This window comes from Macrococcus sp. S115 (assembly GCF_030067655.1).
GTDB classification, from domain to species: domain Bacteria; phylum Bacillota; class Bacilli; order Staphylococcales; family Staphylococcaceae; genus Macrococcoides; species Macrococcoides psychrotolerans.
Window position 1 is genome coordinate 1 of record NZ_JASJES010000009.1, and the last position, 57,671, is coordinate 57,671.

Consider the following 57,671-nt stretch of genomic DNA (forward strand, 5'->3'; position numbering starts at 1 on the left):
ACTCTTTATGTAAATTTCAGAACACAACTTGTTGAATATAAACTGATTGATGAACAGTCAATTTTTATTGATGGTACTAAGTTAGAGGCAAGTGCTAACAAGTACACATTCGTATGGAAAAAGAAAATTCTTTCGTATCAAGAGGACTCGCTTTCTAAAGCTAAGTCTATCTATGACGATCTACTGAAACAGGAAATCATTCCTGAAATACAGAATGAAAGTAAGGACGAAATCACAATAGACTCTTTAGCGCATATCGAAAGAAGTCTAAATCAAAAAATCGAAGATTTAACATTTCAGATTGATAATGAAGAGAATGTCACGGAGAAGAAGAGAATAAGAAGTGAAAGAACCCCAATCAAAAAGACGCATAAGGTGATTAAAGATATCTACGAAAGAAATATAAGATATAATGAGCAATTGAAAATCCTGGGCGATCGAAAAAGCTATTCTAAAACAGATTGCGATGCCACATTCATGAGAATGAAGGAAGACCATATGAAGAACGGTCAATTGAAGGCAGGATATAATCTACAGATTGCGACAAACAATCAATTCACTCTGGCTTATGACGTCTTTCCAAATCCGGCGGATTCAAGAACACTCACTCCGTTCTTGAATAATTTCATAGATTTGCATAAGCAACTTCCTAAATATATTGTTGCCGACGCTGGATATGGAAGTGAAGAAAATTATGAGACTTTGATTGATGAGTTTGAAGTTACACCTTTAATTCCTTTTAATACATACTATTCGGAGCAATCAAAGAAGAACAGAACAAATATTTTTAATACATTTAACTGGCCATATAATGAAATTGAAGATTATTTTACATGTCCCGAAAATCACAATCTTAGATTCTCTCATTATTCAAAGAGAAAAAATGGTGATTTCGGAAGTATATCCAAAGTATACCAATGTGAGATGTGTCAAAGTTGTCCACTAAGAGATAAATGCATTTCTAAAAATACTAAGGGCAATAAAAGTATTTATAGAAATAATAATCTTGAATACTTCAAATCAGAGATTCGCAAGAAGCTTTCAGATGAAAATACCGGAAGAATCTACGCAAACAGAAAGATAGACGTAGAACCAGTATTTGGATTTCTGAAGGCTATTTTGGGTTACACACGAATGAATGTGCGTGGTAAATCTAAAGTGAAGAGAGATATAGGCCTTGCGCTAATGGCAGTAAATATAAGGAAAATGGCCACCTCACGTGGTGAAAATAAAAATAAAAATAAAGAAATAGCGATAAAATTTGATTTTCATCAAATTTTATCGCTATTTTTATTATCAGGAGTACTTATGTCCCGGACTCTTATTTTTGTAGGTATGTGTTTGATATAAGCATACTTGATAATACAATAGATATGTATTTAATCGTTGAGTCCATCTTCAAGGATTATGACTATTATGCACTGTCCGGATTTTATTGAAGAGATATTATTCATATGGATTAGAACGATCGATCTCTTCTCCTGTTTCATCGTATTCAACCACTGTTCCATCTTCATACACATCAAATGACATCACAGGGTCGCCATCATCATCAAAGATACCAAAACCATATCCGAATGACTTAACCTCAGGTGTACGGACATCACCGTAGTCACTTAAATCAGATACGCTAAGATGATCTTCAGCTGCCTGTATTGCATCATCAGCTGTTTCGACCATAATAATATCAGATCCGCTGTCAGACTCAGTATCAGAATCTTCATCATCATTTGAATTTCTTTTAGCACGTTCCTCGGCTGCTTTTGCGCGTGCCTCAGCAGCTTCTGCACGTTCTAATGCTGTCTTCGTTTCTTCTTTCTCTTGTTCTTTTTCTGCGATATAGGCATCGATATCATCTTCATCGAATGATAATGTCACGCTATTTGAACCTTCAGCTAAATCGATGTCTGTTAACGTTTCTGTAGGGGTCTTGAAATTCTTGCCATCAAGTTCACCTTCAGCATAGATGCTTAATGAATCACCTTTATATGGTCCGTAAGTTGTCTTATTACTATTGTAATCCACTTCGTTATCATTAACGAATACTTGTGTTTCTGAAGCATCAAGCTTACTATCACCTTCAACCTTAATATTGATGAAATGTTCATCGAATGCTAATTGGGCTTGTGGTTCTGACAAAACATCAATATCAAGCGTCCCGTCTGTAGACTTCCCGTCTATTATCTTCTTCGCATCTAATGCATATTTTCCGGCTACGAATGTACCGATTTCTGTTTCTTTGCCATCTGCTACAGCGATAGTGTGTTTCTTGCCATTGAACGAAAATTCGATCTCTGCATTTTCTTTACCGTCAATCGATACTTTATGGAGTACAGGTTCGAAGTTATACTTAGGGAACACACTGAAATATTTTCCGTTACGCTTTAAGTCTAAGACGTCACGCTCACCAATTTGAATCGTAGTTTCATTCTTACCCTGTGCAACGCCATGAAGTTCATTCATAAACTCATCTTTCTTACCAAACTTTTCAATCACCGTTGCAAAGGCTTTCGCTTCTTCTTCAGCAATACCATCTTGACCGACTGTCAGCAAGTTGCTGAGTGATTGATAGTCTTTGTCATTGATGGCAGTTTCGATAGATTTGGCATGTGTTTCAGGGCTATATTTATGATTTAGGAAGAAGTATGCGCCGATGAGTGCAGCGAGTAATAGTCCGATGAGTAGGAATGGCCATACCGGTTTTTTCTTTTTATTTTCTTTTACTTTAACCTTCTCTTGCTTTTTCTCTTTCTGTCTGCTCTGAAGCGGTTCTGGTGTCGTACTGTTATGAGTAACTTCACTTTCTTGAGGAGGAAGTGGGGTACCACAGTTCGTGCATACTTTGTGTGATAGTGGTGCTTCCTGACCACAGTTTGTACAGAATTTCTTCATCGTCTGTCTCCTTTTATATAATGATATATTAATTCTAAAGTAAAAAAATACAATATACAATATAAATTAAACGAGAAGACAATATTTACAACTTATTAAAATAACCAACATTCGTATAGAATGATAAAGATGAAATTATGCATAAGAGCGATTATAATAATAATAAAAAGAAGGAGTTCGTTATGACTACAATAATGAAAGGTGCAGAAAGTTATTATCACCAGGGAAATAATATAGGGATATTGTTATCCCACGGTTTTACCGGGGCAACGTTCAGTATGATGCCACTTGCAGAAGCGTACAGTGAGGCAGGATATACGGTATGCTTACCTCGACTTGCCGGTCACGGTACAAACTTAGAGGATATGGCCGCTTCAACATATGAAGACTGGATTGAAAGCATTGAAGAAGGGCTAACAAAGCTTAAAGAAACATGTGACACAATCATGATGTCAGGCTTATCCATGGGAGGGACGCTGACGCTTTATATGGCAGCGAAACATCCGGAGATTAAAGCGATTATTCCGATTAATGCAGCGGTTGTTATCCCGTATATGCACGCGGCAGCACATGTGGATCTCGATATTATACCGGGAAGCGGTAGCGATATTAAAAAGCAGGGTGTACCTGAAATCGGTTATAAAGATACACCGATGAAAAGCATATTAGAGATTCGTAAGTTAATGCGTACTGTAGAAGAAAGTTTATTCCAGATTAAATGTCCTGCACTGATTTTCGTAAGCCCTGAAGATCATACTGTACCTGCATTTAATGCGGATCTAATCTATACGTCAATTCACAGTGAGTGTAAACACATCATTGAAACCCCGAATAGTTATCATATGTCTACACTTGATAACGACAAGGAATTCATTATAGAGCAATCACTTTCATTTGTAGAAACAATGATAAACGGTTGATTACTCAGCTGTTTTTTTGTCTGGAAGATTCATCTGACTGATTACCGGGTAATTTCAAATAGGAGGTAATATATGAAACTTACAGTACAGGAACTTTATGATTGTTTATATGATAATCTCGGGCCACAAGGATGGTGGCCGGCAGAAGATAATTTTGAAATTATCATTGGTGCGATTTTAGTTCAGAATACAAATTGGCGCAATGTAGAGCGCTCCTTATCGAATTTAAGAAACGCGACACAGTTCGATCCAGAACGCATATTAAATCTGCATCTTTCTGAATTACAAAGTCTGATCAGACCAAGCGGTTTCTATACGAATAAATCTGCTGCAATTATAGCAGTATTAACTTGGCTGAAAAGTCATGAATATGGTTTCAGGGCGATTGATAAGCTATATACAACAGAGCTTCGTAACGAGCTGCTAAAACTTCGTGGTATTGGATTTGAAACGGCAGATGTGTTACTCGTATATGTATTCGAACGTGTCGTATTTATCGCTGACACATATACGAGACGCTTATTCAATGCGCTTGGTGTTCAAAGTAAAAGTTATATGGACCTATATAATAAGGTCACCTTACCTGACACATTTACACCGCTTCATGCGCAGGAATTTCACGGGCTACTGGATGAATTCGGTAAACGTTATTTAACCGCGAAAGGTGTGAAGGGTGCGACTTTTTTAGATGACTACTTCTTATGAGAATATCATCGTCTGCATATTACTTTGTGCAACAATCACGGGCCAGTAGAACGGTGCGTCTTTCCAGCCGGAGTCACTGTGACCGTTCTGTCTGAGCAGTATAACGCTTGGATGTGTTTTACCGAGCTTATATGCCGTCTGCAATTCATCGTGACCTGTGTCTGGTCTGTCAGCAAACCTTTCATCACTACGTAATCTGCTGATATTACGGTTCGTTCTGACGATGACCCATACGAGGTCATCTTCTGATAAGTATTCAATCATCTCAACGTAGCGTTCCATCTGAAATGGTAAATGTGTATAAATAAGTGTCTCATTGATCGCCATCAATATATCACGTACGTGGTGGACAGGGACGAGTACATTTTGGCCGGTATGACGTACAGCATGTTTTTCTAATGCACTGACCATTTTATCGATGCGTTTCATCGCCTGGTTTAACTTCGTTTTGTTGACCGTTTCAAAGCCAACAGGTAAGAATCGTTTACGAGGTCTCACTGTAATCAGTTCAGACATTAATAATTTATTAGGATTACAAGGGACGATCTCTCCTTGTGCATCTTTCGTTAAGAACTTCACGATATGATCCTGTTTCATAATCGCTTCGCGTAACCCTTCATCAAAGAAATGCATACGCTGCATCGCACTATAAATTCGGGGTGTCGTATAGAAACGAGTGACCTCCATATCTTCCATCGGACGAGCACCATACATACGTGAATGCTGCAGCACAGTGTCCTGCTGGAACTTACGTGGATCACGGCCATAATAGAAACCGATTAAGTTGCCGACAGTGATACCGCGATCTAATATTTGACCGCCGATAAAGAAGGTCATCGGCGTACGTAGTCTCAGCTCACCATTATAATCGAGCAGTTGAGTGACATCTTGTTCAGAATTGACGATTTCAATTAACAGCTCTTCATCAATTATTGATGACTTCACAGATTCCAGAACATCAGTGAAATCTGGCATATGATTTACAGAATGCTTTAAATCTTCATAAGCGGTATGAACTAAATCACGAAATAATTGAGGGTTTTCTGTAATGCTTTCCTTTAACTTCGACTCCATACGACTGACGACATCATATTGCCACACGTGTGCTTTTTTCGTCGTAATCGTATGCATAATAAAGCTGTATTTCGTAATGTGATCATTACTTAGATGTCTGACTTTCGCACCGACGATAAAGTTCATCAGTGCATGACGCAATCCTTCCAGGTTCTTAGACGTTAACAGATAATCATCTTTTACACGTCTATTATCAGACTTACGTAATATTTCAAGTTCACTTTCATCGATTGCATGATATAAACTGCGCGCTGCAGGTGATTGTTCCTCAAAGTAAAACTTGCCACCAACATACTTATCATGTGTCGGGACGAGGACTGTAAACGCCGGACGCTTCGGCTGATAGCCACGTTCTGCAAGCACGTCAGCATCCGGCTGTAAGTATAACGAGTAAGGCGTTGCTGTAACTTGTAAGTATGCAGCAGTCGGTAACATCGCTTTAATATCATCAAGCTTTGTCGCGATTTTCTTCAGCTCTATTAAATTACGATCCTTATCTTCACTATAAACAACCGACGCATAATCCGCTTCATCATCGATAAACATTACTTTACGCATCTTCATCTCAGGATAATCGATAAAAAACTGTTCAAGTCGCGCCACATTCTTAATTTCTTTCTTCACGATGATGATCTGTTTCTGCTTCAGTTCATACTTACGTAGCTTCGGCATATGGATAATATCATGCACAATGACCTTATCCTCATCCATTGCACGTCGAAACTCTGCTGCGACACGCGCATATGTCTGACGGGCAAGCGCATTTGAATTCTTCGTTAATATCACGATGCAGTCGAACACATCATCCAGCGCAAGCGCCATCGTACCGATATAACTACGCGTCTTACCTGACTGGATACGCCCGAACAGCATACCCGGACGAAACGTCTCCGTAGAATGCACCTTTAACTGCGCTTTTGTTTGCTGCATGACTTCAATTTCTTCTTCGCTGTAATGATTCAGATGATTTACACACCCAAAAAAATACCCATCTAATTTCAACTGCACTCAATCTCCTGTTTATTGTATAATTGTATATTCTACTATAAACTTAAACTAAAGACATGAAAGGAGTGTAATTATGAACAGAAAACCATTTTTCTATATTATGATATTCTTCCTGACATTCATATTTGCGAATGTCATTCGAAATATTATAAGCGGTGAACCGTTAGAAAACTATTTAATCTATGCACTCGTCGGACTGTTCATATTAGCTTCAATCATCTCAGACTTCATTAAGATCTTTATGGATGGAACAACGCGCACGCTTACAATGGGCAGCAGGATAACGGCACTTATGTATGCAGTTATCATCGCACTATCAATTAAAGGACTCACAATGTCTCACGAATCATTCGACCGTGCAATTTATATTGCATATATTATCTTCAGTGCGATCCTGCTCGTCTTAACACTTTATATGGACCGTGTGAGAAGAAAGTCAGAAACACTTAAATAAGGAGAGAGGCTTATGATCATCATCGTTATATTATTCTTATTGCTTGGTATTTATATGTTAACCGGACGTGGAGGGTTTCTTATTGCCGGATATAATACGTTACCTGCAGAACAAAAAGCGAAGTATGATGAGAAACGTCTATGTAGATTTGCAGGTGCTGTGTTCATTATAGCTACTATGTGCTTAGTACTTATCGAATATACAGAAGTCAATGAAGTGTTTGGTATCGCAGGATTTATCACTATAATATTGGCATTTGTCATCTTAGTGAATACATCTGATTATTTCAAAAAACGATAGTATGGTGGTTCAAATGAGATATTATTGGCACTGAAAATGGCACTCAAACTAGATTTGAGTGCCATTTTTTTAAGGATTCTTCGATTTGGCCATGAAATTGGCACTGAAACCTTAAGTCTTGAAATATTCTTTGGGCCATAATATTAACATTCATCTGCATCGTAGATTTCTTCGCTACTCATCTAGAGTGAGAAAACTCACTGTACATTAATTAAATACCATACCACCATCAATAATCAATGCTTGACCTGTCATATAATCACTGTCAGGCCCAGCTAAATATGAAACACAAGCAGCAACATCAGCTGATTCAGATAAACGTTTTAAAGCAATATTTTTCGCAAATTGTTCTATTCCCCATTCAAAAGGTTTGTCAGCTTCTTTAGCTGTTTATTCAGCAATACCATTCATCATCGGTGTTTTTACAATACCAGGGCAATACGCATTAACTGTTATCCCTTTATCAGCTAAGTCTACTTATCTTTGTAAAACAGTAGGGAAATTTCATAAAATATTTTTTTAGTAATACTCTAATAACAATTTATTACCGTTATAATAGAATTATATTATACAGACAGATGGTGAATGTGTATGAAGAAATTAATATTCGTAATAGTATTGATGCTAATATTATCTGCGTGTAGTCATCCTGAGCAGAAAAAGAGCGATTTAATTGTCTATTCTCCATATCCGGAGCGTTTTATAAATCCAATTATTCAGGATTTCGAACATGCAACTGGTCAGCGCGTACAAGTGATTCATGACTCTACACGTAAATTAATAAAACGAATTGAACACACCCCTATGGAGAATCGGGGGCATGTGTTTGTTGGAGGTTCTTTAAGTGAACTTGAAGGCAGCAGAAGTATTATTCACGGAGAAATCCAGCCATTCATTTATATGCCATCCGTATTTATTGTAAATAAGGATTTGATAGGAGACATACAAGTCAGCAAATATCATGATTTATTGAATCAAGATTTATATAAGCAGTTCAGTTATCCGAATCCGGAACTGACCAATACAGGTTATCAGCATAGAAGTGCTCTGGAGACAATCTATAATAAATCACAATCAGAGAGGGTATTAAAATGTGGTGTAAAGCTGGATAAGACTGCTGATGTAATGGAACATGTGATTTCCGGCAGAAGCTACGTAGGACTGACTTACGAATATACTGCGATGGATTATATTGATGCAGGGTATCCTTTAGAAATTGTCTATCCGTCAGACGGCACCATTATCAACACAGATGGAATTGTCAGAATCAATGGCACTACCCATCCAAAGCGTGATGATTTTATTCAGTATATGCTAAGTAAAGAAGTTCAGCGTCATATTTCAGATGTATTTCATGTCAAATCAGCACGTAAAGACATACCATTCAAAGCGTATAAAGTATTGAAACCTCTGGAAGAAATTAATGTCCTTCAAAGGGGGGAGTAAGATGAACCATCAGCTATATAAGCGCAAAATTCGGCGCACGCTTATTTTGTTTGCGATTCTTCCCGTGTTCTTACTAACAATGATAGGGCTATTTGCTTATTATGCGATATACATTATGAAGACCGATCATGAGCTGAATCAGGTCAATAAAGCGATGGTCAGTATGATTGAGAATGATAGAAAGCACATCCAGGAGCGATACCACGACTTTACTAAAAATATCCCGGGAAATACTACGGATATATATCGCACTTTATACGAACGGAGTAATGATAGAAAACAGCACTACATCTTTAAGTTTGAATACGATAAGCTCTATACAAACAACTATGGCAATATCGCTACGATACCTATGTATGAGCAAGATGGGGAGCAATCCCGACTTACTATAAGTGTCCCTGCAAATGTACTTAAAGATGTGATGCATTATCATGACTATCATTATGTAGTTACTGACTTGTATGACAACATATATTACAGTAGTGATGATCATCCTGTAGGTGACAAATATTCATACGATGAACGCATGCAGATTACAGCATTTCATAAAGATGATCAGTTAAAGCTCTATGTATATCAGGATCTGACACAGACAATTGACAGGGGCATCATTTTAATCAGCATTTTACTTGGCACATTCTTTCTTTTGATTATGATTACCATGTATTCTAGCAAACGTCTTGCACATCGACAAACACAGGATATCGACGAAATAATTGCACATATCAGGCAAGCTCAAGTCAGAGCGTTGACCACATACGAGCCTTTAACTGCGCAAAGCGAACTCGAAATCATCAATCGCTATGTATTCGAATTGTCTCAGCTCAATGAACGATTATTAAAGTCGACGAAAGAATCGAACGAAGCATTAAGACAATCACAGCTTAAATCATTGGAGAACCAGTTCCAGCCTCACTTCATCTTTAATACAATGCAGACAATTAACTATATGATAGATACGGATAAGAAAGCTGCTAAGAAGATGATGATCAAGCTCTCCTCAATATTACGTTATGCCTTACGTGTAAAAGAGTCTGAAGTAACTTTCAAAAAAGAAATCGATTACCTGGAAGACTATGTGTTTATACAGAATATTCGCTTTGATCAGGCCATCCATTATACGATTGATATTGATGAATCTCTTATGAACCTGCAGACTGATAAGCTGTTGATTCAGCCGCTTATCGAAAATGCAATTAAATATGGAGCGATTGAGAATGGATTGAATATTAAAGTACGTATTAAACCACTCCGTAATGGCGATATATATATAGCGGTATATGATGACGGTATAGGCATGACCAAAGAAAGGCTAAAAGAAGTAAGGAGCATGATCAAACATTATAAACTCCGAAATATTCATATCGGAATGCAGAACATACATCAGACGTTACGCGTTAAGTATGGTGAACATTACGGTATGAAGGTGTATTCAGCATATAATAATGGCACATTGGTAACGTTACGTGTGAAGAAGGGAGGTACATATGTATAAAGTACTGATTGTTGATGATGAGCGGATGATACGTGAAGGATTAAAGTCATCCATTGACTGGCAGAAACTGATGTTTAGTGATGTATATCTTGCAAAGGACGGCATAGAAGGTCAAGATATGATATTACAGTATGAACCAGATCTTGTCATTACAGATATTAAGATGCCGCGTATGAATGGTATTGAAATGATGGAAGCGACACGTCAAATTGATTATGAGAAGCTGATCCTATCAAGTTATGATGACTTTGAGTATGCTAAAGCAGCGATACAGTTCAAAGTCGTAGATTACCTGCTTAAACCGATCGATGAAGATGAGCTCAATACCTTGCTGCAAACCATCGTAAAAACATTCAAAACAACAAAGCGTACAGTGCCTGAAATATTGAGGCCGGTATTAATGACAGACTTTGATAATTACTACATTAATCAGGCAGTTCACTTTATCAAGGCTAATATACAAGCTGAACTTGATAACGAGATTATCGCGAATGAACTCGACATTAGTACATCATACTTAATGCGTACTTTTAAGCAGTTTACCGGAATAACGATTAATGATTTTATAAACCGTTATCGTGTATATCGCTCGCTTGATCTGCTTGAAAAACATCTTAAAATCTATGAAGTCTCTGAACAAGTAGGCTATAACGAATATAAAGCATTCAACTATAACTTCCATAAATACTTGAAGATGACACCAAATCAATATATGAAATCATAAAAAAAGTCGAGACGCTTGTCTCGACTTTCATTATTTCATCTTACTTTCTAACTTTCTAATCTTTTTTTCTTCCGCTACAGCAACGATACTTAGTAATATCATACCAAGAATCAGCGCCGCATAGAACACGATAAATACATCCGTCCAGCCATGTAATACATATCCAAAGACATTTAATCCCTTACTTTCTGGGTCAGCAATCATCGCTAAACCAATCTTAGCCATCGAGTCACCGAAGAGGTAACCGAATGTACCAGTCATACCGTTGGCTACACTGATCGCACGTTTCGGTACAAATCCTACGAGAGAGACACCGATCAACAGCTGAGGACCGAATATTAATGCACCAAGACCGAACAATGAGGCATTGACCATACCGACACTTGTCGCGTTCTTGTAGAACATTACAACAAACACAATGAGAAACATACACATAATTGCAACGAGTGCACGACGACCTTTCAATAAATCAGAAACGTAACCCCACATCAAGCTTGCAATTAAAGCGCCAATTTCAAAGTAAAAAATAGTATTCACTGCATCTCCTGCATTGAATCCAAGATGCTCAGTCACATATAATGGTGCCCAGTTATCAATACCGATACGCACAATATATACGAATATGTTTGATACACATAGAATCCAGATGATCGGATTCTTAAGGATATACGTCTTGAATATCTCCCACTTCGTCATATCCTGAGATGCAATATTCTCCTCGTCCACAGGTTCTTCGAAGATATCTTCACAGCGATTCCATCCTAACTCTTCAGGATCATCCTTACCGATGAAGAGTGTGACGATACCGATGATTAAAGCGATGATACTAGGGAAGATGAACATCCCGATAACATTACCGTGGAAGAACATGTTCGCACCCCATAATGCAAGACCCCCTGCAATGGCACCACCAATATTATGTGAAGCATTCCAGAAACCGAGATAACGCCCACGCTTTGTTCTTGGTGCCCATCTGGAAATTGTAGAATAACTTGCCGGACCACCGACAGATTGGAACATACCGTTTAATCCCCATAACACAATCAAGAAACCAATCGCTGAACCGAAGTAACTCAGCGTGAAGCCCATAATCAGTACAATGATAGACGACATAATCAATAAGAACGAAATAATACGTTTCGTATTTCTACCATCGATCATATAACCGATTAATGATTTACCAAGGCCATAAGTGATACTGAATGCAAGACCGATGTAACCGAGCTGTAAAGTTGTGATACCAAGCTCTTCTTTTAACATCGGTTGTGCAGCTTTGAAGTTGTTTCGGATTAAGTACATTGACATGTAAGCAAAGAATACAACGAAGAAAGCCTTTAAAAATTGTTTACGCCATTCTTTTCTCTGAACTGGAATGGGGATTCCTTTATTAGGAATCTTCTGGATATCAAAAAAGTTCATAAATACGCGCCTCCTTTTATTTGTCTTCAGTGTAATCAATTATGAAAACGTTTAATATACGATAAAATATTATTTTGTCTGAAGGAGTGAACGAAATGAGACTTCGATGACATAAAATCCTGTAAATATAAAGGATGCCCTCCCTATAATGAAGTTAAATTTATAGGAGAGGTTGAGAGTAATGACATTAATGATACAACCAGTATTCAAAGAACGCATCTGGGGTGGCAGACATTTGAAGGAATTCGGATATGAGATTCCGAATGATAAAACAGGGGAGTGCTGGGGTATTTCAGCACATGAGAATGGTCCGAATATGATTGTGAACGGAGAACATGAAGGCAAGACATTAAAAGAGTTGTGGGAAGAAAACACAGGACTATTTGGCGTTCAAACGACAGATAAGTTCCCACTCCTTACAAAGATTCTTGATGCGAATGATGAATTATCTGTGCAGGTCCATCCAGATGATGCATATGCACAAGTACATGAGAACGGAGAACTCGGTAAGACAGAATGCTGGTATATCATCGACTGCGATGAAGACGCTGAAATCATCTACGGGCATAATGCGAAAGACAAAGCCGAGCTGGAGAATATGATACATGAGGGCAAATGGAATCAACTTTTTAATTCCATTAAAGTCAGACCAGGGGACTTCTTCTATGTACCTAGTGGAACAGTTCATGCAATCGGTAAAGGCATCCGTATATTAGAGACACAGCAGAATTCGGATACAACATACCGCATCTATGATTATGACCGTACGGATAAGGACGGTCATAAACGCGAGCTACATATTGATCAAAGTATTGATGTGATTTCTTTTAATGAAGATAACTCAAGCACAGAAGCGGAAGTTACTGAAGTACAGGGAAATGTCATTAGAACATATATCTCTAACAGTTTCTTTACAGTGAAACAGCTACTGATAGAAGACCATTATGAATATACCAAACAACAAGACTACACATTGATGAGCGTGCTATCAGGTGAAGGAACGCTAACTGCTGACGGACAAGTCTATACAATCAGAAAAGGCGATCATTTTATTCTGACGACTGAAGATAAGGAAATTGAGCTCCAAGGTAAACTCGATATTATTGAGAGTTATGTATAGTATTTAGGCGTATAAATAATGCGTTGACCTTTTGAAAACACTAATGTATGATTAATATCAACTAAATAACTTATACAGAGAGATGGAGGGAATTGGCCCTGTGAAATCTCAGCAACCGGCGTTTGCACGGTGCTAAATCCAACAGGTGATTCCTGAAATATGAGTGTAGACTTTATACCCTTCTTTTTCAGAAGGGTATTTTTTTTATGGAGGGATAGATATGTCAAATGGTTTCAGAAGAGGAATGGAAGCACGTCATGTGATGATGCTGAGTTTCGGAGGTGTCATCGGCACAGGGTTATTCTTAAGTACAGGGTACACATTACAGCAGGCAGGGCCTATCGGAACAGTGGTGAGCTATGTTATTGGTGCACTGCTTGTTTATATCGTGATGAAATGCATGGGTGCTCTAGCAGTAGCACACCCCGATGTTGGAGGATTTCATACGTATGCGAATATTTATATTCATCAGTCGATAGGGCATGTCGTTGCCTGGAGCTACTGGCTATGCTGGACGATTGCGCTGGGATCCGAAATAACTGCGGGTGGTATCTTATTTCAGAAATGGTTTCCGGATTTTCCGGTATGGTTGTTCAGTCTGGTATTCATCCTCGTGATTGTCGGGATAAACTTTACGACAAGTAAGATGTATGGTGAAACAGAGTTCTGGCTATCACTGATTAAAGTAATTGCCATCATTGCGTTTATTATTATTGGCTTATTAATATTATTCAATGTCGTACCGTCTGACTTAAAGCCGGTCACTTCAAGTGAGAAGCTATTTGATGTACCGAATGGATTATTCGGCATCTTTATTACGATGCTTGCGGTAAACTATGCGTTCAGTGGGACGGAGCTCATTGCGATAGCAGCGGGAGAGACGAAGCATCCTGAGAACGTAATACCGAAAACCATTCGCTCGACAGTATGGAGACTCGGGTTACTATTTATCGGGACCATCGTGATCATGGTCTTACTCTTACCAACGGATCAAGCGAGCTTACTCGAAAGTCCATTTGTTTCGATATTGGATAGCGTCGGAATTCCTTATGCCGGAGATATTATGAACTTCGTTATATTGACGGCATTGCTGTCAGCAGCAAATTCAGGACTTTATGCATCCAGCAGAATGTTATGGAGCCTATCAGAGCAAGATAATGTATTACCAATCGCAAGAAAGCTGAATAAGAACGGTATGCCGGTTAACGCGACAATCATTAGTTTAGCTGGAGCATTACTCAGCCTGTTATCAAGTGTGATTGCACCGACGACTGTCTATTTAGTACTGGTCTCTGTTGCAGGATTTGCCGTAGTCGTTGTATGGATGAGCATCTGTGTGGCGAGGTTCAATCAATTAAGAAGAGAAGGTGTTACACAACGTACAGCATATATCCTACCGGTAGCAGGATTTGCATTATGTCTTATTTCTACAATCGGCGTACTCTTTGACCCGAACCAAAGACTTGCGACACTGATTGGATTACCATTCTGTATTATCGTCGGACTAATTCATTATTTCCTGAAGAAGAAAGGGGCACATATTCATGCAGCTACGAGATAAGTTACAGCAAGACATCGTAATATTAGACGGAGGCTTTGGAACGACTGTAGAACAATTCGGATACGATGTGAAACACGAACTATGGTCATCGAACTTAATCCAGTCCAATCCGGAAGCGGTGTATAAGGTCCATAAAGCATTCGTGGATAGCGGTGCAGAGATTATACTGACCAATACGTATCAGGCATCTGTACAATCATTCTTAAATATTGGCATTGATAGAGAAACAGCACGCACATATTTAGCGAAAGCGGTGGAACTCGCAACGCGCGCAGCAGGCAATCGAGCAATCGTTGCAGGATCACTTGGGCCGTATGGTGCGATGCTCGGTAATGGCTCAGAGTATACAGGGGACTATGAAGAAACTGAAGCTGATTATATTCAGTATCATAAAGAACGACTAGATATACTAATCGAAACAGGTATAAGTGTCTTTGCGTTTGAGACCATCCCTAACATAGAAGAAATTAAAGCAGTGAGAACACTGCTGCTTGATTATCCACATATTGAGGCATGGATTTCAGTGACACTGAAAGATCATGATCATCTGTCAGATGGCACACCACTTGAAGCAGTGATTGAAGTAGTGAATGAGATTGAAAATGTATTAGCATTCGGTGTGAACTGTACAAGCGTGAACGTCATCGATGCAGCAGTGGATAAGTTGATCACACTAAGTGACAAGTCGTTAATACTCTACCCTAATAGTGGACGTCAATATGATGCAGTTCACAAAGTATGGATTGATCGGGAGGATGCATCGCTTGTTGAAGCGGCACCACGCTGGAAAGAAAAAGGAGTGAAGATTATCGGCGGATGCTGTCAGGTCGGACCGGGGGAGATAAAGGAACTCGGGACTGCTTTAAAATAGAAGTTAATATAAAAACAATTAAATATAATAAAGAAATAATAATAATGTATCTTGATAACCTTATTTTGTATATAATAATACAAAATATACAAAATAAGGAGAATATCATGAAACGTTTGAGAAATTTATTTATTGCACTGATTGCTGTACTTTCAATAATCAGTATTTCAACACCGGCAAATGCTGCAGGATACTACTATAAGTACAATGGGTATAGTGGTAATAACTATCAATTTGTAAAGTCTAAGGCATTTATTAATGCGGTGAAGAAGGGTAAAGTCACTGTTAATGGAAAGACGGTTGTCAATAAGGTACCTATGGAATCAGTCGACAAATCATCAGAGACAATAATGACGTATAGTCTTGAGAACAAAAAGATTAAATCGAAATATATTCAAAGAAAGTATGATAGCGTATTCTTCCTGAATGATCATCTAAAGACGTACGCAATTATAATGCCCGTTAAAAAAGGTAAGATTACGAAACAACAATTTATCAAAATGTATGGTAAAAACTATGCTGAAGTGCAAGTAATCGATAATGAAATAAGTGTATATTATAAATTCAAAAATCATTACTTTGAAGGTGCTTTTAATAAAAAGAATCAACTGATTGCTGTCTCGATGAGTTCGCATATTGGCGGACAATTCGGCAAAGAATTTGACCAAATGATATTTGGGAAATAATATGAAAATGCTGCAGTGTCTATGCTATAGATCTGCAGCATTTTCACTATATATCATTTGCAGACACCATCTTAAAATTTGATAAGTAGTATAATGAAAGAAAAACTTATGAGGTGTGCTATGGACAAATGCTTAATTATTGGATCAACAGTCTGTGACGTAGTGATTAATGTAGATCAGCTACCAACGACAGCAGGTGACGTACATATATCAAATCAGACGATGGCACTTGGTGGATGTGCATACAATGTAGTGTCGGTATTACATCATCTAGGAGTGCCTTATACATTTGTATCCCCTGTGGGCACAGGAATGTACGGGGAGTTTGTCGCACGTGAGCTGGAGAAGCAAGGGATACAAACTGAAGTACGCGTCGAGGGAGAGAACGGATGCTGCTATTGTTTCGTTGAACATCATGGCGAACGTACATTTATGTCGCATCACGGTGTAGAGTATACGTTTAATCCACAATGGTTAGACGGTTTGAATTTAGATGATTACAAGTATGTTTATATATGCGGGCTAGAAATTGAAGAACGTGATGGAGAGCAGTTGATTGATACGTTAAGCAATGTTGATGCAACAATCATCTTCGCACCAGGACCACGCGGGAACTTGATTCCTCAAGAACGTATGGAACGCGTGTATCAACTCTCACCGATTGTACACTTGAATGAACAGGAGATTAAGGAGCAAACAGGTTGTGACACGGTTGAAGCGGCACTTGAAGTATTGTATGAGAAGACTCATAACAAGATTGTCGTAACACAAGGAGAGCAAGGTGCAATGACATATGACGGTATAATCACGCATGTGCCGGGAGAAAGCGTGAGAGTTAAAGATACGATTGGTGCTGGAGACAGCCATGCAGGTGCATTTATATCGAGCCTTGCTAAAGGAATGGATGACAAATCTGCACTGACATTCGCAAACAAAGTCGCAGCACAAGTAGTACAAGTGAGTGGGGTTGGATTGAGTGATGAGGTGTGGGGAAGAATGAAAAACTATAAAATTTACTAATGGGAAAATTATCAAATAGTAGTTGATCAAAGTAGTATTATATGATCCAATAAAGTAAATATATTTATTGAGGTGATTTAATATGCATGAAATAACTTCAGAAATGATTTCATTAGGTCAATTATTACTTGATGATAACAAATTGTTTTATATTCCAGAATTCCAAAGAGATTTTGTATGGAAAGATGAACAGGCAAGGGAATTAATTAATGATTTAAAAGAAGACACAGATGGATTTATAAAAGATAATGATGATTTACAAGGATATTTACTAGGAAATATTGTATTAATTGAAAATGATAAAAAACGTTATCTTGTAATTGATGGTCAACAAAGATTAACAACTTTGACATTACTTTTTAAAGTTTTATATGAAAGAATAGATAGCATAATTGAAAGATCAGAAGGTAAGGAAAGAGACAGGTGGTTAAAAAGAATTGGTCAAATAAGTAATGGTTATCAGGTTGTAGATGATGAAGATAACTTTAAAGGATTAAGAATTATTCATGATGAAGGATTGACATTTGGCGGATTTTACAGAGACTTAATAACTGACAAAATATCTGAAGATACTTTAATTATTAGTGATTCAGATAATAATATAAGGGAAGTGTATAATACGTTATCTGATGAATTATCTAATCTTAATGACGCACAAATGAGTAAATTTATCTCTTATATTAAAAATAAAGTGAAGTTAATAGTAACAACTGCACCTTCTGAAGGTAAGGCTTTTCAGTTATTTGAAGTATTAAATGATCGTGGTCGTTCATTAGAACCAATGGATTTAGTAAAAAATACATTTTTAAAAATCATAAGACAAAGTGGTTATAGTGATGAAGATGTTAAAATACTCAATATGAATTGGAAAGAGTTTATAGAGAACCTTCAAATAACGCCTAAAAAGAAAATAGCATCATCTATATTTATGAAACATTTTATAGGTTATGAATATAATAAAAATATAAAACAAGATCGATTATTCGATTTTTTTAAGAATCATTTAAAATTATCAGGAGATGACATTATCTCTCTAGTTAAAAAAATAAATAGATATTCTAAAATATATACATCAATAGAAAAAAATTCACTCGAGAATTATTATTTAAAAGATAATCAAGATATGTTTCTTATTTTTAAGCAATTTGGAATAAAACAATTTCATCCTATACTAATGAGTTTCTATGATGCTCCTGAAGATATAAAGACAGAAGTTGCTGATTTATGTTGTAGATATGGAGCATCGATTATCTTTTCATCTACACAAACAAATGTGATTGAAAAAGAAATGGTAAATATTATAGGGAAGATAAAGAGTAGAAAAACTTTTCAGGAAAAGTATGAATCTTTGAGGAGTCATATACAATCATTAATAAATAACAATTCTGAAAAATTAGTTACCAATATTGGAAAAAATAATTTTATTAATTCCACTGGAGGTACTCAAAAAAAGGTAAGAGATATGATGTATTTTATAGAATTGAAATTCAATAATAACACTCTTATTATTAGGCCTCCTAAGGGTAAAAGAATAACGATAGAACATATTTTGGCAAAGAAAACGGAAATAAACGATATGAATATTTATGGTTTTAATGATACTGATGAAATGAATAGGCACCTTAATCGAATTGGAAACCTAACTTTATTATATCATGATGAAAATACATCGATTGGAACAAGACAGTTTATAGAAAAATATGATACATACTTAAAATCTGACTTTATAGTTACTAAGTCAATTGTTACGAAACTTGAAACCACAATTAAAAATGGTGCAGAGACTGAAAGAATTAAGTTGTTGAATGAACACCAGCCGCAATATTTAAAAAATGAAAAATGGACGAAAGAATTAATTGAATTAAGAAGTAATAAAATTTCATGTTTAGTAGATTTAATAATTAAAGGCAGTATAACAAAATAGTTAATACATTTATTTTATGATTCCATGAAAATATTCCTAACTTCAAAAGTTGGGAATATTTTTATAAATTAATCAATAAATCATATTTGAATCATGAAATAATACATTCTTTGCTATAATTATATTAACTAATTGTAAGGAGTACATAGATGGAAAATATAAAGATAAACTATTACGACTTTAACAAAAATGTATTACCTGATATCAAGGATCCTGTATTAGACGGTTATCCAATTGTATATATTTTAAATAATGATTTATCACATCCTGAAGCATACATAGGCCAGACTGTACAAGTAAAAAGTAGAATGAAAAATCATTTAACAAATAAAGATAGAAAGAAATTAGATAAAATGATTTTAATTGGACATGATAAATTCAATCAATCTGCAACCTATGATATAGAGACAAACCTTATTAATCATTTTATCGCTGATGAAAAATATAAGTTACAAAACAAGAGTCAGACTGCTCAGCAAATGACACATAACTACTATGACAAGTCATATTATCATTCTGTAATTTTTGAAGACATATGGGATAAATTAAGAAAAGATGGCATTGTGAAGCACACAATAGAGGATATCCGTAATCGAGATGTGTTTAAACTTTCGCCGTTTAAAGAGCTTTCTGAAGCACAGATGGATTTAAAAACTAAAATTATTGAGTTTTGTAATAATCATATTAATGATGACAAAAAAGCTGTATTTTTAATAAAAGGTGATGCTGGGACTGGCAAAAGTGTTGTTTTAAGTTCGACATTTAATACGATTCAAGATTTATCAAAGAACAAAGATTTTATATATTTAGAAAACACAATAGAAAACAATCTATTTAACTCTAAAAATTACTTATTAGTAAATCATAATGAAATGTTGAAGACATATGTAACTATTTCTGAAAGCTTAACTAATTTAAAGAAAAACAACTTTTTAAAACCAACGTCATTTATAAATAAAAGTAAATCTGAGAAGATAAAAGCAGATATTACTTTAGTAGATGAGGCGCATTTGTTATTAACACGACCAGATAGTTTTAATTCATTTAAAGAAAATAATCAGTTAGAGGAAATCATCAAGCATAGTAAAGTAACGATAATCGTATATGACGAAAGACAATATTTAAAGATTAAATCTTCATGGTCTGAAAATATATTGAAGAAAATTTTAAAAGGTACAAATAGTGAAGAATTTGTATTAGATAGTCAATTTAGAATGCAAGCTGATCAAGACGTAATTAATTGGTTAGATGCATTTGTAAATAAAGAGATAAGAAAATTACCAAATTCAAATAGTGAAGAATTTGAATTTAAATTTTTTGATAATGCTTCCCGAATGCATCAAGCAATTGTTGAGAAGAATGAAGAATTTAAACTATCTCGAGTTGTGTCAACATTTGATTACGTACATAAAAAAGATGGAAATGATTACTTTGTTGATGAGCCTGACTTTTCATTAGCCTGGAATAGAACTGATTATAAAAGTACTTGGGCTGAGGAACCTCAAACAATTAGAGAGGTTGGATCGATATATACAATTCAAGGGTTCGATTTAAACTATGTAGGAGTAATTCTTGGGCCTTCTATTGGATATGATAAAGAAAATCATTGTTTAAAGATTGATGTAACTAAGTATAGAGATACTGAAGCTTTTAGGCAGTCTTCTGAAGAGGTTAGAACAAAAGAAGAATTAATTAAAATGAAAGAACAAATCATTTTAAATTCAATGAATGTGTTATTAAAACGTGGTGTTAAAGGTTTATATATTTATGCAAGTAATGAAGAACTTAGAAAAGTATTATTGAATGGAGGTCTTCCACTTGAATCAAGAAATCATTGATTTAATTAATAAGTTTAGAGAAGAAAGAAACTGGAATCAATATCACAATCCAAAAGATCTATCTCTATCATTAAGTTTAGAAGCGGCTGAACTTTTGGAAAACTTTCAATGGATATCAAGTGATGAAGCCGTTGAGAATAATAGGGAAAATATCGCTGAGGAGTTGGCGGATGTATTTATCTATGGAATACAGCTAGCGGAAGAAATGGGTTTTGATATAGAGAAGATAATTAGGGAGAAAGTTAAGAAGAATGGAGAAAAATATAAAATATCTTAAACATAAGCAATAAATATAAAAAATTGATGTTGATATTTCTTCTTCACAATCTTTTCAATAAATTCATTAGGAATTGATATTTGCATAATGTATCTCCTAAATACCATTACTAAGGCTCGTGAATACGACTTAATTTATAAAAAATAGAGATTGATTCCCTTTGTGTCAGTCTCAATAATTTTACAATAGTTTCAATTTCACTTATCGTAAAATTATTACCATCATTCCTTCGTTTTTCTGTATAAAGAGAGCAACTTTTATCTAATTATCCAAACTGACTATTGAAATAGAAGACAATCTGCCATCAAAACTAAGCGGATTATACAAAAGATATATTGATTGATCTCATGGAAACATCGTCTTATCAGGAAAAATAGACTATTATATTCAGAATGGACATCTTGAAACTTCATACGGAGATATTACTAGTGTATATAGACGACAATATAATGTTGATGCAACAAGATAAGAATTAAGAGCAAGAAGATATAGATATAGACATAAACTTATCCTACCTTTAGAAAAATTGATCAAGTGTTATGAACATGGTCATTGAGGAGATATATACGAAATGTGTCTTTGCTTAGAAATTGATCGTGGCCACTTTAATAATATTGTTGATGATTATAAAAGTAAGTTTGGCTATTATGTAAAATATGATGATCACAGAATACAATTTGAACCTTTAAAAATCGAAAAATATTAATTTGGATATTCAGCTTTTAGCGTTTATCATATAAATTTAAACAAGGAGATGGTTATCTTGGCAAAAAAGAAAGAAGAACAAATTTATTACGATGCCAATGGAAATCCCGTTGACATCAAAAAGAAACGCAATCCTTTCTTAATGGGTTGTCTTGGTCTACTCGCTTTATTTTTACTTTTAGGAGCATGTGGTGCAATATTCGGCAGTGAAGATGGTGGTAAAGAAACTAGTTCTACCGAAGAAGCTACTACAGAGGAAAAGACTGAAGAGAAAAAAACTGAAGAAGATGCTACTACTGAAGAAGTAACCACTGAGAAAGTAACGACCGAAGAAGCTACTACAGAGGAAAAGACCGAAGAAGTCACAACTGAGAAAGTAACAACGGAAGAAGCTACTACTGAAAAAAAGACTGAAGAAGAAAAAATCAGTTCGACTACATCAACAAGAGAAATGAAAAATGCTTTATCTGCAGCAGAAAATTATGTAGATTTAATGCCTTTTTCTAAAGCAGGTTTATATCAACAACTTACTTCAAATGCTGGTGATAAATATACAGCAGAAGAAGCCCAATATGCTATTGATAATTTAGATTAATAAAACTCAATAATAAGGGTGCGTTTTACGTACCCTTATTTTTATACTCAAAATAAGGTATGGCGGTTATATTACATTTAACCCTGCTGAATTTATTGAATAGAAAGTAAAAGACACAGTGAAAAAAGCCGAGGATATCACCCATAAAAAAAACTCAAGTCATGGTAATGTGATTTGAGTTTTTTAATGTATAGCTTATTATATAATTGATAAAATTATATTAATTTTTAATATTTAATTATATATAATGTTGGAATGTAAATTGCATGGCTTAAAGTAAGATGACATATTTTGCGATAATACAAAAACGTAACTGAGGGATTGAAGGCCACCCAGACCAAATTATAAGTTGTATTTATGGCGTTTCTATCTCTTCATATTAGCGTTCAACGCTATCAATATATCCTAGGTATCAAACAAAAACCAAACATCATTGTAATCGATTTCATTTCGTGATATATTTTATGTAATCGGTTACACAACGTGAGGAGAGTTAGGATGGCGACGATAAAAGATGTGGCGAAAGAAGCGGGTGTGTCCGTTGCTACGGTATCTAGAGCGATGAATAGCTCGGGGTATGTGCACGAGGATACCTTGAAGAAGATTAATAGAGCGATTGAGTCTTTAAAGTATAAGCCTAATGAAACGGCACGTACGCTGTATAAGAAACAGTCGAAGATTATCGGTTTATTGTTGCCGGATATCAGCAATCCGTTTTTCACTGTGGTGGCGCGTGGGGTTGAGGATGCTGCGCTGGAGCGAGGGTTTCATGTTGTTATCGGCAACAGTGATCAGAATCGGGATAAGGAGCGTCAATATATTGATACGTTCCTACTGCATAACTGTGTCGGTTTAATTTCTTCTGCGCTCGTATGGGAGGGTGCGTTACAGTATATTCAATCTTCAAAGATGCTGCATGTGATGTTAGACCGTATCGGTGAGACAGAGTACTCTGTTGAAGCGGATCATTATAAAGGTGGCGTGTTACAGGCGGAATGTTTGCTGGATAATGGCTGTAAAAACATTTTAGTGATCACTGGTAATATGAAGTTTAGTTCTTTCAAGCATCGTCTAGAGGGTGCGATCCACACGCTTGAAGAGGGCGGTGCTGTCTTTGAGATCCTTGAGCTGAATAGTGAGGGTGTCGGTCATGTGTTGCTAGATCAGATAAAGTATAAGGCGTATGACGGGATCATCTGCTATAACGATTTAATCGCGATCCAAGTCATGGGGCTGCTACAGCATAATGGTGTCAACGTTCCGGGTGATGTTCAAGTGGTGGGTTATGATGACATACAAATCAGTGCGTCGTATTTCCCGAGTCTAACGACGGTAAGGCAGCCTTCATATTTACTAGGGAGACTTGCGTGTGAGCAGTTAATTGATCTGCTGAATGGTAAGCAAGTAAAAAAAGAGATAAAGATAGATGTAAGCTTAGTTGAAAGAAAAAGTACAAGGAGTGAATAAAATGCGTGAGATTTATGTGATAGGTAGTGCTTCGATTGACTTGGTGGTTAAGAGTGACAGACGACCGCTGAAGGGTGAAACGATATTAGGTGAATCCTTCTTTATGACAACCGGCGGGAAGGGATCTAACCAGGCGGTGAGTGCGAGTCGTCTAGGTGGTAAGGTTAAGATGGTCGGTGCTGTAGGAGCGGATGACTTTGGACAGCAAATCTTAGCGAACTTTAGAGAGAATAGCGTTGATGTATCCAATGTGGAATCGGTTACACATGTATCGAGTGGTACAGCACATATTACGTTATCAGAAGATGATAACTCGATCATCGTCGTGCCGGGTGCAAACTTTGCAGTGACAACCGATCAAGTCGCACAAGTCCTGAGTGAGGCCGCAGAAGATGCGATAGTGGTACTCCAAAATGAGATTCCTAAAGACGTCATATTATTTACCATTGATAAGTGTAATGAACTCGGGTTAACGACAATCTATAATCCAGCACCATTTATAGAAATTGAACTGGATTATTTGAAGAAGGTGACTTACTTCACGCCTAATGAAACGGAAGTGAAAGAGTTGTTTGGTGAAGACTATGAGGAGGTCATCCAAGATTATCCGAACAAGATGATCGTAACACTAGGTGACAAAGGTGCCGTATTTTATAATGGTCAGCTTGTCAATGTGCCGGGTATTAAAGCAGATGTAGTGGATACAACAGGTGCCGGTGATACATTTAACGGTGCGCTTGCTGTGGCATTAAGTGAAGGGATGGCACTTGATGATGCGATCTTATTTGCAAATAAGGCGGCGAGTATTTCTGTAACGGGCTTAGGTGCACAAGGCGGTATGCCCTATAGAGCGGTGATGACAGATGTATAAGACAGGGACGTTAAACAGTGAGATCTCTAAAGTGTTAAGTGACTTAGGACATACAGATACGATTGTCATCGCTGACTGTGGGTTGCCTGTTCCAAAGGGTGTACAGAAGATTGATCTCGCAGTCAGACAAGGCTTACCTTCATTTATTGATGTCGTTGATGAGATTGCACGGCACATGGTCATTGAACACGTCACTTTAGCTGAGGAGATAAAGGATAGCAACCCAGCAGTGTTGAAAGAGGTTGACAGCATAGTGAAAGGTATACCGAATGACTTTGTGACTCATGAACAATTTAAGACGCTGACAGAAAACTCGGAAGCCATCATAAGAACAGGAGAAGCCACGCCGTATGCAAATATTATTTTAAGAAGTGGTGTTAATTTCTAGGAGGGGGTGCTTTCATGATTAAAATGACGAATATCCATAAAGCATTTGGTGATAATAAAGTCTTACAAGGTGTAGATTTTGTGCTTAATGATCAGACCGTACATGCTTTGATGGGAGAGAATGGTGCCGGTAAATCAACATTGATGAATATCTTATCCGGTATTCATTCGAAAGATCAAGGAGAGGTCACTGTAGACGGCACGACAGTGAATTACAAGTCGCCGAAAGAATCGGAGGCAGTAGGGATTCAGTTTATTCATCAGGAACTTAATATATGGCCCGAGATGACGGTGCTTGAGAATTTATTTATCGGCAAAGAGATTACAAATAAGTTTGGCAAGATTGATGAAAAGAAAATGAAGCAAGAAGCACTACAAGTATTTGACCATCTTGACTTCAGCTTACCGCTCAATAAATTAGCAGGTGAATGTTCAATCGGTGAGCAGCAGATGATTGAAATCTCAAAAGCACTGATGACCGATGCTAAAGTCATCATTATGGATGAACCTACTGCAGCACTTACAGATAAAGAGATTGATAAATTATTCATCCTTATCGATAAATTAAAGTCTGAAGGCGTCAGCTTCGTCTATATTAGTCATCGTATGGATGAGATATTTAAGATATCAGATGAGATTACCGTCATGCGTGATGGTGTAACAGTGATGCGTAAACGCACGGATGCAACGAGTTATAACGAACTTGTTCATGCGATGGTGGGACGTAGTCTAGATCAGCAGTTCCCAGACAGAACAGTGGAGCCAGGAGAAGTGATACTGGAAGTCGATCATTTATCCAATGATGCATTTGGAATGGATAATATTTCATTCAATCTAAGGGAAGGTGAAATACTAGGTTTCAGTGGATTGATGGGGGCAGGGCGAACAGAAATCATGCGTAGCTTATTCGGCATCGATAAAGGTGATAAAGCCGTTAAGATACTAGGGAAGAATGTTTCCATTAACAATCCGGGAGACGCAATAAGAAACGGTCTTGCATTTATCACAGAAGACCGAAAAGATGAAGGCCTCGTACTTGATGCATCTATTAAAGACAATATGACCATGGCTAACATTAGAAGCTTTAGTCAATCTGGAGTTATTAAAAATGACCCTTTAGAATTATTCGTCAAACAAATGCAAGATAGATTGTCCATAAAATCTAACAAAGAATTACCGGTATCTTCGCTTTCAGGAGGGAACCAGCAGAAAGTCGTGATTGCAAAATGGGTAGGTAACGGACCGAAAGTATTAATATTAGATGAACCTACTCGCGGGATTGATGTTGGGGCTAAACGTGAGATATATAATCTCATGAATGAGCTTACTGAACGTGGCATTTCAATCATCATGGTATCTTCAGAAATGCCCGAGATCATCGGATTAAGTGATCGCGTATATGTACTACAAGAAGGGATTATTCGTGGAGAATTAACTGGAGATAACATCACGCAAGAGAAAATAATGACGCTCGCTACAGGAGGCGAATTAAATGAATAGTAAATCATTACAAAAGAGGGGTTTAATTGAACGCTTAGGACCATTATTAGGATTGCTTATTTTAGTAGTCATTATCACAATACTTAATAATGGCTTTATTGCACCGAATAATATTTTAAACTTATTAAGACAAGTTTCGATCAACGGATTAATTGCATTTGGGATGACATTTGTAATCTTAACAGGTGGGATTGATTTAAGCGTCGGTTCTATTCTTGCGCTATCCAGTGCACTGACTGCAATACTGATCACAAGCGGTGTGGATCCAGTGTTAGCATTATGTCTTGGTGCATTGATCGGGACACTGTTAGGTGCCGTCAATGGAGTGCTTGTTACTTTTGGTAAGATGGCACCATTCATTGCAACGTTAGCGACGATGACAATTTTCAGAGGACTGACACTGGTTGTAACGAACGGTAACCCTATCACAAATCTGGGAGACAATTTCTGGTTCCAGGTATTCGGTAAAGGGTATTTCTTCGGGATCCCAGTACCTGCAGTAACGATGTTACTCGCATTTGGCGTGCTATATTTCTTGTTACATAAAACAGTATTTGGTAAAAACACATACGCGATCGGTGGTAATGAGAAAGCAGCATTTATTTCCGGTATTAAAGTCGATAAAGTCAAAATATTGATCTACTCTATTTCAGGATTAATGGCAGCACTGGCAGGCGGCATACTGACATCACGTTTAAATTCTGCACAACCGACAGCGGGTACATCATATGAACTTGATGCCATTGCAGCAGTGGTGCTAGGTGGTACATCACTAACAGGAGGAAAGGGTCGAATATTCGGGACATTAATCGGTGTATTGATCATTGGCGTGCTGAACAACGGCTTGAACTTATTAGGAGTCTCTTCTTTCTACCAGCAAGTGATTAAAGGTATCGTAATTCTGATTGCCGTATTGATCGATCGCAAAAAATAAAACTAAAGAGGTGTAGCAATGAAAAGGATATTACCATTATTACTTATCGCTCTGTTAACTTTATCAGCATGCAGCCTAGAACCACCAGCATATCTAAAAGAAGATAAAGCAAATAAATCAAACAAAGATATTACGATTGGCGTAAGTTTATCAACATTGAATAATCCGTTCTTCGTCTCCATTAAAGAAGCGATACAAAAAGAAGCCAAGAACAATAACTTCAAAATCAAAGTAGTCGATGCGCAAGATGATTCAGCGAAACAATCCAACGATATCGATGACTTGATTCAGCAGCAGGTGGACTATTTAATCATTAATCCAACTGACTCAGCAGCCATATCTTCAGCAGTTCAAAATGCAAATGCACAAGATATCCCTGTAATTACGTTAGACAGATCCGTTGAACAAGGAAAAGTAACGCAGTTTATAGCATCTGATAACGTCGCAGGGGGTAAGATGGCAGGGGAATATATCGTTAAACAAGTAGGAGAAAAAGCAAGTGTCGGCGAACTTGAAGGCGTGCCTGGTGCCAGTGCAACGCGTGAAAGAGGAAAGGGATTCCATATTGTTGCTGACAAACAATTAGAGGTAGCATCAAAACAAACAGCTAAATTCAATAGAGCAGAAGGTTTGAATGTTACTCAAAATATGATCCAGTCACACCCTGACATTAAAGCAATATTTGCCCATAATGATGAAATGGCACTAGGTGCGATCGAAGCAATTGGTACAAAAGACATACTCGTCGTAGGCTTCGATGGCAATGACGATGCGATGAAATCTATCAAAAATAAAAAACTAGATGCAACCATTGCACAACAACCCGCATTGATGGGTGAAGATGCAGTTAAAGCAATATTAGATTTAAAAGATGGAAAGAAAATTAAATCAGAAGTAAAAGTACCACTGAAACTTGTGGAACAATAAAGAAGGAAAAAGACCTGCAAAATATAAATTTGCAGGTCTTTTTGAAGATTAAGGTATATAATTTAAGATTTTAAAATTTATATTTTATGAGTTATTAATCATTTTCTATAAATGTATCCGCTATTTCTAATCACATAAAATTTCTAAAACAATAAGAGAATAAAAAAATTTCTTTCATTTAAAAAATCATACTCTTTTTGCAAAGAAATTTGATAAATCATACTTCAGCTTTTCATGATTAATCCTTCTTATAAGTACGTCGATTGTAAAATTAAGCTAGACAACAAAAAAGCCTTCTATGCTAAACTCAATATGTATTTCCGACCAAAGAAAACATAAGGAGTTAGTACAGAATGGCCTATAAAACATCTTAACACGGATGAACTCACGTTCATAGAAACATATTATGATCAAATCGAAGGTGAGAAATTGTCTAGCTTATTTTGACAAATGAAAGTATTAAATCAATATTAAATTTGTTCTTCTATCAAGTACATGTCATATTAATGCTTATAATCTCCGTTAATGATTTCAACCATTTCAATGTTTGCGATATCTTTATTTGTTGTATAGTTCACCTCAACGTGATAATTATTAGTTTTAATGCTATCATATATCGTTTTATGAGTATTTTCATATTCTTCAAAAGGTACAGCCCAGTGGCCTTTTAGATTGATGATACTCACATTTTGATCTTCTACATCAATTGTAATGGAATGAATCGGATAATTATTGTCATCAATATTCGGACCTGTTCCATTCTTTAATTCAAAGCTAAAATTATCGTATACTGCAGTCCCATCTTTACTCTCAGCAGTATTAGTTTTTTAATCATTATATGGATCTTTGTCCGTTTCTTTTAACAATCCGAACCCTTCAATTTCAAAAGTATTTCGCTTAATAGATTCAGCGAAGCACTCTGATAATATATCTGGAACATTATAATGACTGAAACCATCTACCAATGTAATATTCTCTTCATCTTCATTCTCATTATCTTCATTCATCTAAGACTCATTCATTCTTATTTTCATGATGTCATAAGTTAGGTCGGCTATATCTTTATTAGCTACTATAAATCTTGGCGTCATCTTTTTATCGATAATTGAAGTGAGTAAATAGTTACTATCATTTGTTTTTATCACTACATATTTTTCTCCTGCATCATTCGAAAGATCTTTTTCTATATTTTTAGATAGAATATTTGTTAAATTCTCTCCTGTTTCCTCTTCGATTTGATTGAAATCAACAGTATCATCATTTTCTTTTTTATTTTCCTTCTCAATCTTTTTTTGTATATCTTCGCTAATATTTAAAATATTAATATCAATAGAATGCACCTTTTTCTGAGAGACATTAACTACGAAATTATCATATTCATAGGATGTAACCTCTAAGACATCTCTATACTTCTCAGAAAACTTATTAAAGTCTTTTATACCAATTTCATTTGCCATGTTTTCATCAATTTTGTCAGTAGAAACACTTATAGCTTTCCCTAGCTTTTTTTCAATAAGATTTTCGTCACTATTTATCTTAATGCTGTTTACATTAAACTGACCATTTTTAAGATAATTACCAAAATATTTATCTCGAGGGTCTATATTTAATTCAAGTCTAGTTCCTTCTTTACCTTTAGTTATTTGAAATATTTCTTGTACACTATTTTGATTAATTACTGATGCAGTTGAATTTTTATCGTTTGATGCATTACTACATGCCCCTAATAATAATGATACTGAAGTAAAAGCTATCGCAAATTTTTTCATTTTAATCGTCTCCAAATTAATGTTTTTTTCAATTGCTACGATAATATGCTGTTAATATTATAAAAACAATACATTTTTCCTTGAATTTACATCATATTCTATATTTTGTATGAATTAATGTAATTATAGTATAAAATTTTATGTATTACACTATTTATAAGATAAAATAATATATTTTCAATACTTTTAATCTACATCAGCAGGTTCCTATGGCTAATACAATATTATATAAAATGGTTTACGGCGTTGTAAATCTCTCGATAGCAGCAGCGCTGTCGACCATTTGTCATGCCATATTGATCAGTATCTTTGACTGATATCCAATTGAGATACAAGCTGGCATGGCGTGCTATAGCGCATCTTACTAAATAATTATAAGCTCAGTACTGATTAGGTGCTGAACTTTATTAGAGGAATGATTATTAGATAGGTTACACTCTATTTCACTTGATTCCAATAAAATAGTGTAAGACTTTATTTTTTATAATATTGATTGCTTGCGAAAAAAATGTAAAAATATAAAAAAGGACTAGTATTATATTGGGATGATGTATATAATAAAATTTGTTAAAACTTACGCTATGTTTTATGGTAATGATTGAAAGAATGGTTGTAGTTGCATGATAATATTGCACAATATAAAAAGAATAAGAAAGTGGTGATGAGCATTAACAAATTATTAAATTTGCTGACGAGCCTTATAATTGTAATTACTTTCTGCTTGAGCCCGAGCTTTGCTTCAGCACAAGATAATGATAGCGTTCCTGAAACTAGTAATCCGAATATGTTGTATGTGGAGCAGAAGGGTGAAAGTAATAATAAGGTACTGTGGCATCTGAAGGCGAATGAAGCGAATTCAAGATTGAAGGACGTAGTCATTAAAATGGAACTGCAAGGTGGGCATGATGTCAATCTTGTAGAATTAAATACTTTGCTCAATGCTAAAGGGATAACAGTGACGCAACCAGATCCGCAAAAGAAAGTATTTCTACTGAGCATCAAAGCATTAGAGGAACCATTAAATATTGAGTTTTCTTCTGTAATTACAGATAATCAGCAGTCAAATTACAAGTTGTCGTTATCAGCAGACATAAATCAGCACGTTACAGCAAGCGATATCTACTTTGTTAAAACACAACTAAGTGGAAAGCTTCAATATAAGGATGTGCCTGATAAAGTAACACCTCCGGCACTAGAAGTTGAACTGATTGATAAGCAGCATCAGACTGTTGTCGACCGTACTGTTGTAAATCCTGATCATCTCGAATATACATTTGATCAACTCAACAAATTTAACATTGATAATCAGCTGATAGAGTATGAAGTGCGCCCTAAGGCAACTGGCAACTACAAAGTTGATGTAAAGTCAAACGATATCTTACTGCAGTATCTTTCCGCAAAGATAGAAGGGGATGTTCGTAACGAGTCGGGCAAACCGCTAAATATAAAGATTATCAATAAAGCAACAGGATCAATCGTAGATGAAGTGCTGGTAGACGGAGCACAATCTCGTTATACAAAAGACAACCTACCGCTTAACGATGACCAAGGAAATGGAATCGATTACGATATTAAAGTAGAGGACACAGAAGGATTTAAGGCTACAACGTCAAAATTTGATATTGAAGTCACTAAAGATAAATCAGCAGATACTCATCCTGAGAATAGTGTAGAAACAAAACAAGACGACCAGCCTAAAGCAGACGTTAAAGTAGCGGAGAAAGATGAAGCATCAGCCGAGCCTACAGCACGACCAAAGGTAGAGGATAAAGCAAAGGCAGAGGATAAAGCAAAGGCAGAGGATAAAGCAAATGAAATATCTGCAAAGCAAGATATAAATAAAAGTACTACGAATAATTCATTGAAAAGATCGTTAGTCTATGCAGCACCTAAAGAAATCCCGCTGCTTAGCACATTCAGCCTTGCAAACGTCAACTTACTGGGCTTTGCACCAATGAACAATGTAGCTGGAGTAGCTGACGATCCATATCCTACATATAAAGGGCAAATCAGCAACATGGCTTGGGATGAAAAAGGACTGTATCGCAATAGAACTCCACAGCCTGTTGAATATAATGAATCATTTCAGTGGAAAAAAGCACAACCGACTTCAACTGAAAATGAATATGCAATTGATTTAAAAACACAAGGCCGTGCATCTGTTACACAAGAAACGGTAGATATCGTTCTTGTGGTTGATAATTCAGCAAGTATGGGCACTATTATAGGAAATGGAAAGACACGCTGGCAGAGTATGAAAGATGATGTATTCCAATTCATAGATGAGGTAACGCGGGCTAATACAGCGGCTAATACTAAAATAAGAATCGATGTCGTTAACTTTGCTTCAGCATTGAGACCCGAGATTAATTCAGGATTTTCAGGGGATCCTGCAGTTATTAAATCTAAGTTCTACCCAAGTTATGTTCCAAGTGGTCAAGGGGGTGGAACATTTACTCAGCAAGGTTTAATAAGTGGCTCCAATAAACTTGGTACATCCAGGGCTTCAAAGAAAGTGATGGTTGTACTTACAGATGGTGCACCGACTTTAAGTTACTTGGGGACTCGTGCTACTGGTAGTGAGAACATCACATCGTTTAGCGACTATGTTAAAGGAAATGGAACGAACTTTCAGTTATATGGTTATTTCAGAGATTATGGTACACACAATCCTTATACTGTAAATGGTTATGATATTATCAATCATGGTCAGCCAACGATTTCACAGGCGAAGTTAATTAAGAACTCAAGGCCAGATTTTGATATCTTCTCTATTGGATTAGATACAACCGTTGCAAGCGGAGGTGCTACCGAAGAGGATATGAACAATGTGCTCAATAACATTGCATCAAGACCGGAATATGCATTTACAACAGCGGACTCTGCATCAGAATTGTCAAAAACATTATCAAAGATTTCACAAAGTGTATCGAATAGTATCTCTAATGGCGTTGTAACTGATCCGATAGGGCCTATGTATGATCTCAATTTAGGTAGTGACAATATATTGGATAAGTCCGACTACACGTTAACCGCCTCCAACCCAGATCTATTAAAGAGTGTAACGGTTAATTATGATTCAAACACAAAGACATTAAAGATGAATGGATTAAATTTAGGAAAAGGTGAATGGGTCAATCTTAACTATAAAGTTAAGTTGAGAGTAACAGAGGACAATTTTGTGGAAAATCAGTGGTATCCAATGAATGGTACTACAACATTGAAACCATCCAATTCCTCTATTAATTTAAGAGAGTATCCAGTTCCTGAAGCTAAAGCGAAAAGTCCGTCTTATAACTTTGTATTTAATAAGGTAGATGATAATGAAAAACCATTACAAGGAGCAGTTTTTGAACTGAAAGACGCCAGTGGGAATATATTGAGCCGAACTTCTAGTTCTAGTGGACAAGTTCAATTTGATAACTTAAAAAAGGGACGATATACTCTAACAGAAAAAAGTGCACCTAATGGCTTCATAAAAGATTCTAAAGTTTACACTGTCGTTATTGCTAGTAACGGTGAAATTAGAATAGATAATGTACTTTATACCGATACAAATAAATTTAAGATAATTAATAAAAAGTTATTAGGTTCAATAGAGGTGATCAAACATAAGACTGGTAACGAAAATGAACTGTTACGTGGTGCAAAGTTTGAACTGAGAAATTCATCAGGTGACCTAATCGACACCTTAACAACAGGCACAGATGGCAAAATACTATTTAAAGCGTTACCTTTAGGAAGTTATACTCTAAAAGAAATTCAGGCTCCGAGTGGTTACCAGTTAAATAGTGAACCTCTTAATATTACGGTTAAAAACGATGAAAAAGTAATCGTTAAAGTTCCTAACAAAAGCAACAGTGATATCTTACCGAATACTGGGGGAACAGGAACCATATTCTACACATTATTAGGCATGCTTATCATGGTAATTACAGTATGGAGCAGAAAGCAAGTATCGAAACCTTAATAATTATCCTGTGTAAGCAGGTTATTATAAAAAACATAAAATATCAGGAGGCAATTATGTCTAAATTTACACAGCGTTTGTCAATATTTTTAATAGTTACACTTGTATTAGGGCTAGTATTACCTGTAAAAGCATCAGCAGCAACAGGGAAAGTAACAGATTTAACAATTCATAAAATAACAGGTTCTGAAGAAACAACAGCCACTTATGATCAGTTAGTAAATGGTACTGCGCCTGCAGGATCAAAGCCGATTTCTAATATTTCATTTACTTACTGGAAAGTAACATCAGAACAATTAAAGCAGTTGAAAGCGAATCCTCAGAATTATGATACGTTAGAAAAAGTACGTACTTTGCTATCAGAACCGACAGGAACAACTCCGAAAACAGCAGCAGACGGAACAACTAAAGTACCAAATTTAGCAGAAGGTTACTACTGGTTCATCGAAGATAAATCAACAGCAATTAAAGATGCTAAAGCAGTACCATTTGGACTTGAGCTTCCGATCACTAATGAAGCAGGAACAGGTTACATTAATGATCTGCACGTATTCCCGAAAAATACATTACAAGACTTACCGACAATCGATAAGGATGTTAAATCTGATGATACAAAGTCTGCATCATTTGCAGTAGGTGAATCATTCAACTGGATTATTCAGCCTTCTGTACCAAAGGGTATCGAAGAGTATGAAAAGTTTGAAGTTACTGATACAATCGATTCAAGATTGACATTTGAAGGTACGGAAAAAGTAAAAGTTACGATTAACGGTAACGCACTTACATCAGGAGTCGACTATACAGCAACTGAGAATAATAATAAATTAGTAGTAAGCTTTACAAAAGCAGGGCTAGGTAAATTAAATGTAGAAAATCCTAAACTAGAAATCTTTGTGCCAACAATGATCAATGACACAGCGGTTATGGGATTACCTATCAGTAATGATGCGACTTTAAACTTTGATAATGGTCACGGTGTCACAACTCAACCTGGTACAGACACACCACCACCTACTGTACCTGATACAGATATTCCGAAAGTCTATGCTGGCGGAAAGAAATTTGTTAAGACAAATGGTCAAGGTACTAATCTAGGTGAAGCAGAATTTGTTATCATGAATGGTGCAGGAGACTACCTTGTTCAAGACGGTAACCTTAAAGTTTCATGGACGAAATCTGAAAACGATGCGACGAAATTTATCTCATCAGCAGATGGTAAATTTGAAGTCAAAGGATTAGCGTATGGTGATGACAATACTAATAATACAGGTGCAACAACTTATAAAATTAAAGAGGTAAAAGCACCTAAAGGTTACTCATTACCAACAAATCCAGTTACAGAATTTACTGTAAACTCAACATCTTACCATGCTGACCCATCAGCTACAGTATTAGCAGATGCAACAGCACAAGAAATCATCAATAAGAAAACTGAAATACCAAACACTGGTGGAATCGGTACAGTTATCTTTACAGTGATAGGTGTTGGACTAATGGCGCTGGCTTTAGTATTCTTTAGAAGAAAGCAAGCATAACTTTGTAAAATGTGGTGGACACTGTCCACCTCATTTTTTTGATAAGGAAGGCGATTTTTTTGAAATCCGAAAAGAAAAAAAAGAAAAATATAATCTCTAATTTGATATTCGGCTTGATATTCTTCGCTGGATTCGGCATATTGATCTATCCTATGATCAGTGCGATATATTATGACTATGAAGCGAGTAACGAAGTTAATGATTTCAATAAAGAAGTTGAACTGCTGTCAGATCAGCAGATTAAAGCACGTATCGATAAGGCGAAAGCGTATAATCAGTCGTTAACAGGAAATGAAGCCTTACACGACGCCTATAGTAAAGCACAAGAACAAGAAGGTCAACGTGAATATGCAAAGATGCTGGAAGTACATGAGAAAATAGGTCATGTTGAGATACCTGCTATTCATCAGGATATCCCCTTATTTGCGGGAACAACGGAAAGAGTGCTTCAAAAAGGACTGGGACATCTTGAGAATACTTCCTTACCTGTAGGTGGAAAGAACACCCATAGTATCATCACAGGACACAGAGGGCTGCCTGATAAAAAGTTGTTTACCGATCTTGATAAAATGAAGATAGGGGACATGATATACGTTCATAATATTCAAGGGATACTAGCCTACAAAGTTGAACGTATCAAGGTGATAAAGCCAGACGATTTCAGTGATTTGAAAATAAAGAAAGATACAGACAGATTAACACTACTGACATGTACACCATACATGGTAAATTCACATCGGCTGATAGTGACTGGCCATCGCGTTCCATATACGACTGAAGCGACAGGCCATCAATCGACTCAGGAACCATGGTGGTATAAATTTTTATATGTCTATAAGAATTATTTGATAGGTATCGGGTTATCTATTGTAATCTACCTGCTCTATCGATATTTCAAAAAATATAGAAAGAAAAAAGTAGATCGATGAGCAAGAAGACGGCAATTATTGTCTTTATTGCAGGTTTGCTTATCTGTTTGTATCCTTTGGTTGTAAAAGTCTATTACAATTACGATATGTCCTATCAATCAAAAGCATTGGATAGACAGTTTCAAGTGAACGATACACATCAGAAAGTGAAATATGCACAGTTTGAAGCCTATAACCGTGATATGCTATTATCTCAAAATATTGAAACACCTAAAGTTAAAGTCCAGACCAACAATCAATATAATGAACAACATGCCACAGATGATACAATAGCAACCATAAAAATTCCGAAACTCAATCTTCACTATCCAGTATATGATCAAGCTACCCCTGAGAACTTAAATAGAGGAGTATCTCGAGTAATAGGCACAAGTTTTCCGGTAGGTGGGCGTTCAACTAATAGTGTCTTAGCAGCACACAGCTACTCACCCTATCATGAATGGTTCACACATATCGATAAGCTTGATAATGGAGATAAGATTATTATCAATAACTTCAAGGAAACTCTTTACTATAAAGTATATGACAGAAAGGTAGTCAGTCCCGATCAGGTAGAGGCATTATCGATTATTAAAGGAAAAGATATTATTACGTTATTAACATGTACGCCTTCTGGAGCAGATAGAATATTAATCTATGCAGAGAGAACAACAAAGGATGGCAATAAGATAAAGCATCCTAAAACAAAGCCGCTTTCTCAGGAGCAGTCGTTGATGGAAAGATTGAAAGTGCTTTCGGAGTCATGGTTTGTGATAGTCGTAATTCTCTTGTTGTCATTAGCTTTTATAAAAAAGATTATGAATCAATAATATGAATACAGTGACTGCACTTTTAATCGATGGAGAAAAAGTTTATCAAATAAAGTATCACCTTAAATCTTTAACGAAAGATAACCTACGTATTGATATATTCGATACGTAGGTTATTTTCATTGTGGTTATAGAGCATGGGTAGTTAAAGTGATAATCTAAGTTAACTTTACCACCGAAGGATTTCTCCAGCCCTTCGACTTGGTTTTTAATGGCTGCGTATGCAATATCTTTTGATGGTTCGTCGAGATAACGTGTCGTTCCTTTTAATACGACTTTGTCTTGAATGACGATATCGAAGGTTGAAGAACCTACATATGTCTCTTCTTCATGAATTCCAATCTTCCCTTGGTCTACAAAAGGAGAGAAGTGAATACCATAGGCCTCGTCGAGATTATCTAGAATGCCTGACGCATGGATATGATGATGCTGTGAAAGCGATATTTGAAAATTTATTACCAGAGCAGCCGATTCATCAACTTGTGCTTCAAATCGATACAGACGATGATGAAGGAGTAGAAATTGCATGGCACGATGATGGTATCAGCAATATTCTAATGAAATCAGAAGATTTAAAGGCAATGAATTTTGATAAGTACATTTATACATGAGATACATTATAAGGAATACTGAGGTTCGTTTAACCAAATTAAAAAGCAAGATTTCTATATATAGAAATCTTGCTTTAAAATACGTAACTTAACTAAAAGTTTCGACTTTTGTGTTCACTCTAGACAGGTGAACTTTTTTTATCACTAAAAGGTTTGGTTTTACAGAATATATTTTAATATTAATATTCTATGTTTGGCATTGCGTTTACTTGTTTTTGATAACGCTTAAGCGCATAAAAACCAGCACCACTAATAATTGTTACGATTAATAATTTTTTCAAGCTCACCATTCCTTTATTTTAGCTATTTATTATTTTGGTAATAATTTAGTTCTAAATCTTTTGATGTTTGTTGACGAATTTTTTTCATCAATTCTGTGTCATCAATAAGTGATTGACCATATGACGGTATCATTTCTTTAATTTTAGGTGTCCATTCAGATTCATATTCAGGGAAGTTTTTCTCAAGCACTTCTAATGCGACTGAAACTGAAGTTGATGCTCCTGGAGATTCTCCTAATAGTGCAATCACTGTATGATCTTCAGAGTTAACAACTTCTGTACCGAATTGAATAAATCCTTTACCATATTCAGGTGTGTCTTTAATGACCTGTACACGTTTACCTGCTGTATATAATTCCCAATCTTCATCACGTGCTTCTGGGTAGAATGTACGTAAATGGTTCATACAACCTTCTTTAGTCATTAAGATTTGGTCGATAGAATACTTGATTAAAGGTAAATTCTTAACTGCAGAAGATAATAATGTTGCAATATTATATGGTTTAACAGATTTAAATAAATCTAAATTAGAACCATTTTTTAAGAATTTAGGGCCAATACTTGCGAATGGACCGAATAGTAATGTACGTTCACCATCAATATAACGTGTATCTAAGTGTGGTACAGTCATTGGTGGTGTCCCATGTGGCTCTTTACCATAGACTTTCGCGTCATGTTGCGCGATGATGTCTGGATTAGTACAAATTAAGAATTGACCTGTAATCGGGAAGCCGCCTAGATTTTTACTTTCAGGAATACCTGTTTTTTGTAATAGTGGGATTGCACCGCCACCAGCACCGATAAATACATAATCAGCAATTTCAGTTTGAACGCCACCACTATTAAGTTGACGTACTTTTACTTCCCATTTGCCATCTTGTCTTTGATTAAAATCGATAACTTCGTGATTGTACTGAACATCTGCATTTGGGTGCTGTTCAATATTTTGAGCCATTTTACGTGTTAGCTCTCCGAAGTTCACATCCGTACCTTCATTGATTTTACTAGCGGCCATAATATCACTTGGACTGTGACCTTGCATCATTAATGGAATCCATTTTCTCATTTCTTCGATATCTTCTGTAAATTCGATATTATCGAACATTGGAGATTCTTTCATCACATGATAACGATCTTTTAAGAATTGGACGTTATTTTTACCTCTAACAAAACTAATGTGAGGTAATGGTTGAATGAAGTCTTTAGGGTCTGAAATATTTTTACTTTTAACTAAATGTCCCCAAAACTGTTTTGAAATTTCAAACTGTTCATTAATTTCTTTTGCTGTTTCAATGTTGATTGATCCATCAGGTTGTTTCACTGTATAGTTCAATTCACATAAAGCAGCGTGACCTGTTCCTGCGTTATGACGCTCATTTGAACTTTCGAGACCAGGGCGGTCTAAACGTTCATAAAGTTTTATATTCCAACTTGGTTCTAATTCTTTAAGCATAGAACTAAACGTTGTACTTAAAACCCCAGCGCCAATAACAATAACTGTTTTTGACTCTTGTTTATTCATATGAATCTCCTTCCTATTGCTTATAAATGATAGTATAGTACAATCATGTTGAAATTTAAAATACTTAGCTTGGAATAAAGAAATAAATTTTATTTCATAAAATTAGTACTTAATGATTGTAGTATAGATACCTTGTGAGTAGTAACGATAAAAATTTTAACGAGATAGTGAGCTATTGTAACATTTGGAGAAAAAGATGCAGTATTTTATAATGGTCAGCTTGTCAATGAGCCGGGTATTAAAGCTGATGTAGTAGATACAACAGGCGCCGGTGATACATGTAACGGTGCACTTGCTGACGCGATCTTATTTGCAAATAAGGCGGCGAGTATTTCTGTAACAGGCTTAGGTGCACAAGGCGGTGTGCCCTATAGAACGGTGATGACAGATGTATAAGACAGGGACGTTAAACAAGTGTGTATTTGTTCTCGATGATCAGACCGTACATGCTTGATTGAAGAGAGTGGTGCAGGTAAATTAGCATGGATGAATATCTTAACCGGTATTCATTCGAAGGATCAAGAAGAGAACGTAGTATATAGCACAACTGTGAATTACAAATCGTCGAAAGAACCTGAAGCAAGAAGCACTAGAAGTATTTCATCATTTGTATAAGTGTTAGTAATTCTATATAATCATTGTAAAATGATACTATACTATACTATATATTAGGATAGTAGAGATGAGGAGTGGGACATATGTCTATTATAAGTGAAGAAGAAAAAGTAAAAATATTGTCGGATGTTATCGCAATTAAAAGTGTGAATGACAATGAACTTTCGATGTGTGAATATCTACAAAAACTGTTAAGCCAGTATAATATAGAATCTACGATTGAAAAAATAAACAAAAGTAGAGCAAATCTCATCGCAGAAATAGGGGAAGGTAAACCCGTATTAGCTTTTTCAGGCCACATGGATGTCGTTTCAGAAGGTAACAGTGAAAATTGGAAATACGATCCTTTTGAAATGACAGAAGAAGATGGCAAGCTTTATGGACGTGGTACTGCTGATATGAAATCAGGGTTAGTTGCTATGGTAATAGCAATGATTGAAATCAACAATGCAAATCTTCTGCAGAAGGGCACGATTCGCTTACTGGCAACTGCTGGAGAAGAAATGGAACAAAAAGGTTCAGCACAACTTTATAGCAACGGTTATATGGATGATGTAGATGCACTTATCATTGCTGAACCGTCAGAGTCAATGATAGCTTATGCACATAAAGGTTCTATGAATTTTCGAGTAACATCCAGAGGGAAATCAAGTCATAGTTCTGCTCCTTTTATGGGTCAAAATGCGATAAAACCTTTAATAGAAGTTATTAGAGAAGTTGAAAATGAATTTAATCATGTCTTGAAGGATGTAGAATTTAAAGTTCTAGATTTTTCATCTCTTTCAGATAAAGTTAAAAAGGAATTTAATATTGAAATAAGCAGTGAATCATTAGGTTCTGCTATATTGACGAATACAATTATACAAGGTGGTAACCAAGTCAATTCTATACCTGAACATGCGGTAGCTGAATTTAATGCAAGAACAGTACCTGAGTTTGATAATGATAAGATGAAACAATTGTTTAATAAGATTATCGAAAAGCATAATAAAGAAGGCAATCTAAGTTTAGACATAGACCTAGATCTTCCATCCGTGGCGACAAATGAAAATAATAGGCTAGTGACACTAACAAAGAAACATGGGGAGAACCATCTGAATATGAACCTGTTAGTAGCACCTACTATGGGTGTCACAGACGCTTCAAATCTTCTTAAAGATAAGGATGAAAACTTTCCGTTCGTGATGTTCGGCCCTGGAAATCCATCTTTGGCACATCAGACTAATGAATATGTTGAACAAGAAAAATACATAAAGTTTATAGAAATCTTTAAACAGACGGCATTAGATTATTTGAACGAAAAAAATTAAAGAATCTAGGGTATAAACACATTCTCTTACTAGTGAAATTTGACTTCAGGTGCTGACACAATTCATTTTAGCTAAATGGTTAGGGTGCTTAGCTAACTAGATTTTACACCCTTATATTGCATCGATTGTAAAATTAAGCTAGACAACAAAAAAAGCCTTCTGTGCTAAACTCAATATGTATTTCCGACCAAAGAAAACATAAGGAGTTAGTACAGAATGGCCTGTAAACATCTTAACACGGATGAACTCACGTTCATGGAATCAATTTATCATCAAATCGAAGGTGAGAAATTGTCTAGCTTATTTTGACAAACGAAAGGATTTAATACTTGAAGACATTGAATTAAACGTAGCGATTCATCTCATTAGTAGAAAATGGAGTTAAAAATAAAAACTGTAATTGCCAAGTGCAATTACAGTTTCTTTATTTCAACCTTTAGATCTGATAATAAAGCGATAAACTTATCTCTATTCGCTGGAGTAACATATTCTAATAAGATACTTTCATATTTTTCAAACTTGCTGTCAATACTTAATTTATCTTCTGCAATGTGAGGATTTATTCTCATGAGTAATGCGCCTTTGAAGATAAATTTAAGCGTTACACCAATTGAGACGCTTCTCGTTTTTGTATATTCAGGCAATAGCAGTTTGTAGTTGTTAATTGTATTCTTAAGTTGATCACTCAGCTGAACACGTAAGCGAAGTTCTTTCGTTTCCAGTTCTTCCTTATCTATATATCTTAGTTTGATAGAATTATCGTGAATCACCTTATCCCAGTTCGTGATTGCCGCAACATCATCGATCGCTTTAGCGATAACCATTGCTTGCGTCATATTAGCACTTGCTTCTTCTTCATATTTTTCTTTCAGTAGTCTGAAGTATTCAGAAGTTTCTATTGAAATTCTAGCTTGAAAGTAATCCATTTTTCTCATCCTTGTAACTGAATTCATATTATCAGTGTATATGATATTACGAGAATTTACAAAGAAGATTCTTCAACCAGCTTGCTTATGATGGTAATGACTAGGGCGATGGTAATACTATATGAAAATGGTAAAAAAAGGAATTAATTGTACACGAGTACGATTTAACACCTTTAACGTTAGGGAAATAGATAAAGCAATATCAAACTACTGGTTATTCAATCATCAAGATAACTTGTCAGATGAGTAAAAAGGCCGATTAAATTGTGCAAAGAAGTTCAACAATTAAAGATGGAAAACGATATTTTAAAGCAAGCAGCCCTGATTAGCAGTAATGCGATGGTTTTGTGATTGTAAATGAAAAACATGCTATTACTCTTAGGAAGAAGAGTCCTAGTCACTATACAAGTGTGATGTACCTTCTCTAAGTTTGTATCCAATCAAAATTACATATATGAATAATATCAGTCCCCGCGTTTCGATTGAAGCGTGGGGTTTTATTGTTGTGTAGATTACGCATGGGGTAACGACAGAGAATAAAAGAATATATTTTATTATTTAAAAATTTTTTTAGGTTAACCTAAAGTTATGGTATATTATTGTATAAGGAGATGATAATATGAATAAAAGTCTGGAAGAAATAAATGGTAAGGTGTCTTTTGATAGTGAGGCACATGGCATCAAGAAAATGATTATGTATCTGGGACCAGGGCTGTTGGTAGCCGTCGGTTATATGGATCCAGGAAACTGGATCACATCAATGGCAGGGGGTGCGCAGTTTGGGTATACGCTGCTCTTTGTCATACTGTTATCCAGTCTGTCAGCGATGCTCTTGCAAAGTATGTGCGCGCGTCTTGGGATTGCTAGTGGTATGGACCTCGCTCAGGTTACCAAGCATATGAGCAATAAGCCTGTGTCCATCGCTGCATGGGTTGTTACAGAGCTTGCAATTATGGCTACAGATATCGCGGAGATCATCGGTAGTGCCATTGCTTTAAATCTGCTGTTCAACATTCCTCTAGTTATCGGAGTAACGATTACTGTTGTAGATGTCTTGCTGCTGCTTGTCATCATCAAGCTGGGTTTTAGGAAGATAGAAGCTATTGTTGGTGTTTTAGTGTTCACGGTCTTATTTATCTTTATGTTTGAAGTATATTTTTCTTCACCTGAATGGAGAGACGTGCTGGAAGGATTTCTGCCAAGTACAGCTATCGCTACAAACAGTAACCTGCTATATCTTGCTCTTGGAATCATCGGTGCAACCATCATGCCCCATAACCTTTATCTGCACTCATCTATCGTGCAGTCTCGGAACTATATACGTGATAATGTTGCTAAGAAGAAAGAGGCTATTAAGTATGCAGTGATCGACTCACATATTCAGTTGACGATTGCTTTTGTAATCAACTGTCTTATATTGATACTTGGGGCTTCGTTATTCTATGGCAATGGAGAAGAACTCGGCAGATTCTATGATCTATATAATGCGCTAAAGGCATCGACATTCACAGGTGCAGTAGGCGGCGCATTGATGAGTACATTATTCGCTATAGCATTGTTAGCTTCGGGTCAGAACTCGACAATTACAGGAACATTATCAGGTCAGATAGTTATGGAAGGGTTCCTTAACATAAAGATACCGCAGTGGGCAAGACGACTGATTACAAGGATGATTGCTGTAATTCCTGTTTTCCTATGCTTGTGGTTGTATGGTTCAAGTGCAACAAAGATTGAAGATTTGCTGATTTTTACACAAGTATTCTTAAGTCTTGCGCTACCATTCAGCATTATTCCGTTAACGTTAGCAACAAGCAACAAAAAGATCATGGGAGAAGCGTTCGTCAATAAAACATGGGTGAATGTCATCTCCTGGCTGTTAACAGTAATCCTTAGCGTACTGAATATGTATTTGATTGTAGAGACGGTAAAAGAATTTTTATAATAATGATGTAAAAATTATATAATTGAATATGGCACTATTAAAAATGGATATAATGTACTTAGTTAAAAACTACAAATTAAAATTTAGAGCGTAGTGGATTGTATGAGTTTCTCAACTTCAGAGTATTAATTATCTAATAAAAGTAATGAAGTTGGTAATAATTTTATATTAAACATAAATTGAATCATTTAATATAAACAAGAAATAACCTAGGTATTGATATGTTCAATACCTAGGTTATTTCTTGTGTTTTTATTGTCTATCACTCCATCCTACCGAGCACTACTTCCCCAAGTGACTTCGCACAGATCATCATCGACTCTTCATTAATTTCAAACTTCGGATGATGGTTTGGATATGGATCTGCTATTCCTTCAGGTTTAGCACCGACGATGTAGAAGGTTCCTGGTGTTTGCTTTAAGTAATAAGCAAAATCTTCTGATCCGGACAGTGTATCGCCTTCAACGACTTCATCAAAGTAGCTGCCTTCACTTTGTTTAAGAATATCTCTAACTGCACGTGTTTGTTCAACGTGGTTATAGAGTACGGGGTAGTTAAAGTGATAATCTAAGTCAACTGTAACACCGAAGGATTTCTCCAGCCCTTCGACTTGGTTTTTAATGGCTGCGTACGCTATGTCTTTTGATGGTTCGTCCAAGTATCGTGTCGTTCCTTTTAATACGACTTTGCCTTGTATGACGTTATGTGTTCCTGGTGCTTCGAATGCGCCGATGGTTACGACGACTGAATTTTTAGGGTCTGTACAACGTGATACGACGGTTTGTAGTTGTGTGACAAAGTAAGAAGCGGCAACGATGGCATCCTTTGTATTCTGAGGCATTGCAGCATGGCCGCCTTTGCCTTGAATGACGATATCAAAGGTTGAAGAACCTGCATATGTCTCTGCTTCATGTATTTCAATCTTCCCTTGATCAACGAAAGGAAAGACATGGATGCCATAAATTTCATCGAGATTATCCAGGATGCCTGATGCTACGATATCTCTTGCACCACCTGGTGGTTTCTCTTCAGCATGCTGATGGATGATGCGGATTGTCCCTGATAATTCATCTTTTAGTTCGATCAGTGCATCGGCAAGTGTTAATAAGTACGCCGTATGGGCATCATGACCACAAGCGTGCATTAATCCGTCACGTGTTGATTTATATGCTAAGTTCGTTTCCTCATGTACCGGAAGTGCATCAAAGTCTGCGCGTAACCCGATGTTCTTCCCTGGGTTCCCACTTTCGATATCAACAACGACTGCAGTGCCGCCACCAACATTAGTATGTACTGTGACATCCTTTTCTTTATAGAAGTTCTCGATAAATGCAGCAGTTTCATGTTCCTCGAATGATAATTCAGGATGTGCATGCAAATAACGTCTGATTTCAATCATTCGCTCCTGCTTTTCATCTAGTTTCTTGAATAATGTGTCTTTGAGTGTCATATTGTATCCCCCTCATTTTTCTATAATATATCAGATTTAAGTTATGAAATGTTGCTGGGCGAAGTATATCGGCATCTACTGCTGACAATATAAAATTAAAATGAAATATAATTTTCATTTTTTAAGATAAAGTGTGATAAAAGTTACAGCAAAATAGTATGCATCGTGTCATAATTTCTTTTCGATATTATAAGAAACGGGGTCAAGCCATGAAGAAACTTCTAAAAGTAACGTTCACATTAAGTTTATTATTCTCATCTATTGGAGTGATAGATGACCAGCAGGCATATGCAGCAGCTATTGATAACAAAGGAATAGCGCCACAGTATCAGGACGGGCGTTTTAATACAGACACATTAGATGCGGGGCATGGCTATAGCGTAGGGAAGAGAACGTATATTGGTGACAAAGTGACCAAAGTAACGCTCTCGGCAAAAGGGAATCTGCTGACTATGTATAAAGAACGGGACAATAATAAGTTTCAGAAGGCGAGTAATAAAACACTAGAGAATAAAGTATGGGTAAATAGGAATGGACAATTGTTTGTATTGAGCACTAGCGCAAACTATCGTGCGATTAAGGGATTTAATAATAACGAGTTCTTTAATACAAGAAAATTTAATGATGAAATCATTAAACTCATCAACAAGGATAGAAAAACAAAAGGATTGAGTCCCCTGCAATATCGTCCTCAATTGCAAAGCGGAGTAGATGTCCGTGCGAATGAACTTGCAAGCTACGGCAAGATAAGGGTTAACGGTGTAGCACACGTACGACTCAATGGAGAGCGCTATATCACTGCCTTTCCGGTGAATGTTCGTAAGCAGGTCGCAGGAGAAAACTCACTGCTGAGTAGCTACATGGGCAATCCATATACACTGGTTTCAGAAAGATATCTAGCTAAAGTATGCTTTGAACAATGGAAGAAGAGTCCGAGCCACTATGCAAGTATGATGCACCCTAAATTTAAAGGTGTTACCTCTTCTGTTAAGCTTGGAAAGGGCGATGGTACATTCTCGAAGTTTGTAGCGAATCAGAACTTTACATACAAATAGATACGAGTCCACGATTGACGATAAACAGATTCACTGAATGATCAGTGGATCTGTTTTCATATTAAACTTAAATTTTTTGTAAAGGCTTTCTTTACGAATTATGTCTAGTTTGTTAAGATTGTAAAGATAATGTAAATATAGAAAACAGGAGGAAATTTATGTTAAAGTTTTTACAACCTGCGCCTAAAGCACAGCCTTTAGACAGCAAAGAAGTTGACGCAGAGTACAAGAAGTTACGTCTGCAGGTCTTTATCGGAATCTTTATTGGCTATGCAGCTTACTATCTATTAAGAAAGAATTTCTCGCTTGCGATGCCGGCACTTATTGAACAGGGATTCACAAAGACCGATCTCGGTTTCGCGTTATCGGCGGTATCTATTGCATACGGTATTAGTAAATTTGTGATGGGAACGGTATCAGACAGGAGCCACGCCAGAAACTTCATGGTGCTTGGTCTTGTACTGACGGCAATCGTCAACTTACTGCTTGGCTTTGTTCCGTTCTTTACCTCCTCAATTGCCATTATGTTTGTCTTATTATTCTTAAATGGTTGGTTCCAGGGCATGGGCTGGCCGCCTGCTGGAAGAACATTAGTCCATTGGTTCAGTGTATCTGAGCGTGGGAGTAAAACAGCACTATGGAACGTTGCACATAACGTAGGTGGTGGAGTGATGGCACCGCTTGCTGTATTTGGTATCACACTGTTTACAACATACAACTTCGGCTATCTAAAAGGTTTTGAAGGTGCGTTTATCTTCCCGGCACTGATTGCCTTAGTATGCGCTGCAATAACGTTCTATTTCATGAAGGATACACCTCAATCACAAGGATTACCACCGATTGAAGTATATAAGGATGATTATCCGAATAAAGCACATGAGACATTGGAAGAAGAATTAACGACGAAAGAGATTCTCTTCAAATATGTACTGAATAACAAGTGGGTCTGGATGATCGCAATCGCTAATATCTTTGTCTACTTCGTAAGATATGGTGTATTAGACTGGGCACCGACGTATCTTAATGAAGAAAAAGGTTTTCAGCTTAACGAATCCAGCTGGTCTTACTTCTTATATGAATGGGCAGGTATTCCGGGGACCTTATTGTGTGGCTGGTTATCAGATAAGGTATTCAAAGGGCGTCGTGGTCCGGCAGGATTTATCTTTATGATCGGCGTAACGATCGCAGTAATCGTCTACTGGCTGAATCCTGCAGGCAACCCGTGGATCGATAATATTGCACTGATTACTATCGGGTTCTTGATCTATGGACCGGTAATGCTGATTGGCTTACAAGCACTGGATTATGTACCGAAAAAAGCAGCAGGAACAGCAGCAGGACTTACTGGATTGTTCGGTTACCTGGCTGGTGCGGTGATGGCGAATATCCTGATGGGAGTAATCGTTGATAACTTTGGCTGGGATGCAGGATTTATGCTATTGGTCGGAGCCTCCGTACTTGCGACATTAAGCTTTACCTTCACGTGGAACGTGCGTGGACAAGAAGTAATTAAATAGGACAAAAAATGCATAGAGTATTCTATGCATTTTTTTTATAATACAGGTAAGGAGGTGTGGAGAATGCTGAAGCTAGAACATATCAGTAAACGTTATAGAGAAGGTTATGTGCTCAAGGATATCTCATGTGATGTGCAGCTTGGTGAGTTCTTCGTCCTTGTCGGCCCGAGTGGCTGTGGGAAGAGTACGCTGCTAAACATGATTGCGGGTCTTGAGGATATCACAGAGGGTGAACTCTATATTGACGGACAGCTTGCAAATCATCTGCATCCGAAAGCACGTTCATTGTCGATGGTGTTTCAGAACTATGCGTTATATCCGCATATGACGGTTGAGAAGAATATTCTATTTACGCTAGAGAATCGTAAGGTACCTAAAGCGGTGCGTTATGACAGGATGTTAGAAGCGGCGAAGCTTGTTGGGTTAGAAGATTATTTGAAGAAGAAACCCGGCGAACTCTCTGGTGGCCAGTGTCAGCGTGTGGCATTAGCGCGTGCCATCGCCAGTGAATCGAAGCTGTGCTTAATGGACGAACCGTTATCTAACCTGGATGCCAAGCTGCGCGGCCAGATGCGTGTCGAGTTACGACAGTTACAGCAGCGCCTCGGTATGACGATGATTTATGTAACGCATGACCAGGTTGAGGCGATGACGATGAGTGATCGTATTATGGTCTTGAATGAAGGGCAAGTACAGCAGATTGGCACCCCGCTTGAAATTTATAATGAGCCAAACAATAAGTTCGTTGCGAGTTTTATAGGGTCTCCTGCGATGAATATTGTACGTGGTGATGTAGTGGATGGTATAGTGCAGTTCGGTGACTTCAATCTACCAATTAACATGCCGGTTGCTGATGGTACGATAGAGGTAGGGTTCAGACCCGAAGATGTGACACGTGATGCGTTAGGGGCGCCCGTTACTGTAACGGCATGCGAGATGTTAGGAGATACGACGGTTGTCACCTTCATAGTCAATGGCGCGCAATGTATCGCTAAGTTTTCAGAGCAGGTGATGCTTGAGATTGGTGATGAGATTCGCATCTCGATCAATGATAAGAAAGTTCAATATTTCGATTCTGAAAGTGGAGTAGTGATTAAATAAACGGGCAATCGCCCGTTTATTTTTTTTGAATAATTGTTAACTTATTTTAAAAATTAGTTTACAATATAATGGTGCAGTTATATTGTAAAAGTATACAGGGGGGATTTTATGTTAGCGCAACGTATTATTAAAGGAGAAAGTATTTCAAAAGCAGAAGCATTATCGTTATTTGTCGATAATAATATAGATACATATGACTTACTACATGAAGCATATCAAGTGCGTAAATATTATTATGGTCGTAAGGTGAAACTGAATATGATTCTTAATGCGAAGAGTGGGATTTGTCCAGAAGACTGTGGTTATTGCGGACAATCGAAACTGATGAAGAATAAAGACAAATATTTACTGGTTGATAGTGAACAGATTAAATCAGGTGCAGATTTCTGTGCAACACATGACATCGGCACTTATTGTATTGTTATGAGTGGGCGAGGGCCAAGTGATAAAGAGGTTGATCATATTGCAGATACTGTTGAAACAATTAAACACGAACATCCGCAGCTTAAGATTTGCGCTTGTCTCGGTCTGACGAATGATGAACAAGCAAAGAAGCTGAAATCGGCTGGCGTAGATCGTTATAATCACAATATTAATACGAGTGAAAATTATCATGACGAAGTCGTAACGACACATACATATCAAGACCGTGTCGATACCATTGAAATCATGAAAGCCAATAACATCTCGCCATGTTCAGGTGTAATATGTGGGATGGGTGAGACAGATGAGGATATTATTGATATGGCATTAGCACTTCGAGCGATAGACGCAGATAGTATCCCGGTAAACTTCCTTCATCCTGTAAAGGGGACGAAGTTCGGTAATGAAGATAACTTAACACCAGAACGCTGTTTAAGAATATTATCGATGTTCAGATTGATTAATCCGTCGAAAGAAATCCGCATTGCTGGGGGTAGAGAAGTGAATTTAAGAACATTACAACCCCTTGCGATGCAGGCAGCAAACTCCATCTTTGTAGGAGATTATCTGATTACCAATGGACAGCCGAATGAACTCGATTATAAGATGCTGGAAGATCTAGGGTTTGAGATTGATATAAATGAATCTGAAGTAAATGAAGCAGCACTCAAAATTTGAGTGCTGCTTTATTCACTACCGTTATTAATCAACGCAAATGGATAGACTTTATCAGCGCTTTCTAGAAGCTGTGATGCAATAACGGTCATCGTCCATCTGGAATTTACGACGTCGTCTATAAGCAGTATGTTCTTACCTGCGAGTTGCTCATGATTGACGATACGAATCGTATCTTTAATATTTTGTTCTTGCATCATAGAATTTTTCATTTCTCTTTGTAATGCACCAAGACGTATCTTTTCCACAGCTTCGATGTAGTCGATGTTAAAACTTTGAGCAAGCTGCTCGGCCAATGTTTTGACGAGTCCTGGATTCCTTAAACTTGGAACGGAAACAATCGCATCAATTTCATTCTGATATATCATATCTTTCAAGAAATGGCGGACTGTTGCTACCGTTTTTTCAGAAACCTGATCGTGTTCTTTTTCTAGCATAAATCGTCTGCCGATAGGAGAATATGCATCAGTTGTATATGTCCATCCGGGTTGCATCTGTAAGTGTTCTTCAATCTTTTTGTTATAAGCTGTACGTTTTCTTGGTGCTATTTCACCATGTAACTTATTTTTATATTGCGTCGCTGATTCAAGGTATGGATTATCATTTGTCATTGGGACAAATATACGATTTCTGCAATAAGTACACATGCCACAGACTTCTTTAATGTCTGGGGCATCAAGTTCTTCGGCAATGTATTTCATATAACAGCCATCATAGTTAATAAATCGTTTGAGGTTGTTTAATTCATTCATGCGCGTATCATTGAGTTTGTTCTGAAGCTTCGCATTTGCAGTCGCATCAAATGTATTTTGTTCGTTGATGACATACTTTCTTTTGTGCAGCTCAATATATTCATGGACATAGAGATACTTTAGAACACCTGCAAGCTTTGTCGTATTCAAGTTGAAGTGTGGGAGTATCTCATTACGTGATAAGCCTTCCGGATACTGTCTCAGCAGATCGAGAATCTGTGACAATAGCTCTGGGTCTTTGTAAGATGAATCTATAAATGATTTGATAATTTCTTCATCTTCATCACCATGCAGAAGGATAGCAAGGGCAGGTTTTCCGTTTCTGCCTGCACGACCGATTTGCTGGTAATACGATATTAAGTTTTGTGGCAGTTGAAAGTGCATTACGAATCCGATGTCTGATTTATCATAACCCATGCCAAGTTTAATTGTGGCAACGATCACGTGCAGAGTACCTTCATGAAAGCGTGCGAGTACCGCTTCCTCTGTATTATTACCGAATTCATCCTGCATACCGGAGTAATAAGCTTCAGCGTCGATATTATGCAGTTTTAAGAACTCGGCTACTGAATCACATTCTTTTTTTGTGAGACAGTAGATGATGCCTTGTGACTTGCTTATGAAAGAGTGATTCAGTAATGCGTCAGTCACAAAAGCAAGACGCTCAACTTTAGATTGTACCGGATTAATTTGAATAGAAATATTATCGCGCATTAAGTTGCCGCGAAAGACAGCTAAATCATCACCGAGCTGATCTTTAATATCATCGATGACACGATCATTGGCTGTAGCAGTCGTACCTAATACTGCGATAGAATCTGGTAATGTCTTGAGTAAGTTGACGATACGTTGATAATCCGGTCTGAAATCATGGCCCCAGTCTGAGATAGAATGTGCTTCATCCACAACAATCAGCTCGATATCATTGATTGCAGTCAGTGCTTCTATGAAACGTGGATCTGATAATTTCTCCGGTGAGACGATGATAGCATCTGCTGCATCGAGGTTGGAATAGATGCTATCCCATTCATCGCGATTATTACTGTTGATTGTTACAACATTCAACCCGAGCTTTGCAGCTGCATCAATCTGGTTGTGCATCAATGCAAGCAGTGGACTGATAATGATCGTTGGACCACTGCCGTCTTCTCTTAATAGCTTTGTAGCTATAAAGTAAACGATAGATTTTCCCCAACCGGTCTTCTGTATGACGAGCACTTTTCTTTTATTTGCTACTGCTTGTATTGCTTCAAGTTGCCCATCGCGGAACTGAGCGACGTTGCCATATGACGTCTGTAATAACTGAAGTGCGCGACTTTCAATATTCATTATGGAACCTCCCTTTGATATTATCATAACATGCTTTTTCTATGCGCTCAGCTTATAAAAAGCATACAGTTCAATATGCTTGATTATTGCATCTTACAACATATCATACGTAATATATTTTACAATATGTATAAGGAGAGGATTATAATGCATAAACGATTATTAGACAGACTGAAAGCAAAAGAAGAGAAGATGATTAAAATTCGCAGATATTTACATGAACATCCTGAACTATCCTTTAAGGAAGAAAATACATCTGACTATATCGCAGATTTTTATAGAGATTTGGATGTTTCAGTCGAACGTAATATTGGACCCCGTGGGATTAAAGTTACGATTGATTCAGGGAATCCTGGCAAAACATTAGCTATCCGTGCAGATTTCGATGCGTTGCCAATACAGGAAGAAACAGGCTTACCCTATGCGTCTAAGGTCGAAGGTGTGATGCATGCATGTGGTCATGATGCACATACAGCATATATGCTCGTCCTCGCTGAAACACTTACAGAACTGAAGGATACGTTTAAAGGTAAAGTAGTGGTCATCCATCAGCCTGCAGAAGAAGTACCGCCTGGTGGAGCGAAGGCAATGATACAAGAGGGTGTCTTAGAGGACGTTGATCACGTATTAGGTTTACATGTCATGAGCACGATGAAGACAGGGACCATCTATTATCGACCTGGTTATGTTCAGACTGGACGTGCTTTCTTTAGATTGAAGATTAAAGGAAGGGCGGGACACGGTTCAAGTCCGCATATGGCAAATGATGCAATTGTTGCATCGAGTATATTTGTCACGAGTGCACAAACGATTGTATCTAGACGGCTTAGTCCGTTTGATGCAGGGGTCGTGACGATAGGTTCGTTTGATGGGCAGGGGCAGTTTAACATCATACAGGATACCGTATCATTAGAAGGTGATGTCAGAGGGCTGACGGATCAGACGAAAGAAGTAATCGAAGCAGAGATTCGACGCATTGTTAAAGGGATAGAAGTGATGTTTGACGTAGAGTGTGAACTTGATTATCAGGATGACTATCCTGCCCTTTATAACGATCCTGAATTTACGCAGTACGTTGCAGATACACTTCAATGCGCAGATCTAGACTTTGATGTTGCACTGACCGAGCCACAACCCCCTTCAGAGGATTTTGCCTATTATGCTAAGGAGAGACCTTCATCATTTATTTATGCAGGGGCGAGCCCAGAAGATGGACATATATACCCGCATCATCATCCGAAATTTAATATCAACGAAAGATCATTACTGATTGCAGCTCAAGCAGTTGGCACGGTCGTCATAGACTATTTAAATCAATAAAAAGGTGCACAAATAAAAAATGATTGCAAAACTTCCCGAATTTCGGTACTATAGTATTTATTTCTTACTAAAACTATCGGAATTATAGGAGGTTAGTTATGGGCTGGACTATTTTTAGCGGTTTAATTATTGGTTTACTACTTGGATTTGTGATGCAGCGTACACGTTTTTGCTTAACTGGAGGCTTCAGAGATATGTACGTTCAAAAGAACAATAAAATGTTCTATGCATTGCTTGTCGCGATTACAATACAAGCGATTGGATTAGCAATATTAACGTCTTTACATGTGCTCGAAATTCCTTATGATGCATATTCTGTAATCGGTACGATATTCGGTTCATTTATATTTGGTGTGGGTATCGTTCTTGCAGGTGGCTGTGCAACGGGAACGTGGTATCGCGCAGGTGAAGGATTGATTGGAAGCTGGATTGCATTATTTATGTATGCACTGTTTGCAGCGATTACGAAGAACGGTGCATTAAAACCAGCGCTTGATAAGGTAAATGGTATGACAGTTGTAGAATCAAAGATGAGTACAATGTTTGGTTTACCCTATTGGGTATTAGTTTTAATATTAAGTGCACTTACATTATTCTTTGTCGTTAAAACATTAAGAAAACCTAAAGTTGCGGTACCGAAATTGAAGCAAAAATTTACTGGCGTACGTCATCTATTCTTTGAAAAGAAATATCATCCTTTCTTTGCGGCAGTACTTATTGGGCTTATCGCACTTGCTGCATGGCCGATGAGTTACTCGACAGGTCGTAACTATGGCTTAGGAATCACAACACCGTCAGCCAAGCTATTACAGTTCTTAGTCAATGGTGATGTTACGCTGCTTGACTGGGGTGTATACTTGGTACTTGGAATTCTTATCGGTTCATACATTGCGGCAAGAGGATCAAGAGAATTTAAATGGCGTCTTCCAGATAAGATTACGATTCGCAACAGCGCAATAGGCGGTGCATTGATGGGTATCGGTGCAGCATTTGCTGGAGGATGTTCTATCGGTAATGGCTTAGTATCCACTGCCACGATGAACACACAGGGCTGGCTGTCATTATTATTTATTATTCTTGGAACTTGGTTTATGAGTTATTTCTTATTCGTGAAGCCGATGAAACAAGCGAAATCTGAAATCGCGGCTACAAAGGTTAAAACACAGACAGTATAGGAGGATAAATATGTTATATGAACTTGGAACTGTAGGAATGGTATGTCCCTTTCCTTTAATAGAAGCGCAGAAGAAAATGGAAGCATTAAGTTCAGGTGATGAACTTAAAATAGATTTCGACTGTACACAAGCGACGGAAGCAATTCCGAACTGGGCAGCTGAACAAGGCTACCCTGTTACAAACTATGAACAGTTGGATGATGCTTCTTGGACGATTACCGTTCAGAAAAAATAAACTAAAGGATCCGGAAAATTTTCCGGATCCTTTTTTATGTGTTTTTATTATGCGTGATGACCTTCGTCCCTTTATTATCAGCGATTTCATGTGCGCGTTTAACGGCTTCAGCTTTAGTGGAGAAACTATCGGAGGCGCGCTTTGCACCTTTCGGCCTAACTTTCCAAGTATCTTCGAAGTACACTTCTACATCATTATCCATAAGTTCTGGATTGCTCGTACCCTCGTCATTATGAAGCGTAATTTTTTTATTCTTTAATTCCTTAAGTTCTTCTTGTGAAGCGGATTGATACCACTTCTTAGCTTGAGCTGTTGCAATTGGAATAAGATCTGATTCTTTATAACCTTCTTTCAGCATCGCGTTTGCAATATCAATCGCTTTCTTACGTTCGAGCTGTTCAAAGTGTTTCCATGTGTCCGGATAATCATCCATTGTCCACATAATATCATCTCCTTTTATATACTATAACCAATTATCTAGGTATTAATCATCTGTAATCAGCGATAATCGATTCATAGTTGAAAGAACGGCATTTCTTTTTATATTGAATTTTAATCTGTGTGTTGCATTTATACAACTGTTTATGTAAAATACACATATAATATTTGAAATACAATCGATGAGGAGGAGATGTGATGGTAGAACAAAAGATAAAGAAGAAAGGGTTTATCGATCGATCTTTAGATATCATCGAGAAATCAGGGAATAAATTGCCTGATCCAGTTGTTATTTTTATTTCACTATGTCTTATCATTTTGTTTGCTTCATTTGTTACTGGAACGATGGGTGTTTCTGCTAAGAATCCAGCTGACGGTAAAGTGATTGAAGCAGTGAACTTATTAACGCCTGAAGGTATTGCTAAGATTATTTCAGAAGCAGTTAATAACTTTGCAGCATTTCCACCACTTGGCCTCGTCCTTGTTGTGATGATCGGTGTAGGAGTTGCAGAGAAAACGGGGTACTTTGAGACGTTAATGAAGTATACCATTGAGAAGACACCGCGCAAGATTATCGTTCCAATGATTGTATTGGTAGGAATCCTTGGAAATGCTGCGGGTGATGCGGCACCAATCGTACTTCCTCCAATCGCTGCGATGGTCTTTATTAAGCTTGGTTATCATCCAGTCGCAGGGCTTGTTATGGCTTATGCCTCAGCACTCGGTGGGTATTCAGCAAGTTTAATTATTGGGATGAGTGATGCATTAATCGTGTCGTTTACAGAACCGGCGGCGAAACTTGTCGATGATAGTGTTCCAGTAAATGCGGTGATGAACTACTATTTCCTATGTGTCTCTACAG

The 57,671-nt window shown here is 36.9% G+C and carries 52 protein-coding genes, 1 pseudogene and 1 riboswitch (1 of these 54 running past the window's edge); of the genes and pseudogenes, 40 read left to right on the forward strand and 13 right to left on the reverse strand.

Translation table 11 applies throughout. The features are described from left to right. Positions 1-1,350 (forward strand): IS1182 family transposase (locus QNJ52_RS09840; RefSeq protein WP_283722464.1); only part of this gene is annotated, 1,350 nt, incomplete at its 5' end. A gap of 96 nt (positions 1,351-1,446) precedes the next feature. Here QNJ52_RS09840 and QNJ52_RS09845 read toward each other — a convergent pair. Continuing rightward, positions 1,447-2,892 (reverse strand): TcaA second domain-containing protein, encoded by a 1,446-nt coding sequence (locus QNJ52_RS09845; protein ID WP_283722465.1) that lies wholly within the window; start codon positions 2,890-2,892, stop codon positions 1,447-1,449. Between the two features lie 182 nt (positions 2,893-3,074). Between QNJ52_RS09845 and QNJ52_RS09850 the strand changes: the two genes are divergently transcribed. After that, positions 3,075-3,812 (forward strand): alpha/beta hydrolase, encoded by a 738-nt coding sequence (locus tag QNJ52_RS09850; RefSeq protein WP_283722466.1) that lies wholly within the window; start codon positions 3,075-3,077, stop codon positions 3,810-3,812. A gap of 72 nt (positions 3,813-3,884) precedes the next feature. Continuing rightward, positions 3,885-4,517: an endonuclease III domain-containing protein gene (locus QNJ52_RS09855; protein WP_283722467.1), complete on the forward strand. Its 633-nt coding sequence runs from the start codon at positions 3,885-3,887 to the stop codon at positions 4,515-4,517. Here QNJ52_RS09855 and QNJ52_RS09860 read toward each other — a convergent pair. Further along, positions 4,512-6,599: a Z1 domain-containing protein gene (locus QNJ52_RS09860; RefSeq protein WP_283722469.1), complete on the reverse strand. Its 2,088-nt coding sequence runs from the start codon at positions 6,597-6,599 to the stop codon at positions 4,512-4,514. The genes QNJ52_RS09855 and QNJ52_RS09860 overlap by 6 nt on opposite strands. A 73-nt stretch (positions 6,600-6,672) precedes the next feature. Here QNJ52_RS09860 and QNJ52_RS09865 point away from each other — a divergent pair, with 73 nt between their 5' ends. Both QNJ52_RS09865 and QNJ52_RS09870 read left to right on the forward strand, forming a co-directional pair. Continuing rightward, positions 6,673-7,053, forward strand: coding sequence for a hypothetical protein (locus QNJ52_RS09865; RefSeq protein ID WP_219493795.1), 381 nt, complete (start codon positions 6,673-6,675; stop codon positions 7,051-7,053). 12 nt (positions 7,054-7,065) lie between these two features. Next, positions 7,066-7,353: a DUF3784 domain-containing protein gene (locus QNJ52_RS09870; RefSeq protein WP_283722470.1), complete on the forward strand. Its 288-nt coding sequence runs from the start codon at positions 7,066-7,068 to the stop codon at positions 7,351-7,353. Positions 7,354-7,560: 207 nt separating this feature from the next. Here QNJ52_RS09870 and QNJ52_RS09875 read toward each other — a convergent pair. Continuing rightward, positions 7,561-7,827 (reverse strand): annotated as a pseudogene (locus tag QNJ52_RS09875) (SDR family oxidoreductase); the annotation flags it as partial. 117 nt (positions 7,828-7,944) lie between these two features. On the opposite strand from QNJ52_RS09875, the gene QNJ52_RS09880 reads away from it, so the two are divergent. Genes QNJ52_RS09880 through QNJ52_RS09890 form a run of 3 tightly spaced genes read left to right on the forward strand, consistent with a single transcriptional unit; the run spans position 7,945 to position 11,018 of the window. Continuing rightward, on the forward strand, positions 7,945-8,799 hold the full coding sequence (locus QNJ52_RS09880; protein ID WP_283722472.1) for an extracellular solute-binding protein: 855 nt from the start codon (positions 7,945-7,947) through the stop codon (positions 8,797-8,799). A gap of 1 nt (position 8,800) precedes the next feature. Next, on the forward strand, positions 8,801-10,294 hold the full coding sequence (locus QNJ52_RS09885) for a sensor histidine kinase (protein ID WP_283722473.1): 1,494 nt from the start codon (positions 8,801-8,803) through the stop codon (positions 10,292-10,294). Continuing rightward, positions 10,287-11,018 carry a response regulator transcription factor gene (locus QNJ52_RS09890; RefSeq protein ID WP_283722474.1) on the forward strand — a complete coding sequence of 244 codons (732 nt, stop codon included), beginning with the start codon at positions 10,287-10,289 and terminating at the stop codon, positions 11,016-11,018. Before QNJ52_RS09885 ends, QNJ52_RS09890 begins: the two co-directional genes overlap by 8 nt. Positions 11,019-11,048: 30 nt before the next feature. Here QNJ52_RS09890 and uhpT read toward each other — a convergent pair whose 3' ends face one another. Next, positions 11,049-12,437: a hexose-6-phosphate:phosphate antiporter gene (uhpT, locus tag QNJ52_RS09895; protein ID WP_219493799.1), complete on the reverse strand. Its 1,389-nt coding sequence runs from the start codon at positions 12,435-12,437 to the stop codon at positions 11,049-11,051. A 181-nt stretch (positions 12,438-12,618) separates the two neighbouring features. Between uhpT and manA the strand changes: the two genes are divergently transcribed. The 15 genes from manA to QNJ52_RS09970 all read left to right on the forward strand — a co-directional run bounded on the left by manA (position 12,619) and on the right by QNJ52_RS09970 (position 29,120). Beyond that, positions 12,619-13,557 carry a mannose-6-phosphate isomerase, class I gene (manA, locus tag QNJ52_RS09900; protein WP_283722475.1) on the forward strand — a complete coding sequence of 313 codons (939 nt, stop codon included), beginning with the start codon at positions 12,619-12,621 and terminating at the stop codon, positions 13,555-13,557. Between the two features lie 67 nt (positions 13,558-13,624). Then, a riboswitch (SAM riboswitch) is annotated at positions 13,625-13,723 on the forward strand. 54 nt (positions 13,724-13,777) lie between these two features. Beyond that, positions 13,778-15,118: an amino acid permease gene (locus QNJ52_RS09905; protein WP_283722476.1), complete on the forward strand. Its 1,341-nt coding sequence runs from the start codon at positions 13,778-13,780 to the stop codon at positions 15,116-15,118. Next, positions 15,102-15,989 (forward strand): homocysteine S-methyltransferase, encoded by an 888-nt coding sequence (mmuM, locus tag QNJ52_RS09910; protein ID WP_283722477.1) that lies wholly within the window; start codon positions 15,102-15,104, stop codon positions 15,987-15,989. The genes QNJ52_RS09905 and mmuM overlap by 17 nt, the downstream gene beginning before the upstream one ends. Before the next feature lie 107 nt (positions 15,990-16,096). Then, complete coding sequence (isaB, locus tag QNJ52_RS09915; protein WP_283722478.1) at positions 16,097-16,675, forward strand: immunodominant staphylococcal antigen IsaB family protein; 579 nt, start codon at positions 16,097-16,099, stop codon at positions 16,673-16,675. A 120-nt stretch (positions 16,676-16,795) separates the two neighbouring features. Continuing rightward, positions 16,796-17,695 (forward strand): carbohydrate kinase family protein, encoded by a 900-nt coding sequence (locus tag QNJ52_RS09920; protein WP_241427476.1) that lies wholly within the window; start codon positions 16,796-16,798, stop codon positions 17,693-17,695. Positions 17,696-17,777: 82 nt separating this feature from the next. Further along, positions 17,778-19,619 carry a DUF262 domain-containing protein gene (locus QNJ52_RS09925; RefSeq protein WP_219493810.1) on the forward strand — a complete coding sequence of 614 codons (1,842 nt, stop codon included), beginning with the start codon at positions 17,778-17,780 and terminating at the stop codon, positions 19,617-19,619. Between the two features lie 149 nt (positions 19,620-19,768). Further along, a complete protein-coding gene (locus QNJ52_RS09930) occupies positions 19,769-21,457 on the forward strand; it encodes a DUF2075 domain-containing protein (protein ID WP_283722479.1) in 1,689 nt (562 codons plus the stop codon). Beyond that, positions 21,423-21,734, forward strand: a complete 312-nt coding sequence (locus QNJ52_RS09935; RefSeq protein WP_101035404.1) for a nucleotide pyrophosphohydrolase — start codon at positions 21,423-21,425, stop codon at positions 21,732-21,734. Before QNJ52_RS09930 ends, QNJ52_RS09935 begins: the two co-directional genes overlap by 35 nt. Before the next feature lie 763 nt (positions 21,735-22,497). Further along, a complete protein-coding gene (locus QNJ52_RS09940) occupies positions 22,498-23,034 on the forward strand; it encodes an Ltp family lipoprotein (protein ID WP_283722480.1) in 537 nt (178 codons plus the stop codon). A 498-nt stretch (positions 23,035-23,532) separates the two neighbouring features. Continuing rightward, positions 23,533-24,501: a LacI family DNA-binding transcriptional regulator gene (locus QNJ52_RS09945; RefSeq protein ID WP_283722481.1), complete on the forward strand. Its 969-nt coding sequence runs from the start codon at positions 23,533-23,535 to the stop codon at positions 24,499-24,501. A gap of 1 nt (position 24,502) precedes the next feature. Continuing rightward, positions 24,503-25,372 (forward strand): ribokinase, encoded by an 870-nt coding sequence (rbsK, locus tag QNJ52_RS09950; protein ID WP_099483871.1) that lies wholly within the window; start codon positions 24,503-24,505, stop codon positions 25,370-25,372. Further along, complete coding sequence (gene rbsD, locus QNJ52_RS09955) at positions 25,365-25,760, forward strand: D-ribose pyranase (RefSeq protein ID WP_283722482.1); 396 nt, start codon at positions 25,365-25,367, stop codon at positions 25,758-25,760. Before rbsK ends, rbsD begins: the two co-directional genes overlap by 8 nt. 14 nt (positions 25,761-25,774) lie before the next feature. Further along, positions 25,775-27,259, forward strand: coding sequence for a sugar ABC transporter ATP-binding protein (locus QNJ52_RS09960; RefSeq protein WP_283722483.1), 1,485 nt, complete (start codon positions 25,775-25,777; stop codon positions 27,257-27,259). Next, complete coding sequence (locus QNJ52_RS09965; protein ID WP_099483868.1) at positions 27,252-28,193, forward strand: ABC transporter permease; 942 nt, start codon at positions 27,252-27,254, stop codon at positions 28,191-28,193. The genes QNJ52_RS09960 and QNJ52_RS09965 overlap by 8 nt, the downstream gene beginning before the upstream one ends. 18 nt (positions 28,194-28,211) lie before the next feature. Next, a complete protein-coding gene (locus QNJ52_RS09970) occupies positions 28,212-29,120 on the forward strand; it encodes a substrate-binding domain-containing protein (protein ID WP_101152280.1) in 909 nt (302 codons plus the stop codon). Positions 29,121-29,623: 503 nt separating this feature from the next. Here the strand turns inward: QNJ52_RS09970 and QNJ52_RS09975 are convergent. The 3 genes from QNJ52_RS09975 to QNJ52_RS09985 all read right to left on the reverse strand — a co-directional run bounded on the left by QNJ52_RS09975 (position 29,624) and on the right by QNJ52_RS09985 (position 30,889). Further along, entirely contained in the window at positions 29,624-29,806 is a 183-nt protein-coding gene (locus tag QNJ52_RS09975; protein ID WP_283722484.1) for a hypothetical protein, read from the reverse strand. A gap of 141 nt (positions 29,807-29,947) precedes the next feature. Further along, positions 29,948-30,127 (reverse strand): hypothetical protein, encoded by a 180-nt coding sequence (locus tag QNJ52_RS09980; protein WP_219493831.1) that lies wholly within the window; start codon positions 30,125-30,127, stop codon positions 29,948-29,950. Further along, positions 30,128-30,889 carry a hypothetical protein gene (locus QNJ52_RS09985; protein ID WP_283722485.1) on the reverse strand — a complete coding sequence of 254 codons (762 nt, stop codon included), beginning with the start codon at positions 30,887-30,889 and terminating at the stop codon, positions 30,128-30,130. A gap of 616 nt (positions 30,890-31,505) precedes the next feature. Here QNJ52_RS09985 and QNJ52_RS09990 point away from each other — a divergent pair. The 5 genes from QNJ52_RS09990 (at position 31,506) to QNJ52_RS10010 (ending at position 38,743) form a co-directional block, all read left to right on the forward strand. Continuing rightward, positions 31,506-34,859 (forward strand): SpaA isopeptide-forming pilin-related protein, encoded by a 3,354-nt coding sequence (locus tag QNJ52_RS09990; RefSeq protein ID WP_283722486.1) that lies wholly within the window; start codon positions 31,506-31,508, stop codon positions 34,857-34,859. 56 nt (positions 34,860-34,915) lie between these two features. Continuing rightward, the gene (locus tag QNJ52_RS09995) at positions 34,916-36,394 is read left to right on the forward strand and encodes a SpaH/EbpB family LPXTG-anchored major pilin (RefSeq protein WP_219493838.1); all 1,479 of its coding nucleotides are present in this window, start codon (positions 34,916-34,918) and stop codon (positions 36,392-36,394) included. 59 nt (positions 36,395-36,453) lie between these two features. Beyond that, positions 36,454-37,323, forward strand: coding sequence for a class C sortase (locus tag QNJ52_RS10000; protein WP_283722487.1), 870 nt, complete (start codon positions 36,454-36,456; stop codon positions 37,321-37,323). Further along, entirely contained in the window at positions 37,320-38,132 is an 813-nt protein-coding gene (locus QNJ52_RS10005; RefSeq protein WP_283722488.1) for a class C sortase, read from the forward strand. Before QNJ52_RS10000 ends, QNJ52_RS10005 begins: the two co-directional genes overlap by 4 nt. A 317-nt stretch (positions 38,133-38,449) precedes the next feature. Then, positions 38,450-38,743, forward strand: a complete 294-nt coding sequence (locus QNJ52_RS10010) for a DUF1963 domain-containing protein (protein ID WP_283722490.1) — start codon at positions 38,450-38,452, stop codon at positions 38,741-38,743. A gap of 179 nt (positions 38,744-38,922) precedes the next feature. Here the strand turns inward: QNJ52_RS10010 and QNJ52_RS10015 are convergent, their stop codons facing one another. Beyond that, positions 38,923-39,033: an SE2200 family small protein gene (locus tag QNJ52_RS10015; RefSeq protein ID WP_372486735.1), complete on the reverse strand. Its 111-nt coding sequence runs from the start codon at positions 39,031-39,033 to the stop codon at positions 38,923-38,925. Positions 39,034-39,046: 13 nt separating this feature from the next. Next, positions 39,047-40,546 (reverse strand): L-lactate dehydrogenase (quinone), encoded by a 1,500-nt coding sequence (gene lqo, locus QNJ52_RS10020; protein ID WP_283722492.1) that lies wholly within the window; start codon positions 40,544-40,546, stop codon positions 39,047-39,049. Between the two features lie 174 nt (positions 40,547-40,720). Here lqo and QNJ52_RS10025 point away from each other — a divergent pair, with 174 nt between their 5' ends. The 3 genes from QNJ52_RS10025 to QNJ52_RS10035 all read left to right on the forward strand — a co-directional run bounded on the left by QNJ52_RS10025 (position 40,721) and on the right by QNJ52_RS10035 (position 42,471). Next, complete coding sequence (locus QNJ52_RS10025; RefSeq protein WP_481817300.1) at positions 40,721-40,942, forward strand: PfkB family carbohydrate kinase; 222 nt, start codon at positions 40,721-40,723, stop codon at positions 40,940-40,942. A 54-nt stretch (positions 40,943-40,996) separates the two neighbouring features. Continuing rightward, on the forward strand, positions 40,997-41,161 hold the full coding sequence (locus QNJ52_RS10030) for a hypothetical protein (protein ID WP_283722494.1): 165 nt from the start codon (positions 40,997-40,999) through the stop codon (positions 41,159-41,161). Positions 41,162-41,244: 83 nt separating this feature from the next. Beyond that, positions 41,245-42,471 (forward strand): ArgE/DapE family deacylase, encoded by a 1,227-nt coding sequence (locus QNJ52_RS10035; RefSeq protein ID WP_283722495.1) that lies wholly within the window; start codon positions 41,245-41,247, stop codon positions 42,469-42,471. 413 nt (positions 42,472-42,884) lie between these two features. Here QNJ52_RS10035 and QNJ52_RS10040 read toward each other — a convergent pair whose 3' ends face one another. Then, positions 42,885-43,397 carry a hypothetical protein gene (locus tag QNJ52_RS10040; protein ID WP_283722496.1) on the reverse strand — a complete coding sequence of 171 codons (513 nt, stop codon included), beginning with the start codon at positions 43,395-43,397 and terminating at the stop codon, positions 42,885-42,887. 619 nt (positions 43,398-44,016) lie between these two features. On the opposite strand from QNJ52_RS10040, the gene QNJ52_RS10045 reads away from it, so the two are divergent. Further along, positions 44,017-45,339, forward strand: a complete 1,323-nt coding sequence (locus QNJ52_RS10045) for an Nramp family divalent metal transporter (RefSeq protein ID WP_283722497.1) — start codon at positions 44,017-44,019, stop codon at positions 45,337-45,339. Positions 45,340-45,601: 262 nt separating this feature from the next. On the opposite strand, the gene QNJ52_RS10050 is transcribed toward QNJ52_RS10045, so the two are convergent. Then, positions 45,602-46,789: an amidohydrolase gene (locus tag QNJ52_RS10050; protein WP_283722498.1), complete on the reverse strand. Its 1,188-nt coding sequence runs from the start codon at positions 46,787-46,789 to the stop codon at positions 45,602-45,604. Between the two features lie 209 nt (positions 46,790-46,998). On the opposite strand from QNJ52_RS10050, the gene QNJ52_RS10055 reads away from it, so the two are divergent. The 4 genes from QNJ52_RS10055 to bioB all read left to right on the forward strand — a co-directional run bounded on the left by QNJ52_RS10055 (position 46,999) and on the right by bioB (position 51,563). Continuing rightward, positions 46,999-47,844, forward strand: a complete 846-nt coding sequence (locus QNJ52_RS10055; RefSeq protein ID WP_283722499.1) for a CAP domain-containing protein — start codon at positions 46,999-47,001, stop codon at positions 47,842-47,844. Between the two features lie 158 nt (positions 47,845-48,002). Further along, the gene (glpT, locus tag QNJ52_RS10060) at positions 48,003-49,361 is read left to right on the forward strand and encodes a glycerol-3-phosphate transporter (RefSeq protein WP_219493853.1); all 1,359 of its coding nucleotides are present in this window, start codon (positions 48,003-48,005) and stop codon (positions 49,359-49,361) included. A 63-nt stretch (positions 49,362-49,424) separates the two neighbouring features. Continuing rightward, entirely contained in the window at positions 49,425-50,462 is a 1,038-nt protein-coding gene (locus QNJ52_RS10065) for an ABC transporter ATP-binding protein (protein WP_283722500.1), read from the forward strand. 108 nt (positions 50,463-50,570) lie between these two features. Further along, positions 50,571-51,563: a biotin synthase BioB gene (gene bioB, locus QNJ52_RS10070; protein WP_283722501.1), complete on the forward strand. Its 993-nt coding sequence runs from the start codon at positions 50,571-50,573 to the stop codon at positions 51,561-51,563. Between the two features lie 8 nt (positions 51,564-51,571). Here the strand turns inward: bioB and QNJ52_RS10075 are convergent, their stop codons facing one another. After that, complete coding sequence (locus tag QNJ52_RS10075) at positions 51,572-53,641, reverse strand: RecQ family ATP-dependent DNA helicase (protein WP_283722502.1); 2,070 nt, start codon at positions 53,639-53,641, stop codon at positions 51,572-51,574. Between the two features lie 147 nt (positions 53,642-53,788). Between QNJ52_RS10075 and QNJ52_RS10080 the strand changes: the two genes are divergently transcribed. The 3 genes from QNJ52_RS10080 (at position 53,789) to QNJ52_RS10090 (ending at position 56,371) form a co-directional block, all read left to right on the forward strand. Beyond that, positions 53,789-54,961: a M20 family metallopeptidase gene (locus QNJ52_RS10080; protein ID WP_283722503.1), complete on the forward strand. Its 1,173-nt coding sequence runs from the start codon at positions 53,789-53,791 to the stop codon at positions 54,959-54,961. 98 nt (positions 54,962-55,059) lie between these two features. Then, entirely contained in the window at positions 55,060-56,136 is a 1,077-nt protein-coding gene (locus QNJ52_RS10085) for a YeeE/YedE family protein (protein WP_219493863.1), read from the forward strand. A gap of 10 nt (positions 56,137-56,146) precedes the next feature. After that, positions 56,147-56,371, forward strand: coding sequence for a sulfurtransferase TusA family protein (locus tag QNJ52_RS10090; RefSeq protein WP_099482697.1), 225 nt, complete (start codon positions 56,147-56,149; stop codon positions 56,369-56,371). A 34-nt stretch (positions 56,372-56,405) separates the two neighbouring features. Here QNJ52_RS10090 and QNJ52_RS10095 read toward each other — a convergent pair whose 3' ends face one another. Further along, complete coding sequence (locus QNJ52_RS10095; RefSeq protein WP_283722526.1) at positions 56,406-56,816, reverse strand: DUF2188 domain-containing protein; 411 nt, start codon at positions 56,814-56,816, stop codon at positions 56,406-56,408. Positions 56,817-57,007: 191 nt separating this feature from the next. On the opposite strand from QNJ52_RS10095, the gene QNJ52_RS10100 reads away from it, so the two are divergent. After that, on the forward strand, positions 57,008-57,671 hold the 5' portion of the coding sequence (locus QNJ52_RS10100; protein ID WP_283722504.1) for an AbgT family transporter. It continues 860 nt past the right edge of the window; only the first 664 of its 1,524 coding nucleotides appear in the window; its start codon is at positions 57,008-57,010; its stop codon lies off the right edge, out of view.

Excerpts from the sequence above, each read along its gene's own strand:
- QNJ52_RS09880 (WP_283722472.1), top strand. The coding sequence starts at position 7,945 with ATGAAGAAATTAATATTCGTAATAGTATTGATGCTAATATTATCTGCG.
- QNJ52_RS10090 (WP_099482697.1), top strand. The coding sequence starts at position 56,147 with ATGTTATATGAACTTGGAACTGTAGGAATGGTATGTCCCTTTCCTTTA.
- QNJ52_RS09985 (WP_283722485.1), bottom strand. The coding sequence starts at position 30,889 with ATGAAAAAATTTGCGATAGCTTTTACTTCAGTATCATTATTATTAGGG.
- QNJ52_RS09855 (WP_283722467.1), top strand. The coding sequence starts at position 3,885 with ATGAAACTTACAGTACAGGAACTTTATGATTGTTTATATGATAATCTC.
- QNJ52_RS09965 (WP_099483868.1), top strand. The coding sequence starts at position 27,252 with ATGAATAGTAAATCATTACAAAAGAGGGGTTTAATTGAACGCTTAGGA.
- QNJ52_RS09935 (WP_101035404.1), top strand. The coding sequence starts at position 21,423 with ATGGAGGTCTTCCACTTGAATCAAGAAATCATTGATTTAATTAATAAG.
- QNJ52_RS09920 (WP_241427476.1), top strand. The coding sequence starts at position 16,796 with ATGGACAAATGCTTAATTATTGGATCAACAGTCTGTGACGTAGTGATT.
- glpT (WP_219493853.1), top strand. The coding sequence starts at position 48,003 with ATGTTAAAGTTTTTACAACCTGCGCCTAAAGCACAGCCTTTAGACAGC.
- QNJ52_RS09925 (WP_219493810.1), top strand. The coding sequence starts at position 17,778 with ATGCATGAAATAACTTCAGAAATGATTTCATTAGGTCAATTATTACTT.
- QNJ52_RS09870 (WP_283722470.1), top strand. The coding sequence starts at position 7,066 with ATGATCATCATCGTTATATTATTCTTATTGCTTGGTATTTATATGTTA.
- QNJ52_RS09960 (WP_283722483.1), top strand. The coding sequence starts at position 25,775 with ATGATTAAAATGACGAATATCCATAAAGCATTTGGTGATAATAAAGTC.
- manA (WP_283722475.1), top strand. The coding sequence starts at position 12,619 with ATGACATTAATGATACAACCAGTATTCAAAGAACGCATCTGGGGTGGC.
- QNJ52_RS09970 (WP_101152280.1), top strand. The coding sequence starts at position 28,212 with ATGAAAAGGATATTACCATTATTACTTATCGCTCTGTTAACTTTATCA.
- QNJ52_RS10005 (WP_283722488.1), top strand. The coding sequence starts at position 37,320 with ATGAGCAAGAAGACGGCAATTATTGTCTTTATTGCAGGTTTGCTTATC.
- rbsK (WP_099483871.1), top strand. The coding sequence starts at position 24,503 with ATGCGTGAGATTTATGTGATAGGTAGTGCTTCGATTGACTTGGTGGTT.
- isaB (WP_283722478.1), top strand. The coding sequence starts at position 16,097 with ATGAAACGTTTGAGAAATTTATTTATTGCACTGATTGCTGTACTTTCA.
- lqo (WP_283722492.1), bottom strand. The coding sequence starts at position 40,546 with ATGAATAAACAAGAGTCAAAAACAGTTATTGTTATTGGCGCTGGGGTT.
- QNJ52_RS09865 (WP_219493795.1), top strand. The coding sequence starts at position 6,673 with ATGAACAGAAAACCATTTTTCTATATTATGATATTCTTCCTGACATTC.
- QNJ52_RS09995 (WP_219493838.1), top strand. The coding sequence starts at position 34,916 with ATGTCTAAATTTACACAGCGTTTGTCAATATTTTTAATAGTTACACTT.
- QNJ52_RS10015 (WP_372486735.1), bottom strand. The coding sequence starts at position 39,033 with ATGGTGAGCTTGAAAAAATTATTAATCGTAACAATTATTAGTGGTGCT.
- QNJ52_RS10080 (WP_283722503.1), top strand. The coding sequence starts at position 53,789 with ATGCATAAACGATTATTAGACAGACTGAAAGCAAAAGAAGAGAAGATG.
- rbsD (WP_283722482.1), top strand. The coding sequence starts at position 25,365 with ATGTATAAGACAGGGACGTTAAACAGTGAGATCTCTAAAGTGTTAAGT.
- QNJ52_RS09890 (WP_283722474.1), top strand. The coding sequence starts at position 10,287 with ATGTATAAAGTACTGATTGTTGATGATGAGCGGATGATACGTGAAGGA.
- QNJ52_RS10010 (WP_283722490.1), top strand. The coding sequence starts at position 38,450 with ATGTCTCTTCTTCATGAATTCCAATCTTCCCTTGGTCTACAAAAGGAG.
- QNJ52_RS10040 (WP_283722496.1), bottom strand. The coding sequence starts at position 43,397 with ATGGATTACTTTCAAGCTAGAATTTCAATAGAAACTTCTGAATACTTC.
- QNJ52_RS09885 (WP_283722473.1), top strand. The coding sequence starts at position 8,801 with ATGAACCATCAGCTATATAAGCGCAAAATTCGGCGCACGCTTATTTTG.
- QNJ52_RS10050 (WP_283722498.1), bottom strand. The coding sequence starts at position 46,789 with ATGACACTCAAAGACACATTATTCAAGAAACTAGATGAAAAGCAGGAG.
- QNJ52_RS09930 (WP_283722479.1), top strand. The coding sequence starts at position 19,769 with ATGGAAAATATAAAGATAAACTATTACGACTTTAACAAAAATGTATTA.
- QNJ52_RS09845 (WP_283722465.1), bottom strand. The coding sequence starts at position 2,892 with ATGAAGAAATTCTGTACAAACTGTGGTCAGGAAGCACCACTATCACAC.
- QNJ52_RS10085 (WP_219493863.1), top strand. The coding sequence starts at position 55,060 with ATGGGCTGGACTATTTTTAGCGGTTTAATTATTGGTTTACTACTTGGA.
- QNJ52_RS10035 (WP_283722495.1), top strand. The coding sequence starts at position 41,245 with ATGTCTATTATAAGTGAAGAAGAAAAAGTAAAAATATTGTCGGATGTT.
- QNJ52_RS09980 (WP_219493831.1), bottom strand. The coding sequence starts at position 30,127 with ATGAATGAAGATAATGAGAATGAAGATGAAGAGAATATTACATTGGTA.
- QNJ52_RS10065 (WP_283722500.1), top strand. The coding sequence starts at position 49,425 with ATGCTGAAGCTAGAACATATCAGTAAACGTTATAGAGAAGGTTATGTG.
- uhpT (WP_219493799.1), bottom strand. The coding sequence starts at position 12,437 with ATGAACTTTTTTGATATCCAGAAGATTCCTAATAAAGGAATCCCCATT.
- mmuM (WP_283722477.1), top strand. The coding sequence starts at position 15,102 with ATGCAGCTACGAGATAAGTTACAGCAAGACATCGTAATATTAGACGGA.
- bioB (WP_283722501.1), top strand. The coding sequence starts at position 50,571 with ATGTTAGCGCAACGTATTATTAAAGGAGAAAGTATTTCAAAAGCAGAA.
- QNJ52_RS09850 (WP_283722466.1), top strand. The coding sequence starts at position 3,075 with ATGACTACAATAATGAAAGGTGCAGAAAGTTATTATCACCAGGGAAAT.
- QNJ52_RS10055 (WP_283722499.1), top strand. The coding sequence starts at position 46,999 with ATGAAGAAACTTCTAAAAGTAACGTTCACATTAAGTTTATTATTCTCA.
- QNJ52_RS10045 (WP_283722497.1), top strand. The coding sequence starts at position 44,017 with ATGAATAAAAGTCTGGAAGAAATAAATGGTAAGGTGTCTTTTGATAGT.
- QNJ52_RS09905 (WP_283722476.1), top strand. The coding sequence starts at position 13,778 with ATGTCAAATGGTTTCAGAAGAGGAATGGAAGCACGTCATGTGATGATG.
- QNJ52_RS09945 (WP_283722481.1), top strand. The coding sequence starts at position 23,533 with ATGGCGACGATAAAAGATGTGGCGAAAGAAGCGGGTGTGTCCGTTGCT.
- QNJ52_RS10075 (WP_283722502.1), bottom strand. The coding sequence starts at position 53,641 with ATGAATATTGAAAGTCGCGCACTTCAGTTATTACAGACGTCATATGGC.